Here is a 55,935-nt window from a genome sequence, read left to right as displayed (position 1 = left end):
TAGGATCGCGCTCGTGGATGCGGCCGCCGGGGGACATGCCCGGTTCGGGACGACGCTCGCCACGCAGCCCGTGGAGGTGCGCCACGACCTCGCGGTCGACTCCGGGTTCTGGGCCGTGGTCGCCGACTTCGAAGGCGCCCTCACCGCCGTGCGGTTTGCCAAGGTCGACCGCGACGCGCCCCCGGCGGCGCATGTGCCGTGGGCGCCACTGCGCCGTCAGTGGTGCTCCAGCCTCGACCACGCCGCCTACCTGCGTGGGGTTGCCGAGATCCGGCGTCGCATCGCGGCGGGCACCGTCTACCAGGTGAACCTGTGCAGGGTGGTCTCGCACGACCTGCCCGACGAGGCGGACCTGGACGGTCTGGAGCAGCTGCTCGCGCGGGGCAACCCCGCGCCGTACTCCGGCCGGGTGCATGTGCCCGGGGCCGCTATTGACGTGGTGAGCGCCAGCCCGGAGGCGTTCCTCGTCAGGGACGGGGACGTCGTGGAGTCCCGCCCCATCAAGGGCACGGCCACCACCCTGGAGGGCATGCTCCCCAAGGACTATGCCGAGAACGTCATGATCGTCGACCTCGTCCGCAACGACCTGTCGCACGTCTGCCGGCCGGGCACCGTCCGCGTCGACCACCTCTGCGAGGCGCAGAGCCATCCCGGGCTGGTGCACCTGGTCTCGACCGTGACGGGCCGGCTGCGAGCCGGGGCGTCGTGGCCCGAGCTGATGGGCGCGACGTTCCCCCCTGGCTCCGTGTCCGGCACGCCGAAGCACACCGCCCTGCAGGCCATCGGCGATCTCGAGCCCGTTGCCCGAGGACCGTACTGTGGCGCCGTGGGCTGGGTCGACGCCGACCGGGGGACCGCCCGGCTCGCCGTCGGGATCCGCTCCTTCTGGGCGGACCGGGACGAGACCGGACGCCGGGTGCTGCGGTTCGGCACGGGCGCCGGCATCACGTGGGGCTCGGACCCGCAGGGGGAATGGGAGGAGACGCAGGTGAAAGCCGCACGCCTCATCGGGCTGGCGTCTGGAAGGCTGGAGCCATGAGTGGAACGCGGGTCTGGGTCAACGGTCGTCTCACCCGGGTCGACGAGCCGTCGGTCACCGCGCTGGACCATGGGGTCACCGTGGGCGACGGCGCGTTCGAGACGGCCAAGGTCGCCGGTGGACGGGTCTTCGCCGCCACCCGGCACCTGCGGCGCCTGGACCGGACCATGCTCGGGCTAGGACTCCCGGCAGCCGACCACAGCTACCTCGTCCAGGGGATCTCCGCAGTGCTTCAGGCGGGGCAGCCCATCGAGTTCGGCCGCCTGCGCTACTCCGTCACGGGCGGACCGGGTCCGCTGGGGTCTGACCGGGACGACAGCCGTCTGACATACATCGTGACCTGCGCCGAGCAGCCCCGACCGCCCGCCAGCGCCGCGGTGGCGGTGGTGCCCTGGACCCGGAACGAGCGTTCCCCGGTGGCCGGGCTCAAGACGACCTCGTACGCCGAGAACGTCGTCGCACTCGCGTACGCCAAGCAGCGTGGCGCCATCGAGGCCCTTTTTCCCAACACGCGCGGCGAGCTGTGCGAGGGGACGGGAACCAACGTGTTCGTCGTCCGCGACGGCGTGATCTCGACGCCACCGCTGGACTCCGGGTGCCTGGCCGGCGTGACCCGCGCCCTGACCATCGAGTGGTGCCGTGAGGACGGCCTGGAGGTCCGGGAGGAGGCGATGCCGGTCGAGGTGCTGCGCGAGGCGGACGAGGTGTTCATCACGAGCTCCACGAAGGACGTGCTCGCAGTGCACGCGGTGGACGACCGCCTGCTCGCCCCTGGGCCGGTCACCAAGCGGGCCGCCGACGTCTTCGCCCGGCTCAGCGCGCAGAGGCTTGACCCGTGAACCACCAGGACGTGGGAAGGACGACGGTGCCGGGCGAGCAGTCGGCAGACCGGCAGTCGGGGGACGAGCGGTCGCAGGACGACTGGCAGTGGCGGCGAAGGATCCGTAGCAACCCGCACAGCCATCGGATCTACCGATGGGTGGTGGCCGTGGTCGGGCTGCTCATCGTCGCCGGAGGCGTCGTACTGCTCCCTCTGCCGGGTCCGGGCTGGGTCATCATCTTCCTCGGCCTTGCGGTCTGGGCCTCCGAGTTCGAGTGGGCGCGTAGGCTGCTCCGGTTCGCCCGCGACAAGGTGCGCGCCTGGGGGGAGTGGCTCCAACCCAAGCCGTTGTGGGTGAAGGGTCTCGTGGGGCTGGCGACGGCGGCCGTCGTGGCGGTGGTCTTCTGGGCGCTGTTCGCGGTCTCCGGCGTTCCCGGGTTCCTGCCCGACGCCGCGCGAGACTGGCTCAGGTCGTTGCCCGGCCTCTGACGGGGGCTCGCCCGTTCGAGGGGGGCCGCAGGCCGGATTTCGCCCGGGGTGCCCGGTGCGGCTATTCTTCCCCCGCCCCTTCAACGGGGGCGCTGGACGTGTAGCTCAGTTGGTTAGAGCGTTCGCTTCACACGCGAGAGGCCAGGGGTTCGAGTCCCTTCACGTCCACCAGAGGTCGCCGCCTGCTCCCCCTGAGCCAAGCGCCGCAACGGTCCCGCCGAAGCGCGCTCGCCGAAGCGCGCTCGCCGAAGCCCCCGGTGCCGCACGAGGGGCTTCGGCGCGCTGAGTGGCCCGGCGGGGAGCGCCCAAACCGACCGGTCGGCTCACCTCACGAGGCCTGAGCCGCCGTCAGGTCGTGGTCGTCGAGGACGTGCCGGTCGCGGCTGAGGTCTGGGTCCCCGCTCCCGGCGCGCCCCGACGACCCGCGTTCGTCGTCACCGTCGTCAGGTCCTTGCCGACCTCGATCATGACTGGCGCGCCGGCCTTGGTGCCGAAGACGTCGTACGAGCCGTCGGGGTCCTTACGGACGGAGGCGACGGTGACGGTCGAGTCCTTGGACCTGACCGCCGCGGTCACCTTCGCCAGCTCGCTGCCCGTGACGGGGGTGTCGCTGCTTCCGCCTGCTCCGCCCTGGCCGCCGCCGGGCCTCCCCGTCGCGCTGGTGACGGTCGCCAGGTCCTTGCTCACCTCGAGCATGACCTGCGCGCCAGCTCTGGTGCCGAAGACGTCGTACGAGCCGTCCGGGTCCGTCCGGACGGAGGTGACGGTGACGGCGGAGTCCTTGGCCTTGACGGCCGCAGCCACGGTGCCCAACCGGCTCCCCGTGACCGGGGTGTCACTGCTCGCCGGGCCTCCAGGGGCGGCGAAGGCGGTGCGGTAGCCGGAGGCCGCGGTAGGTGCGTTGGAGGCGCTGGCCAGGGAGGCCGCTCCGAGGCTGAGGCCCACGGCGGCGACGAGGCCGGCGGCTGCGGTGACGATTCGGGTGCTGTTCATGATGGTTCCTTGTCGTGTCGGTGCTCGACCACGTGTCGAGGCAACTGTGAGGACCATCTCGGGCCGGTCTGTGCCTCCACTGTCACGTCCCTGGGTGGCTTCTTCGAAGCTTGAGGGCGCATCCGTTTCACGGGGTCGCGTGCCGAAGCCGCCGGGCCGCGTCAGCCGCTCCAGTGCTGGGTATGAGGAGGGCACGACCGCACGGCATCGGGTGGTGGTTCGCCACGGTGCCGCCGTGACGAGAGGCAGGACCCCGGTATGACGGAACCCCAGGAGCCCGCCACGGCTCGCCAGCAAGTGGACGCCATGGAGGACGACATCGTGGACGTGGACGCCGTCCAGGACGACCAGGCGCCCCCGGCTGGGGACGAGACCCCGGAGTGGTCCGGTGTCGGCGACGAGGCCCCTGAGCCGCCCGACTGACGCGGTGACCACGCTGGGCCAGCGCTACGCGGCGACACGCATACGGGAGCAACCACCTGCGTCAGTGCCCAAGGCAGCGACCGGTAGGGTTGGCGGAGGTCAAACCGCGGCCTCTCACCTTTGAGAACAGAGGTCGTGTCGGTAGTGCGAGCCCCTGGTCCGCTGCCGATGCCTTTCCGGAGACCCGATGCAGTCCAGCCTCGTCCGCTCGTTCGCGGAAGCGATACGCCACGTCATGGCGTCAGAGGACCTTGCCACGACCCTGAGCACCATCGTGGAGGCGACCCGCGGCTCCCTTCCCGGCGCGGACCACGTGGGCATCTCGGTGCCCCACGGCGACGGCAGCGTCGAGACGGTGGTGGCGACCGACCCCTTCGTTCGGCGGCTCGACGAGCTCCAGTACGACCTGGGTGAGGGGCCCTGTCTGGAGGCCCTGTCCAGCCAGAACCCGACTCGCATCGTCGACGCCCGGCAGGAGGACCGCTGGCCGCGGTTCATCCCCAAGGCCGTCGACCTTGGTCTGCGGTCCCAGCTCGGGGTGCCGCTGCATCTCGACGGCCAGACCCTCGGTGGCCTCAACCTCTACGCCACGAGGGTCGGGGCCTTCACCGAGGAGACGGCCCGCCTCATGGAGCTGTTCAGCGCGCATGCCGCTGCCGCCATGGGGGTCGCGAGGAAGGTCGAGGACCTGTACGCGGCGCTGGCCACGCGGAAGGTGATCGGTACGGCGATCGGCATCGTCATGGAGCGGTACGAGCTCGACGAGCAGCGCGCCTTCCAGTACCTGACTCGGGTCTCGCAGACCTCGAACACGAAGGTGCGAGACCTCGCCGCAGAGCTGGTCGCCAACGCCAACGACCGCAACGGGCTGCCGGCCGACCGGCCCAGGGAGCAGGACGACCCGGAGCTGTAGGGCCACGCGTCCGGCACGGGGGTTCCGGCACGGGGTTTCGGCACGGGGGTTCCGGCACGGGGTTTCGGCACGGGGGTTCCGGCACGGGGTTTCCGGCACGGGGTTTCCGGCACGGGGTCCGGGGTCCCGGCACGGGGTCCGGCCGGGCCACCTCATAGGGGGCTCCGATGAGTCATCGACCATGGGCGCTGCGCCTGTGCAGGGTGGTCCTGTGCTGACACGGGGGCAACGGCTTCAGGACCAGTGCCCTGTCTGTGGACGGCGGGTGAGCACAGCCGTCTTCAGTAGCAGTGCGGGTCCGCATCGCCTCACCGTGTCCGTCCATGCCGCGACCGACCCGTGCCGGCCGGGCGACCCGTGCCATCCGTGCGATGCGAGCGACCCGTGCGATGTCGGGCAGCTGGGGCCTGTGGGGCAGCTGGGGGAGCGGGGGGACATGGGCGGCGGCCCGCGGGAGGAGGAGGCCCGCGGCGAGCGGGCACGGTAGGCCTCACGCGAGCGCCGCTCGCACCGGCACGTCGCGTCAGTCCTCGGCGCTCCTCGCGGGCGGGGAGAAGGGGAACTCGGCCCAGATGACCTTTCCCTCCGGCAGGGGCGTGCAGCCCCACCGATGCGCCAGGGCGGCGACGATGCGAAGGCCGCGACCACTGAGGCCGACCTCGGAGTCGGCCTTCTCGGCCGCCTCTCCAGGCCGGCTGTCCTTCACGGCCAGGAGCACCATGTCGTCCGTGTGATGGACGAACAGCCGGAACGGCGACCGCGCGTGCACCACGGCGTTCGTCGCGACCTCCGACGCCACAAGGCACACGTCGCCTGCCAGCTCGTCCAGGTGCCAGTCGGCCAGGACGCGGCCGACGAAACGCCGGACGGCCAGCACGACCTCCGGCGCCGGCACGAAGACGCGGGACTGCTGCGGGGCAACCGGTCCGGCGGAGCGCACGGAGTCGTCGCCTCCCACCGGGCCGAGGTATGGAGCGTGCACGTCCGAGTGAAGGCCGCACACCTGGTCCAGCTCACCGAGGCCGCCCTCCTCGAGCACGGCCGTCGGGTAGGCGCACAGCAGCGAGAAGTCCCGTCCCGCACGCAGGTCGTTCCACAGGGACTCCACGGCGATGGCGCCGCTCACGTTGCCGGAGCCCCACAGCACGGCCACCATCTCGCCGAACACCCGTACCCGGCGGCCGCCGGTCCCCGCCTCGTCGATGAGGGCACCGACGCTGGCGTCGAAGCGATCCCGGTCCGGCTGGTCGCCCGCCATGAAGGTCGCAAGGGTCTGGGCCGCGTCCAGGCAGATGTAGCGTCTGTCATCGAGGGCGTCTGCGGCGTGGGCGAGGAGGGTCCGCTCGATGTCGGAGCGGTGCTCCGGCGTGGCTAGGACGATGACGCGGTCACCTGCTCCCAGTCCCTCGTCGGCGAAGGCAGCCAAGTCCGCGACAAGGTCGTCGTCACGGTCGTAGAAGCTCACTGCGTGAGGATGGAGCGTCGAGGCGGTAGCCCTGGACGGCACTCGCTCCACGCTACGCCGCCCCGGGGCCCCGCGGACCCTTAGCGGGTGGTCGGTGTGCGTCCCGGCACTCCGGGTGTGCCGCCCGTGTTGGACCTGGGATGTCACCGGCCCTGAAGACGGACCGCGCCGTGACGGCATAGCATCCAGGCGTGAGCGACTCCCTCTGTGCGACGACGGTGCGGATCGACGGCCACGAAGGTGACGAGATCGAGGTCTACGTGGCCCGTCCGCAGGACGAGGAGCCTCGCGGCGGCGTCGTCGTCATCCACCATCTGCCCGGTTACGACCGGGCCACCAAAGAGATCGTGCGACGGTTCGCCGAGCTCGGCTACGACGCCGGGTGCCCGAACCTCTACTCCCGAGAGGCCCCCGGCGCCGATCCGGCGGACGCGGCCGCGACCGTGCGTGCTCGGGGCGGGGTGCCGGACGACCGCCTGGTCGGCGACGTGGGCGCTGTGGCGGCGCACCTGCGCGCCCTGCCGACCAGCAACGGCACGGTCGGAGTCATCGGCTACTGCTCCGGTGGTCGTCAGGCGGTGCTGGCTGCCTGCCGGCTCGACCTCGACGCAGCCGTCGACTGCTACGGAGCGTTCGTCACCGGGGAGCCGCCGGCAGACTTCCCGCTGGACGTGACGAACCTGGTCGCGGAGCTGGCGAACCTGCGCGCCCCGCTGCTCGGCCTGTTCGGTGCGCAGGACAAGGCCCCCAGCCCGGTTCACGTGCGCGAGCTCGAGCAGCTGCTGGACCAGCACGGCAAGCCCCATGAGCTGCACACCTACGACGACGCGGGGCACGCCTTCTTCGCCGTGGACCGGCCGTCCTACCGTGTGGCGGCCGCCAACAACGGCTGGCAGCGGGTCGACCGGTTCTTCGCCACCCATCTCGCACCCCGAGGAGGCTGACATGTGCACGTACGCAACGGTCAGGCAGACGGTGGAGGGGAGCGCCAAGGGCCCAGGCGGCCAGTGGTTCCATGTCACCGACGCCACCGTGTATTACGACCATCCCGTCCACGCGATGGCAGAGCACACGCTGAACATCGACCTGGCCGACCCGTCCCGGGGCCCCGGTGCGCGGCTCGCCGTCGAGCTGACGCGCGAGTCCGCGACCAGACTGGTGAACGCCATCGAAGTGGCCCTCGCCGCTGCTCCTGAAGGGGTCTGACCGTGCCGTCCGAGGTGCAGGAGATCCACGTCTTCCCCGTGCACGGAGAGCCTGGAAGGGACCTTCGGGAGGCCTTGCTGGAGCTCGACGGCCTGGTCGGCGACCGGAGGAAGAAGGCCCCCGTCCAGGTGGTCGCCGGCGAGGACGTGCGAGCGGACACCCGCGCCAACCTCGTCGTCTCGCTGCCGTCCGCCGTGCTGGCCGAGTCCATCGGCGGTGTCCTGGCCGTCGGCGAGGTGGAGCTCGACGTGACAGGTGCGCCGAGCAGCTGCCCGGGGGTGTACGCAGCGGTCCGGCGTCCCGGCACCGTGAGAGTCGGAGACCTGGTGACGTTCAGTCGGGAGCCCGCGTGACGCCGACGAGAGCCGCAGAATAGGGTCTGGCCGTGCCTGAGTTCGTCGAGTCTGCGCAGGACCCCTCGCTGGCAGTGCCCCGTGGTCGCGTCCTCGCCCACCAGCAGGCTGTGGCACGCCTGGTGCAGAGCTACCGCGCGATCCCGCCCGACGCGACCGTCCGCCTGGCGAAGAAGACCTCCAACCTCTTCCGTGCTCGCGCAGCCACAGGGGTGCCCGGGCTGGACGTGGGTGGCCTCGGCGGGGTCATCGCGGTGGACGCCGCCACGCGGACCGCGGACGTCCAGGGCATGTGCACGTACGAGGACCTCGTCGACGCGACGCTGCCGCACGGGCTGGTGCCGCTGGTCGTCCCCCAGCTCAAGACCATCACCCTCGGCGGCGCGGTCACCGGCCTGGGGATCGAGTCCACCTCGTTCCGCGCGGGCCTGCCCCACGAGTCGGTGCTGGAGATGGACATCCTGCTGGGCACTGGCGAAATCGTCACCGCGCGCCCCGACGGAGAGCATGCCGACCTCTTCCACGGGTTCCCCAACTCCTACGGCAGCCTAGGCTATGCGACCAGGCTGCGGATCGCGCTGGAAGCGGCCGCGCCGACGGTCGAGCTGCGCCACCTGCGGTTCCACGACCTGGAGGCCCTCGTCGAGACGATGGACCAGGTCGTCGACTCCGGCCGGTATGAGGGCATCGCCGTCGACTACCTCGACGGGGTCGCCTTCTCCGCCACCGAGGGCTACCTCACCCTCGGCACGAAGTCGGAGCAGGCCGGGCCGGTCAGCGACTACACCGGGATGGGCATCTACTACCGGTCGATCCAGCACGACTCTCCCCAGCCGAAGACCGACCGGCTCACGACCCACGACTACCTGTGGCGCTGGGACCCCGACTGGTTCTGGTGCAGCCGCGCCTTCGGCGCTCAGAAGCCGTGGGTGCGCCGGCTCTGGCCGCGCCGCTACCGTCGGAGCTCGTTCTACTGGAAGCTGATCGGCCTCGACCACCGCTTCGGCATCGCGGACCGCCTGGAGGCCCGACAGGGCCGGCCGCCGCGGGAACGGGTGGTCCAGGACGTGGAGGTGCCCATCGGCCGGACCGCCGAGTTCCTGCACTGGTTCCTGCGCGAGATCCCCATCGAGCCCCTGTGGCTGTGCCCGGTTCGCAGCCGCGAGCACTGGCCTCTGTACCCCCTGCGGCCGGCGCAGACCTATGTCAACGTGGGGTTCTGGTCCAGCGTGCCCCGTGACCCCGGGGGTGACCCTGCCGCAGCCAACAAGCTCATCGAGGCCGAGGTGACCCGGCTCGAGGGCCACAAGTCCCTCTACTCCGACGCCTTCTACGACGAGGCCCAGTTCTGGGAGCACTACGGCGGCGTGACGTACGCGGCGCTCAGACGACGGTACGACCCCGACTCACGACTGCTCGATCTCTACTCCAAGGCGGTGCGACGCAAATGACGATCCTCAAGGCCAACCGGGCCGACTCGGACTCCGCGGCCCCCAGGCTCACCATGGCCCAGGTCCTCGACGCGGTGACCGCCGGTGCCGTGCCGCTGCGTTTCAGCGCGTACGACGGCTCCTCCACAGGTCCCGAGGACGCACCGTACGGGCTGCACCTGAGGACGCCCCGAGGTGCCAGCTACCTGGCCACGGCACCTGGCGACCTCGGCATGGCGCGCGCCTACGTCGCGGGCGACCTCGAGGTCGTGGGCGTCCACCCGGCCGACCCGTACCCTCTGCTCAACGCCATGGGACAGGTCCACTTCCAGCTGCCGGCGCCGAGAACCGCTGCGGCCATTGCCCGGACGCTGGGCGTCGAGCTCCTGAAGCCCCCGCCGCCGCCGCCCGAGGAGGCGCTCCCGCGGTGGCGTCGCGTCGCAGAGGGGCTGCGGCACACCAAGACTCGCGACGCCGAGGCGATCCACCACCACTATGACGTGTCGAACGCCTTCTACGAGCGGGTGCTGGGGCCGTCGATGACCTACACCTGTGCGTGCTACCCGGACGAGACGGCCTCCCTGGAGGTGGCCCAGGAGAACAAGTACCGGCTCGTCTTCGACAAGCTACGGCTCAAGGCGGGGGACCGGCTGCTGGACATCGGCTGCGGCTGGGGAGGCATGGTCCGCTATGCCGCCCGGCGCGGGGTCCACGTCATCGGAGCGACCCTGTCGCGCGAGCAGGCTTCCTGGGCGCAGGACGCGATCGAGCGCGAAGGGCTCAGCGGGCTTGCGGAGGTGCGGCACAGCGACTACCGCGACGTCCCCGAGCGTGGCTTCGACGCGGTGTCGTCCATCGGCCTCACGGAGCACATCGGCGTCCGGAGCTACCCTTCGTACTTCCGCTTCATCGCCGACCGGCTGCGTCCCGGCGGCCTACTGCTCAACCACTGCATCACGCGTCCGGACAACCGGCGCACGTCCACAGGCACGTTCATCGACCGGTACGTGTTCCCCGACGGCGAGCTGACCGGCTCGGGCACGATCATCAGCGCGATGCAGGACATCGGGCTCGAGGTGCGCCACGAGGAGAACCTGCGGGAGCACTACGCTCTGACGCTCGCCGGCTGGTGCGCGAACCTCCAGGAGAACTGGGACGCCTGTGTGGCGGAGGTGGGGGAGGCCACCGCCCGGGTCTGGGGGCTGTACATGGCCGGCTCGCGGCTCGGCTTCGAGCGCAACATCATCCAGCTGCACCAGGTCCTGGCCGTGAAGCCGGGCGAGAAGGGAGCGGCGGGGCTTCCGCTGCGCCCATGGTGGGACGCCTGAGCGGGGGCGGCAGCCCTTCTCAGGCCGGCTCCTCCAGGAGCTCGGTGCCCAACCAGGCGCGCGGGATGCCGAACGCGTCCACGAGGTCCTGCGCGTGTGGGCGCAGCGCAGCGCAGAGGTCGTTGACGGCGGCGGTGACCTGCTTGCTTCGGGCAGGGGTGATCCGGCCGTGCTCGAGGTACCAGCCCTTGGCCGACTCGATGGTGCTGAGGGCGTAGAGGTCGCACACGGAGCCGAGCAGCGAGGCAGCCGCCTGGTCCTCACAGGATGCGATCGCCGCGACGAACGCCTCCAGGACGAGGCGCTCCACGTGCGCCCGCGCGAGCGTGACCACATGGTCCTGCGCGTCGTTGAACACGGCGAAGGCGTCCGGCTCCGACCTGCCGGCCTTGCGTAGCCGAAGTGCGAGCGTCTCCAGGAGATGCCTCTCGCGGTCCTCGAACAGGGCGAGTTGCCAGCCTCTGTCGCCGGGGCCCTTCTCGCTGTCCCGCCCGGGCGCGGTGGCGACCAGCCGCTGCACCAGACCGCGTGCCGCGGTCCGCTCGATCACGGCGCCCGCGAGCTGGCGGGCTCCGAACCTGACCGTGCCGAGGGTGTCGAGGTCGCCGAAGGTGGTCCGGTAGTCGGTCAGCAGGCCCTTGGCCACGAGCTGCAGCAGGACGGTGTTGTCGCCCTCGAACGTGGTGAAGACGTCGCTGTCGGCTTTGAGGGCGGGAAGCCGGTTGACAGCCAGGTACCCGGCGCCACCGCAGGCCTCGCGACACGCCTGGATGGTCGCGGTCGCGTGCCCCGTCGCCACCGCCTTCACGCCCGCTGCCCGCGCCTCCAGCTCCCGTTGCCCGTGCTCGTCCGCAGCCTCGCCGGAGCTCTGCACGTCGTGCATGAGGCCGACCAGCTCGTTCTGCGCCAGCTGCAGCGCGTACGTCGTCGCCACCGCAGGCAGCAGCCTTCGCTGGTGCGTCCGGTAGTCGAGCAGGAGCACCTCCTGTGCCGCTCCGGGCGGCGCGAACTGGCGGCGGTGGCCCGCATACGTCACGGCGAGGGTCAGCGCGGTGCGCGTCGCGGCGCCCGCGCCGCCCGCCACGCTGATCCTGCCCCGGACGAGCGTGCCGAGCATGGTGAAGAACCGGCGTGTCGGGTTGTCGATGGGGGAGGAGTACCTGCCCTGCCCGTCCAGGTCGCCGTACCGGTTCAGGAGGTTGGCGCGCGGCACGCGGACCTGGTGGAAGCTGAGCCGGCCGTTGTCGACCCCGGGCAGCCCCGCCTTGGCGCCGCAGTCGCCGATCGTGACGCCCGGCATGGCGTTGCCCGCCTCGTCCCTGATGGGCACCAGGACGCAGTGCACCCCGTGGAACCGCCCGCCCGAGACGAGCTGTGCGAAGACCGCCGCCATCCGCCCGTCACGGGCTGCCCCACCGATGTAGTCCTTGCGCGAGCGGAGGTCGGGGGTGTGCACCACGATCTCGTCCGTCTGGGGGTCGTACGTGGCCGTGGTGCCGAGCGCCTGCACGTCGGAGCCGTGTCCGGTCTCCGTCATGGCGAAGCAGCCGGGCAGGGAGGCGTCGATGATGCCTGGCAGGTAGGTCGCGTGGTGCCGGGCGGTCCCCAGGTTGGCCACCGCCCCACCGAAGAGCCCCCAGTGGACGCCGGCCTTCACCATCAGGGACAGGTCGGCGTGGCCCAGCATCTCGAATGCGGTCACCGAGCCGCCGAGGTCACCGCTGCCGCCGACCTCGATCGAGAACCCGCGTGCCGGGTGGCCCGTGCGCGCAAGGAGGTGGACCTGCTCGGCCACGCGGGCGCGGTACGCCTCGGTCCCCAGCTCGCGGTCCGGTGGACCGAAGCGGGCCACGTCCAGCTCGGCACGAGCCTCGTCCTTGACGGACGCCCATCGCCCGTCAAGGACCGTGCGCAGCGCCGTGGTGAGGTCGGTCATCGGTCGTTCTCCATCGTCGCAGGGGTCAGGACCGGGCGGGCCATGCCGCGGACAGCCCGGACCACGCAAGGTCGGTGAGGTGTTCGGTCAGCTGGTCGAGGGTCATGGTCCGGGGCGCGGCGAGCCACTGGTCGGCCGCGGCCCGGACCATGCCGACCAGCCCGGGGCCCCACACGGACGCCGCCTCGGGGTCACGGCCCGCGGCGGCGAGGGCCTGCGCCACCAGAGCCGACATCTGTTCGGCGATGTGGCTCGTGACGGGCGCGGCGGGGTCACCTCCGGTATGCCGGTCGAGCAGCGGAGCGTTCACCACGAAGCGGTAGACCTCCGGGTCCTTGTCGACCAGCGTCAGGTACGCCGCGATCGCCGCGGCGATGAGTGCCCTGGGACTCGAGGTCACCGTCGTGAGGTCGTCGGCTGCTGCTCCCAGCGCGAGCCCCAGGTCCCGCAGGATCCGCGCGTCCACACTGTCCGACACGGCGGCATACAGCCCGGTGCGGTCGGTGAAGTGCCGGTAGAACACCGTCTTCGAGGTCCCGGCGGTGGCAGCGATGTCGTCCATCCCCACGGCGGCGCCGTGCTTGCGGATGGCGCGCAGCGTCGCGTCGACGAGCTCACGGCGCCGGGTGGTCCGGTGCTGGTCCCATCGTGTGCTACGACCGTCGGTGCTGGTCCTCACAGCGGCGACCGTAGCAGGTACGGAGGGTACCTGCTACCGTCCGTACCTATCAGTTGGGCCTCCCGGAGGCAGCCCCCGCAGCGACGACTGCGACGGCGCCGGCCGGCACCCCACGCACCCTCGACCAGCTCAGGAGCACTCGTGGCACCGTCCTCCCAGCCCCGGCGCGCCGCCGTCATCGGCGGCAACCGGATTCCCTTCGCCCGTGCCAACGGCACCTATGCCAAGGCCTTCAACCAGGACATGCTGACCGCGGCGCTGGACGGCCTGGTCGCACGTTTCGGACTGGCGGGGGAGAGTCTCGGCGAGGTGGCCGCCGGTGCCGTCCTCAAGCACAGCCGGGACTTCAACCTCACGCGAGAGTCGGTGCTCGGCTCCAGCCTGGCGGCCACCACCCCGGCCTACGACGTCCAGCAGGCCTGCGGGACCGGTCTGGAGGCCACGGTCCTGGTCGCCAACAAGGTCGCGCTGCGCCAGGTGGACTCGGCGGTGGCGGGCGGCGCCGACACCGCGTCCGACGCGCCGATCGCCGTCAGCGAAGGGCTCCGCGAGACGTTGCTCGCCCTCAACCGTGCCAGGACCGCAGGGCAGCGCGCCAAGGCCCTGGCCCGGATCCGGCCCGCGCATCTCGTCCCGGACGTGCCGCGCAACGTCGAGCCGCGCACCGGCCTGTCGATGGGCGAGCACATGGCGCAGACCGCGGCCCGGTGGGCGGTGAGCCGCCTGGCCCAGGACGAGCTAGCCGCCGCAAGCCACCGGAACCTGGCCGCTGCCTACGAACGGGGCTTCTTCGACGACCTGGTGACACCGTTCGCCGGCTTGAGCCGTGACGAGAACCTCCGTCCGGACTCCTCGGTGGAGAAGCTGGCCAGGCTCAAGCCGGTCTTCGGCAAGGGGGAGGGGGCCACCATGACGGCGGGCAACTCCACCCCGCTGACCGATGGTGCCTCGGTCGTCCTGCTCAGCTCCGACGAGTGGGCCGCCGAGCGTGGGCTGCCCGTGCTGGCCTATGTGGTCGACGCCCAGACGGCGGCGGTGGACTACGTAACCGGACAGGAAGGGCTGCTCATGGCCCCGGCGTACGCCCTGCCCCGGTTGCTGGAACGGCACGGCATGAAGCTCCAGGACTTCGAGCTGGTGGAGATCCACGAGGCGTTCGCCTCCACGGTGCTGTGCACCTTGGCCGCGTGGGAGAGCGAGGACTTCTGCCGCACCCGCCTGGGGCTCGAGGCGCCCATCGGCGAGCTGGACCGCAGTCGGCTCAACGTCAACGGCTCGTCCCTGGCGGCGGGTCACCCGTTCGCCGCCACAGGGGGACGGATCGTCGCCTCGCTCGCGAAGATGCTGCACGAGAAGGGCACTGGCGCGCGCGGGCTCATCTCCATCTGCGCCGCCGGCGGCCAGGGTGTCATGGCGATCCTCGAGGCGGCCTGATGGCCGGCGCGTACGCACGACTGGTCAACAGCCCGGTTGGGACGAGGCTCGCGGGGCAGCTCGGGCTGCCGCGGCCGGTGCCGCTGCGACGGTACGCCGTCGGCGAGCCGCTGGTCCACGGCGCCGTGCTGCTGGGTGGCCCCGAACCGGCGGTGCTCGGCGCGCGGGTCGGTGAGCTCCTCGCTCGCGAGGGCGTGGTCGTGGTCGGCGAGGTCGCCGAGGCGGTCGGCGGAAGGGTCGCGGCCGTGGTGGCGGACCTGGGCGCCGTCGAGCGGCCTGGCGACCTCGACGTGCTGCGGGCCGTCGTGGCGCCGGCGCTGAGCTCCCTGCAGCCCAGCGGCCGGGTGGTGGTCCTCGGGCGCAGTCCCGGCCAGGCCCGTGAGGTGGCCCAGGCGGCGGCCCGCCGGGCGCTGGAAGGGATAACCCGCAGCATCGGCAAGGAGCTCCGGTCGGGAGCCACGGCGAACCTCGTCCTGGTCGACGACGGGGCTGAGGGGAACCTCGATGCCACCGTGCGGTTCCTGCTCTCCGGCAGGTCGGCGTACGTCGACGGTCAGGTGGTCAGGGTCGGGACCGGCACCCCCGTCCAGCCCGACGACTGGACCAGGCCGCTGTCCGGGAAGGTCGCGGTTGTCACCGGCGCCGCCCGCGGTATCGGCGCGGCCATCGCGCGCGTCCTGGCCCGCGACGGCGCGACCGTCGTCTGCGTCGACCTCCCGGAGGCCGGCGACTCACTGGCCGGCACGGCCAACGTCGTGGGTGGCACTGCCCTGCAGCTCGACGTGACGGCCGCTGATGCGGGACGACGCATCCTCGACCACGCACGCCGTCGCCACGGAGGGCTGGACATCGTGGTGCACAACGCCGGCATCACGCGCGACAGGCTGCTGGCCAACCTCGACGACAGCCGGTGGCGCTCCGTCCTAGAGGTGAATCTGGGGTCCATCCTCCGGATGAACGAGGTCCTCCTGGGAGACGACGGGATCCGCGACGGTGGGCACCTGGTCCTCGTCTCCTCCATCGCGGGCATCGCCGGCAACCGTGGTCAGGTGAACTACGCCGCCTCGAAGGCAGGCGTGATCGGGGTGGTGGACGCCTTGTCCGTCGACGAGCGGCTGCGCGCCCGCGGGATCACCGTGAACGCGGTCGCACCGGGCTTCATCGAGACCGAGATGACGGCCAAGGTACCTTTCGCCACCCGCGAGGCCGGTCGGCTGCTCAACTCGCTGAACCAGGGCGGCCTGCCGGTGGACGTCGCCGAGACGATCGCGTGGCTCAGCCAGGACGCCAACGCCGGGGTCACCGGCAACGTCGTCCGCGTCTGCGGCCAGAGCCTCCTCGGCGCCTGACATGGCGGTAACGGTCCTGCGCCACAGCCCGTCCCTTCCTCGGCTCTTCGCCAGGGCCGCCCTCAGCTCGGGCGGCCGCGGTGGGGAGCTGCCACACCGCGCCCTGCGACTCCTCGACGTTCCGGTGGACAGGAGCAACCTGCTGGCCTACCAGCGCAGCTGCCACCTCACCGGCGGGGACGTCCTGCCGCATGCCTACCCACACCTGCTCGGCTTCCCGCTCCAGGTGCAGCTGATGGCGGACCGGTCCTTCCCGCTTCCCCTCCCAGGGCTGGTCCACCTGGAGAACCAGGTGACGGTGTACCGGCGGTTGACCGCGGACGACCGCCTCGATATCAGGGTGCAGGCCGCCGACCTGCGGCCCCACCCGAAAGGCGCCACGGTCGACCTGCTCACTGACGTGGAGGTCGCGGGCGAGCGGGTGTGGCAGGGCCGGAGCACCTACTTGCGACGGGGAGTGCGGACACCGCAGGCTCCACCCCGTCCGACCGGCCCGGAGCTGCCGGACGGGCCTGCGGCCGCGGTGTTCCGCGTGCCCGCCGGACAAGGACGGGCGTATGCCCGCGTCTCCCACGACGTGAACCCCATCCACCTCCACCCGCTGACGGCCAGAGCCCTCGGCTTCCCGCGGGCCATCGCCCACGGGATGTGGTCCTACGCGCGAACCTTGGCCATCCTGGCGGACGCGACGGCCGGCCCCAGCGCCTCACACGTCTGGTTCGCCAGGCCCGTCCTGCTTCCCAGCACCGTCGAGCTGGTCGCTGGGGGAAGGCTCGACCAGCCCGAGGGCGTGGTTCTCGGCCTTCGGTCGGCCAAGGACGCCACCGTCAGGCACCTCACGCTGCGGGTCACGTCGCGATGAGCCGCTTGGCGTAGTGGCGGGCGTGGACAGAGTCGTCATAGTGCCCGAAGGGCACCGTCCGGGTCGAACTCCGACGGGCGCATCGGCTGGACCCGTGGGCCGGCATGGCACCGGCGCCGGGTCCGGAGTAATGCGCGCGCAGCACTCCCGAGCGCACAGATAGCATCGAGGGGCGATCAAGTCCGCCACCCGCTACCTCACAGGAGCCACCACCGTGCCTGCGCAGCTCACCGTCACCGTCGCCGGAGCCGAGCGATCGGTGCCCGAGCAGACGTCCGCGGCGGAGCTGTTCGCCGAGGTCTACAGCGGGGACCGCTCGATCCTGGTGGCTCGGGTCAACGGCGAGCTGCGCGACCTCGCGCATGTCCTGGCCGACAGCGACGTCGTCGAGCCGGTCACCGTGCAGGAGCAGGACGGTCTGGACGTGTTGCGGCACAGCGCCGCCCATGTGCTGGCCCAAGCCGTGCAGGAGCTCAACCCGAAGGCGCGTCTCGGCATCGGCCCGCCGGTCCGCGACGGCTTCTACTACGACTTCGACGTCGAGGAGCCCTTCAGCCCCGAGGACCTCAAGGCGCTCGAGAAGGTCATGCAGCGCATCGTCAACGAGGGCCAGTCCTTCGTACGGCGAGAGGTCAGCGACGCGGAGGCGGCCGCCGAGCTGGCGGCGGAGCCGTACAAGCTGGAGCTCATCGGTCTCAAGGGCGCCGCGGCGGCCGACGCTGCCGAGGGAGCCGACGTGGAGGTCGGGGGAGCGCAGCTCACCATCTACGACAACGTCCGACGGGACGGGACCCGCGCCTGGAGCGACCTCTGCCGCGGTCCACATGTGCCCTCGACCAAGGTGCTGGGCAACGCCTTCAAGCTCATGCGCAGCAGCGGCGCCTACTGGCGCGGCAGCGAGAAGAACCCTCAGCTGCAACGGGTCTACGGCACGGCATGGCCCAGCAAGGACGAGCTCAAGGCGTACCTCGACCGGCTCGCCGAGGCCGAGAAGCGTGACCACCGCAAGCTGGGCGCCGAGCTCGACCTCTTCAGCTTCCCGGACGAGATCGGTTCCGGGCTCGTGGTGTTCCATCCCAAGGGCGGGGTGGTCAAGCGTGAGATGGAGGACTACGTCCGCCGCCGGCACATCGAGGAGGGGTTCCAGTACGTCGGCACCCCGCACATCAGCAAGCAGCACCTTTTCGAGACCTCCGGCCACCTGCCCTACTTCGCCGACACGATGTTCCCGCCGATGGAGATGGAGGGCAGCAGCTACTACCTCAAGGCCATGAACTGCCCGATGCACAACCTGATCTTCAGGTCGCGCGGGCGGTCCTACCGTGAGCTGCCGTTGCGGCTCTTCGAGTTCGGCACGGTGTACCGCTACGAGAAGTCGGGTGTGGTGCACGGTCTCACGAGGGTCCGAGGCCTGACCCAGGACGACTCGCACTCCTACGTCACGGCCGAGCAGGCCCCGGCCGAGGTCCGACACCTGCTCACGTTCGTCCTCAGTCTGCTGCGCGACTTCGGGCTGGACGACTTCTACCTCGAGCTGTCGACCAGGGACGACGTCAAGGACAAGTTCATCGGCAGTGACGAGCAGTGGGAGCTGGCCACCCGGGTGCTGCGGGAGGCTGCCGAGGAGACCGGGCTGGAGCTGGTGCCGGACCCCGGCGGCGCGGCGTACTACGGACCCAAGATCTCGGTCCAGGCCCGCGACGCCATCGGTCGCACCTGGCAGATGTCGACCATCCAGTACGACTTCAACCAGCCCGAGCGGTTCGGGCTGGAGTTCCAGGCGGCCGACGGGTCGCGCCAGCAGCCGGTGATGATCCACTCGGCGAAGTTCGGCTCCATCGAACGCTTCTTCGGCGTGCTCGTCGAGCACTACGCCGGGGCCTTCCCGCCGTGGCTCGCCCCGGTCCAGGTGCTCGGGCTCCCGGTGGCGCAGGAGTACTCCGAGTACCTCCACGACGTCGCCAAGGAGCTGGGCCGCAAGGGGATCCGCGTCGAGGTCGACGACTCCGACGACCGGTTCCCGAAGAAGATCCGCAACGCGTCGAAGTCCAAGGTCCCCTTCGTGCTGATCGCTGGGGAGGAGGACCGAAGCGCTGGGGCCGTGTCCTTCCGCTACCGTGACGGCTCGCAGAAGAACGGGGTTCCGCTGCAGGATGCGATGGCGGAGATCGTCGCTGCGGTGGAGTCGCGCCAGCAGGTCTGACCGCAGTCGCGCGCGCAGCCAGCGGGGTGTCCGCTGTGCAAGACCCAGCTGAGCCAGGGCGAGCCTCCACGAGCTCAGACGACGCCCGGGCTCCAGACCATCCGGACGTCGGGAGCGCCCTCCTCGTTCTCCCCGTCGGTCCACTCCACGGGGACGAATCCGTGCCGGGAGTAGAACCGGAGCGCGCCCTCGTTCGCCTGGAACGTCCAGAGCTGGATGCCTTCGGGGAACCGTTCCCTGGCGAGCGCGAGGAGCCGCGACCCGAGTCCCGTGCCCGTGTACCGCCGGTCGACGTACAGATGCGACAGCTGGTCAGGCGGCATGAGCGCCATGAAGCCCACCGGCACGTCGGCCTTCTCGGCGACCCACACCTCGAACTGGCTCAGCAGGACCTCCTCGACGAACGGCAGCATGCTCTCCCGCGGGTGCACGATCATCGGGATGTGGGGTACGGACTGGCTGCGGACCCGCCAGAAGAGCTCCGCGAGCCGGTCCCCGTCCTGCTGGTTGGCAGGCCGGACCGAGATCGAGGGTTCGGAGGCCGGGCTGGACGGGGGGCTCGTCGACGGGGACGCAGGCTCCTCAGGGACACGGCGGCCGGTCACCCGTCGAGTCTGCCCGATCACGCACCACCTCACACACCCGGACGGGTACGAATGGGAGCCCCGCTTCACCGGGCCTAGGATCGCTGTCCATGAGCCCTGCTCCCGAGCCCGACACGTCGTTCGCCGGGGTGCCCGACGGCTTCGAGCGGCTGTGGACCCCCCATCGGATGGCCTATGTGAGCGGAGAGCGCCCCAGCGAGGAGGCGGGGGACGGCTGCCCGTTCTGCGCGGCGCCGGACCGTGACGACGAGGCAGGCCTCGTGGTGCACCGAGGGCAGAGCTGCTACGTCGTGATGAACCTGTTCCCGTACAACCCCGGTCACGTGCTCATCTGCCCCTACCGCCACTTGTCCCTGTACGTCGAGCTGAGCGAGCAGGAGACCCTGGAGTTCACCGCGCTGACGAAGGCCGCCATCGCCGCCCTCGACACGACCTCGGCTCCGCACGGCTACAACATCGGGATGAACCAGGGCGCAGTGGCGGGTGCCGGGGTGGCCGCGCACCTGCACCAGCACGTCGTCCCGCGGTGGGGCGGCGACGCGAACTTCCTGCCCATCATCGGGCAGACGAAGGCTCTGCCGATGCTTCTCGAGGACGTGCGGTCGCGGCTGGTCGAGGCCTGGCCGGCCGGCTGAGGCGCTCCAGGGGGAGGAAGGCCAGCAGGCATACCACCAGCGGGAGGAAGTGGATCTGGAGCAGCAGGTAGGTGCTCAGGTGGAAGCCGGCCCAGAAGAGCAGCGCGGCGTACAGCGCCCGGCCCCGCAGCCAGAGCAGCACCGGCGAGCAGAACTCGGCCACGAGCACCACCCACTGCAACCCGTGGGTGAGGGCGGGATGGGAGCCCACCCATGGTCCGATCCCGTGCGGACGGCGTGTCAGAGCCCAGATCAGCGTCGCCCCGTTGGCCCACCCCCACCCGCCGAACCGCATCTTGGCGTTGGCCGACAGGAAGTAGACCGCGACCGCCGCGACCTGCGTCATACGCAGCGCCCACCCTGCCCGCGTCGAGCGGACATCTACGTCAGCGGCCCTGGCGGGACCGACGGTCGGCAGCACGAACAACGCGACGACGAGCGCGAAGTGGTCGTGGTCCACCTTGGAGTACGCGAAGGCGTTGCTCACCCAGTCCAGCATGCCGACTGCGCAGACGTAGCCGGCGAGCCGCGGAAGCCTGCCGGTGGCGGCGACGACGGCACTCACCACGATGACGACGAGCAGCACCCTGACGGAGTAGTGGGACGGCACCGGCAGATGCAGCAACGAACGCACGAGCAGCCCGCGGTAGAGGCTGGGAGGAACGTCGCCATGCGGGATGGGGTCTGTGACGATCCAGAGCACGTCCAGGAGGACGAAGGGGTACACCACCCGCCGCAGCCACGCCACCCGGGCGAGCGGCAGAGCGGGGAGCAGGAAGTCCTGCACCGCCTGTTCCGCGCGCCTCATGGTCCACCGCCGGGTAGGCCGCTCGGGCGAGGGTTCCGAGGATCGACGACCCTCCACATGGCCAGCGTCGTCACGGTGGAGTCCCCGGTGAGGATCCGCGTCGAGGTGTTCCGCAGGTAGATCACGGCGTAGGCCGGCTCCCGGGGCAGCCGCCGTGAGTGCAGCACGGCGATGTCCTGGAGGAGCTCCGGGCGGCGGACGAAACGCGCGGCCTGGCCCTCGATCTCGGCGCGCTCTATCCCGATCCGTTCCTTGGACAAGGGGACTCGGACGAGGTCGCCGTCGACCGTCAGGGCGTCCATTCCCAGAGAGCCGACGACACCGTCGTTGCGCACGGAGAAGGCATACTGCGACATCGGGGCGAACGGCCACCAGCCGTCGTCGCCCACCCAGGTGCCCAGGCACACGGTGGTCACGACGCCGGCCGTCACGGCCAGCCTCCACAGGACGGCATACGGTCCGAGCCGCCCCTGCACCGCCCCCCTCATAGCCGACATGCTGCCACGCGATGAGAGACTTCCGGCATGGACGGCCTGGGGGGACTGCTGGTCTTCGACGGAGACTGCGGCTTCTGCACGACCAGCGTCCGGGTCCTCTCACGGTGGGTGGACCGGCGGCACCGCTACGACGTCAGGCCGTGGCAGCAGCTGGACCTCGGACGCTACGGGCTCACGGAGGCCGACTGCATCGAGGCGGCCCAGTTCGTCCGCGAGGACGGCACGGTCGTGGCGGGCCACCGGGCGGTGGCGGAAGGACTCCTCCGCGGCGCGCCCGGGTGGCGACCCGTGGGCCACCTGCTGCTCGCGCCGGGTCTGAGCTTCCTGGCCGCCAGGGCCTATGCGTGGGTGGCCGACCACCGCTACGCCCTGCCGGGCGGCACCCCGGCGTGCGTGCCGGGGCAGGCGACGCCCTCTCAGTAGGCTGTCGCCCACCATGCTCAACAAGTACGCACGCGCCCTGTTCACGACGATCTTCACCCCGGTGGCCCGGCTCTTCCTCAAGCTGGGCATCAGCCCCGACGTGGTGACGGCCGTGGGCACCCTCGGGGTCTGTGCGGGTGCGCTGGTCTTCTACCCGCGCCACCAGTTCTTCGTCGGCACCCTCGTCATCACCGCGTTCGTCTTCTCCGACACCATCGACGGGGTGATGGCGCGGATGTCGGACCGTTCCGGCAAGTGGGGCGCGTACCTCGACTCCACGCTCGACCGGGTCGGCGACTCCGCCATCTTCGGCGGGCTCGTGCTCTGGTACGCCGGCGACGGTGACAACGTCGTGATGGCGGCGCTGGCCCTGGGCTGCCTCATCCTCGGCAGTGTCGTCTCCTACGCCAAGGCGCGTGCCGAGGGTCTGGGCTTCACCGCGAACGTGGGTATCGCCGAACGGGCCGACCGGCTGGTCGCCGTGCTGGTGACCACGGGCCTCGTCGGGCTGGGGCTGCCCGAAGTGGTGCTCACCATCGTCCTCGCCCTTCTTGCCGTCGCCAGCCTCATCACCGTGCTGCAGCGGATGCTCCTGGTGCGCAAGCAGGCGCTGGGCACCCTGTGAGGGGCCGGTGAGCAGCCTCGGCGACACCCTCGCCGTCGGGGGTTACCGCCTCGGCTGGGCCTCCGTCCGGCGGCTCCCGGAGCGCACGGCGCATACCGTGTTCGAGCAGCTGGCCGACCTCACCGTCGCCCGGGGGGGCGCAGGCGTACGGCGGCTCCGTAGCAACTACGCGACCGTGCGGCCCGAGCTCGACGACGTCGCGCTCGACGCCCTCGTACGGGCCGGGATGCGCTCCTACCTGCGCTACTACTGCGAGGCGTTCCGCCTCCCTGACCGAACGCCCGCGGAGATCGCCGACTCGGTGCGCGTCGTGGGGGACGGCCAGGTGCGCGCGGAGCTCGCTGCCGGACGCCCCGTGGTGTGCTTCCTCGGGCACCTGGGCAACTGGGACCTCGCCGGAGCGTGGGGGACCCGCGAGCTGGCTCCCGTCGTCACCGTGGCGGAGCGCCTCAAGCCGGAGCAGGTGTACGGCGAGTTCCTCGCCTTCCGCGAGTCACTGGGGATGACGATCCTGCCGCTGACGGGGGGCGGCGACGTGTTCGCCCAGCTGCGCGGACACCTCGTGCGGCCGGTCATCATGCCACTGCTCGGGGACCGGGACCTGACCGCCCGAGGGATCGAGGTGGAGCTCTGCGGCCACCGGTCGAAGATGGCGGCGGGTCCCGCGGCGCTGGCGCTCGGCAGCCGGGCGGCGCTGCACCCGGTGTCCATCCACTACGAGCGCCTGGAGCGGCCCGGCTGGAAGTACCGCACGGTGATCACGTTCCACGATCGCGTCCCCGTGCCGGTGGACGGCACCACCCGCTCCAAAGCGGAGTCGATGACCCAGGTCTGTGCCGACGCTCTCGGTGCGGCGATCCGCGAGCACACGGAGGACTGGCACATGCTGCAGAAGGTCTTCCTGTGAGGGTCGGCATCGTCTGTCCCTACTCCTTCGACGTCCCCGGCGGCGTGCAGTACCACGTCCGCGACCTGGCCGAGCACCTGCTCGGTCTCGGCCACCACGCCTGCGTTCTGGCGCCCGCCGACGACGAGACCCCGCTGCCCGACTACGTCGAGTCGGTTGGACGGGCCGTGCCGGTGCGCTACAACGGGTCCGTCGCCCGGCTGAGCTTCGGGCCCGTCACCGCCGCACGGGTCGGGCGGTGGCTCGAGCGGGGCGAGTTCGACGTCCTCCATCTGCACGAGCCGGTGACTCCGAGCATCGCGCTGCTGGCCCTGTGGTCGGCGGAGGGCCCCGTCGTGGCCACGTTCCACACGTCCAACCTTCGCTCCCGGGCCATGCAGGCCGCGTACCCCTTGCTGCGCCCCAGCCTGGAGAAGATCAACGGCCGGATCGCCGTGTCCGAGGACGCGCGGCGCACCGTCACGACGCATCTCGGGGGCGATGCCGTCGTGATCCCCAACGGGGTCAACGTCGCCCGGTTCGAGGACGCGCCGCCGGCCGAGCGCTGGCGCGGGACGCGAGACGCGCCGACGATCGCCTTCCTCGGCCGCATCGACGAGCCACGCAAGGGGCTGCCCGTGCTGGCGGCGGCCATGCCGGCGGTGCTTGCCGAGCATCCGGGCGCCCGCATCCTGGTGGCCGGACCGGGGGACATCGAGGCCGCTCGCGAGCGGCTGGACCCTGCGGTGGCCGCAGCCACCGAGTTCCTGGGAATGGTGAGCGACGACGAGAAGGCCGCCCTGCTGTCCTCCGTCGACGTCTACGTGGCGCCCCACACCGGTGGAGAGAGCTTCGGCATCGTCCTCGTCGAGGCCATGAGTGCGGGTGCCCCCGTGGTGGCGAGTGACCTTCCAGCCTTCGTCAGAGTCCTGGACGGGGGCCGTTGTGGCGCGATGTTCGCCAACGAGCAGGCCGCCGACCTGGCGCATCAGCTCAACACTCTGCTCAGCAGCCCTGCGGAGCGCCGACGGCTCAGCGCAGCAGGCAGCCGCCGCGCGCGCGTCTTCGACTGGTCGGTCGTGGCCGAGGACGTCATCGCCGTGTACGACACCGTGACGCACGGGCTGAACAGCGCCAGCGACTCGACGTCCCTGGACACCTCCGGCCTGCGGCCCGGCCAGGCCGGGCAGCCGGGCGAGACACGCTGGACCCGGCTGCTGCGTGGACGCAGGACCGGGCAGTACTGATGGACACCCTCACCTGGGTGGTGGTCGTCGTAGCCGTGATGCTGGGCATCGCCTGGTACCTCAGCTACAGCGCGGCCCGGCTGGACCGCCTGCACACGCGCGTCGAGGGGTCGCTGTCCGCGCTGGACGCCCAGCTGGTCCGTCGCGCCGAGGCCACCTTGGAGCTGGCGAACTCCGGAGCCGTCGACCCGGCCAGCGCCCTGATCCTGGCAGGCGCCGCATCGGAGTCGCTGGAGGCGCACAACGAGCGGGCCCTGGAGGACGACCTGCTCGAAGGCCAGAGGTTCGGGGCACGCGAGGACCTCGAGAGCGGCCTGACCAGTGCCCTTCAGGCGGCCCTGACCCCTGAGGTGGTCGCCCAGATCAGGCAGGCGGACGGTCTGCCGACGGCGGCTCTGCGCCGGGTCGAGGCGGCAGCGGTGAGGGTCCAGCTCGCTCGACGGTTCCACAACGACGCGGTGACCGATGTGCAGCGCGTCCGGCGAAAGAGGGTGGTGTGGTGGTTCCGGCTGGCGGGCCACGCCGACCTGCCGCACACGGTGGAGTTCGACGACGACCTGCCTCCGGCGCTGCGCGAGTGAACCGCCTCCCGGCCGGGACGGCGGCAGCCGCGCCCAGGACGTCGCCGTACCAGCTACCTCGCCGTACCAACTACCTCGCGGCACCAACTACCATTGGCGTGAAGCGCCTTCCCTGCGCTGCGCCCTGAACAGATCTGGAGTAGGTCCCCATGTCCGCCGACGCAACCCTCCCCGGCAGCCAGCCCACGACCGGCACGTCCCGCGTGAAGCGGGGCATGGCCGAGATGCTCAAGGGCGGCGTCATCATGGACGTCGTCAACGCCGACCAGGCCAAGATCGCCGAGGACGCCGGCGCGGTGGCCGTCATGGCGCTCGAGCGGGTCCCCGCGGACATCCGCGCCCAGGGCGGGGTCTCCCGGATGTCCGACCCTGACATGATCGACGGCATCATCGAGGCCGTCTCGATCCCGGTCATGGCCAAGGCGCGCATCGGCCACTTCGTCGAGGCGCAGGTGCTGCAGTCCCTGGGTGTCGACTACATCGACGAGTCCGAGGTCCTGACTCCGGCCGACTACGCGAACCACATCGACAAGTGGGCCTTCACCGTGCCGTTCGTCTGCGGTGCGACCAACCTCGGTGAGGCCCTTCGGCGGATCACCGAGGGTGCTGCGATGATCCGCTCCAAGGGTGAGGCTGGGACGGGTGACGTCTCCAACGCCACCACCCACATGCGCCAGATCCGCCAGCAGATCCGCCGGCTGCAGGGCCTGCCCGAGGACGAGCTCTACGTCGCCGCCAAGGAGCTGCAGGCACCGTACGAGCTGGTCAAGGAGGTGGCCGAGGCCGGCAAGCTGCCCGTGGTGCTGTTCACCGCCGGCGGCATCGCCACCCCGGCCGACGCCGCGATGATGATGCAGCTGGGCGCAGAGGGCGTCTTCGTCGGGTCAGGGATCTTCAAGTCCGGCAACCCCGCCCAGCGCGCCGAGGCGATCGTGAAGGCGACCACCTTCTACGACGACCCCGACGTCATCGCCAAGGTCTCCCGCGGCCTCGGTGAGGCGATGGTGGGCATCAACGTCGACGAGATCCCCGAGCCGCACCGCCTCGCCGAGCGCGGCTGGTAGGTCGGTCAGCCGGCGGACCTGTGCCGGGCAGTGGCCTCGACGCGGGCCGGCTCCGGCAGCACCATGAGCAGGACCGGCCGGTGGTCCGCGGGCAGCCACCACGGTCGCGCCTGGCCCACCTCCTGCCAGCCGCGGCGGCGGTACAGCGAAGCAGCTCGGCCGCCCTCCTGGACCACGTCGAGGACCGGGACGCGTCCCGACTGGCGGATGTACTCGACCGCGCGCTGCAGGAGCAGGCTGCCGACGCCCCGGCCGCTGGCGGCGTGGTCGACGAAGAGCACTGCCACGACGGCGAGCTCCTGAGCCGGCCGCCCGGACCCGCTCTCCCAGATGGGCACCTCCGGCCCCTCCTCGACCCGGGTGACCGCGACGTGCCCGAGGACACGCTCGCCCTCGACGGCGACCCAGGCGGCCTCCTCGGTCGGGCGCATGACGAACTGCTCGACGGGGAAGGGGAGCGGCCACCGCTGCGGATACCCGGTGAAAGGCTGCTGCGCGGTGAGCACCTCCACCAGCTGCGGCAGGTCGCCGGCCACGCGCTCACGGATCTCGACGCGTCGCATGGCGCAACCCTAGCGAGGCAGCGTCCGCGCCGCCGGGACCGGCCGGCACCCAGCCGGCGCGATGCCGTCGTGTCCGGTCCATCTACGCTGGCCCGGTGAAACCCACCATCGGCGTCCTCGCGGTCCAGGGCGACGTCCGTGAGCACGTGGCCGTTCTCGAGAAGGTCGGGGCGCAGGCCGTCACCGTGCGACGCCCCGCCGAGCTGGAGCGCGTCGACGGTCTCGTCATCCCCGGGGGCGAGTCGACCACCATGGACAAGCTCGTCCGGGCCTTCGACCTGCTCGAGCCGTTGCGCGCCCGGCTCGCCGAGGGGATGCCGGCGTACGGCTCGTGTGCCGGGATGATCATGCTGGCGGACCGCCTCGCGGACGCGCGGGCGGACCAGCAGACCGTGGGTGGGCTGGACATCACCGTGCGTCGGAACGCGTTCGGTCGACAGGTCGACTCCTTCGAGGAGGACATCCACTTCACGGGTCTCGACGGGACGGTGCGAGCGGTCTTCATCCGCGCGCCCTGGGTCGAGGAGACGGGGGACGACGTGCGGGTTCTGGCGCGTGTGGAGGACGGTCCGGCCGCAGGTAGGATCGTCGCCGTTCGTCAGGGGGCCCTGATGGCCACCTCCTTCCACCCGGAAGTGAGCGGCGACCACCGGGTCCACGCCGAATTCGTCGAGATCGTGAGGACACACCAATGAGCGGCCACTCCAAATGGGCGACCACCAAGCACAAGAAGGCTGCGATCGACGCCAAGCGGGGCAAGCTCTTCGCGAAGCTGATCAAGAACATCGAGGTCGCGGCCCGCACCGGTGGTGGTGACCCGGCCGGCAACCCGACGCTCTACGACGCGATCCAGAAGGCCAAGAAGACCTCCGTCCCCAACGACAACATCGACCGCGCGGTCAAGCGCGGCTCGGGCGCCGAGGCCGGCGGCGCGGACTGGCAGACCATCACGTACGAGGGGTACGCCCCTGGCGGCGTGGCCGTCCTCATCGAGTGCCTCACCGACAACCGCAACCGCGCGGCGGCGGAGGTCCGCACGGCGCTGACCCGCAACGGCGGCCAACTGGCGGACCCCGGGTCGGTGGCGTACGTCTTCGACCGCAAGGGCGTGGTCGTCGTACCGAAGGGGGACAAGACCGAGGACGACATCCTCGAGGTCGTCCTTGAAGCAGGCGCAGACGAGGTCAACGACCTCGGGGACACCTACGAGATCATCTCCGACGCCTCCGACTTCGTCGCGGTCCGCAAGGCCGTCCAGGACGCGGGGATCGACTACGACTCCGCCGAGGCCTCGTGGGTCCCCAACCTCCAGGTACCCCTCGACGCGGACGGAGCCCGCAAGATGATTCGCGTGGTCGAGGCGCTGGAGGACTCCGACGACGTCCAGGACGTCTTCGCCAACGGGGAGGTCAGCGACGAGGTGCTCGCCGAGCTCGACGGCGACGAGTAGGCGCGGGACCCGCGCGCGTGTTGGTGCCGAGCGGGGGCGGCGATCGCAGGTAGCGTTCCAGCCGAACACCTGTTCGGAGATGAGGGAGCAGCAGACGTGCGCGTACTCGGGGTCGACCCCGGCCTCACCCGCTGCGGTATCGGGGTCGTGGAGGGCGGCTCCGGACGCCAGGTGCGCCTGGTCGCAGTCGGTGTGGTGCGCACTCCTGCCGCCGAGCCGACCGCGCAGCGGCTGCTCTACCTGCAGACCGAGCTGGACAGCTGGCTCGACAGGTTCCTGCCGGACGCCGTCGCGGTGGAGCAGGTGTTCGCGGACGTCAACGTCGCCAGCGTAATGGGCACCGCGCAGGCGTCGGCGGTGCCGATGCTTGCGGCCGCGCGCCGGGGCCTGCCGGTGACGCTGCATACCCCCACGTCGGTCAAGGCGGCGGTCACCGGCTCAGGTCGTGCCGGCAAGGCACAGGTGACGGCGATGGTGACGCGCATCCTGCGCATGGAGACTGCCCCCCGGCCGGCCGATGCGGCCGACGCGCTCGCACTGGCCATCTGCCACCTCTGGCAGGGCGCGGCCGTGGGCCGGCTCGAGGAGGCGGCACGGCTGGAGCAGGCCAGACTCAAGGCGGTCGCCCGATGATCGCGTCGGTGCGAGGAACGGTGCAGCACGTGGGCCTCGACCGCGTCGTGGTCGAGGTCGGCGGTGTCGGCATGCTGCTCCACACCACACCGGCGACCGCCTCCACCCTCCAGCTTGCCCAGGAGGCGCTGCTGGCCACCACCCTCGTCGTCCGCGAGGACTCGCTCACCCTCTACGGTTTCGCCACCGCAGACGAGCGCGACGTCTTCGAGCAGGTACAGACCGTGTCGGGCGTGGGCCCGCGGCTCGCGCTGGCCATGCTCTCGGTCCTGGCCCCGGACCGGCTGCGCTCCGCCGTCACGAGCGGGGACCTCGCCACTCTGACCAAGGTGCCCGGCATCGGCAGGAAAGGTGCGGAGCGCATCGTCCTCGAGCTGCGCGACAAGATCGCCCTGCCGAGTGTGACCGGCTCCACGACCGTGGCCGCCGGGCCTTCGTCGGTCGCTGCCTGGAGGGACCAGGTGACCGAGGCCCTCGTCGGCCTGGGCTACTCCACCAAGCAGGCCGAGGAGGCGGTGGGCTCGGTGGCGGACTCCGCCCCCGCGGACGCCGAGGTCTCACAGATGCTCCGGGCCGCGCTCCGCGAGCTGGGGCGGTAGGGCGCATGGGAGACGGCTTCTCCTCGGAGATGTACGAGGACTCCTCGCTCGACGCGACGGCGCGCATTGTCGACGCCCAAGGCGACGCGGACGAGCGCACGGTGGAGATGGCGCTGCGCCCACGGCGGCTCAGCGAGTTCTCCGGCCAGACGCGCGTGCGGGACCAGCTGTCCCTCGTGCTGGAGGCCGCCCGTCGCCGCGGGAGCGCGCCCGACCACGTCCTGCTCTCCGGACCCCCGGGCCTCGGCAAGACGACGCTCGCCATGCTCATCGGCGCCGAGCTGGAGCGGCCGATCCGGATCACGAGCGGACCGGCGATCCAGCACGCCGGGGACCTCGCTGCCGTGCTGTCCTCGCTCATGGAGGGGGAGGTCCTCTTCCTCGACGAGATCCACCGGATGTCGCGCTCGGCGGAGGAGATGCTCTACCTCGCCATGGAGGACTTCCGGGTCGACGTCGTGGTCGGCAAGGGACCCGGGGCGACCGCCATCCCGCTGGAGCTTCCTCCCTTCACGGTCGTCGGGGCGACCACGCGTGCCGGCCTGCTTCCGGCACCCCTGCGGGACCGCTTCGGGTTCACGGGGCATCTCGACTTCTACGGTACCGACGACCTGGTCACCATCCTGCTTCGCTCGGCTCGCCTCCTGGACGTCGCCGCGGACCCCGAGGGCATCACCGAGATCGCTCGTCGGTCGCGGGGCACCCCCCGCATCGCGAACCGTCTCCTCCGTCGGGTGAGGGACTGGGCGCAGGTGCACGGACGCGACGTGGTGGACGAGCCGGCGGCGCACGCCGCGCTGGCGCTCTTCGACGTGGACGACCGGGGCCTGGACCGCCTCGACCGAGCGGTCCTCGACGCCTTGTGCCGGCGTTTCTCGGGCGGGCCGGTCGGCCTGTCCACGCTGGCCGTCGCTGTCGGGGAGGAGGCCGACACCGTCGAGACGGTGGCCGAGCCCTTCCTGGTCCGTGAGGGCTTCATCACGCGCACCCCCCGGGGCCGGGCTGCCACACCGATGGCCTGGCAGCACCTCGGCCTGTCCGCGCCACGCGGCGCGCCGGCCCAGCCCGCCCTACCGCTGGAGGCCGGGGAGGGCCGCTTCGGGGACTGAGCGCCGGCTCCCTCGACCGGGCCCGACATCCTCGGAAGAGCCGACAATGGTCACAATTGGAACGCGGTCCTGGTGAGGCACGTTGGTCGGTATGCCGTGCGTCACCTACACTCAGGCGGTCGCTCAGGCGTCAACCACTTTCACCTGCCCTGAAGGAACTCTCTGATGTCGAACGGCGGCTCGCCTCTCTCCGGCCTGCTGATCTTCGCGCTGCCCGTCCTGCTCATCCTCTTCATGGTGTTCAGCCAGCGACGTCGGCAGCGGGTCACCCAGACCCTCCAGGCCGAGCTCGCCGTGGGCGACCAGATCTGCACGACGTCGGGGCTCTTCGGCAGGATCACGTCCCTCGACGACGCCGTCGTCGGCCTCGAGGTCAGCCCCGGGGTCTCCGTCCGCTTCGACCGGCGCGCGATCGGCACCAGGGTCGCCCCGGACGCCGAGCCGCCGCTCCCGAGCAGCACCACCGAGTAGAGGTCCCCGCACGTGGCAATCAACCCGTACAACCGCAAGCCGCTGAAGGTCCTGTCGGCCCTGGCCGCGATCATCCTGGGGCTCTACGGGCTCCTCTTCGCCGCCAGCACGTGGGGGCAGGCACAGTGGAAGCCGAAGCTGGGCCTCGACCTCGAGGGCGGCACACAGATGATCCTGCAGCCGGTGCTGGTCGGCAACGCCAGGGTGACCGCCGACCAGCTGAACCAGGCGCGGGACATCATCGTGCAGCGCGTCGACTCCAACGGCATCTCCGGGGCGGAGGTCACCACCCGGCAGGGCAGCAACATCGTCGTGACGATGCCCGGCACCCCCGACAAGGCGACCGAGGACGCGATCCGCCGCTCGTCGCAGATGCGCTTCCGGCCCGTCCTGGCGGCTGCCGCCGGCACGAACCAGCCCGTGCCGACGACCACCCCGACCGGCACGGCGACGGGGAAGGCCACGGGGACGCCGACCGGAACGGCGACGAAGACCAGCAAGGTCCCCACCGCCACCGGGACGGCGAGCACGTCCGCCAAGAGCGGGCTGCCGGGGGCGTTCCTCCAGGCGACGACGTCACCTGCCGCCGGGTCCACGAGTACGACGGCGCCGACCGGCGGAGCCACCACGCCGACGGGCAGCTCGACGAAGCCCGTCGACGCCAGCGACCTGGCGAACGTGACCCCGGAGCTGTCCAAGGCCTTCCAGGAGCTGGACTGCTCGAAGAAGGGTGTCCTTGACGGCATCGTCGACGACCCCTCCAAGCCCCTCGTGACGTGTTCCGACGACGGTGCCGAGAAGTACATCCTCGGGAAGGTCGAGGTCCGCGGCGACCAGATCAAGGACGCGGTGGCCGGCTACCAGCCGCTGTCCAACGGCCAGCCGTCGAACATCGTCGAGATCCGGCTCTCCTTCAACAGCAGCGGCACGAAGGACTTCGCCAAGGTCACCAAGCGGCTGGTCAGCCTGCCGGACCCGCGGAACCGCTTCGCTGTGACGCTGGACTCCCGGGTGGTCACCGCCCCCGTGGCCCAGGCCGCCATCCTGGACGGTCAGTCGAGCATCACGGGCAGCTTCACCATCGAGAGCGCTCGACAGCTGGCCAACCAGCTGAAGTTCGGCGCCCTCCCGGTGTCCTTCGCGCTGCAGACGCGCGACCAGATCAGCCCGACCCTGGGCAGCGAGCAGCTGCGGATGGGCCTGGTCGCCGGCATCATCGGCTTCGTCCTCGTGTTCCTCTACTCGATGGTCCAGTACCGCGCCCTGGGCCTGGTCACCGTGGCGTCGATCATCATCGCCGGTCTGCTGACGTACGTGGCGATCGCCCTGCTGGGGTGGTCGCACAACTTCCGTCTCGACATGGCCGGGGTCACCGGTCTCATCGTCGCGATCGGTGTGACAGCGGACTCGTTCATCGTCTACTTCGAACGCATCCGTGACGAGGTGCGAGAGGGGAGGCCGCTACGAGCCGCCGTGGACACCGGGTGGCGCCGGGCCAGAAGGACGATCCTCGCTGCTGACGGCGTCAACTTCCTCGCAGCCTTCGTGCTGTACCTGCTGGCGTCCTCCAACGTGCGCGGCTTCGCGTTCACCCTCGGTCTGACCACTCTCATCGACCTGCTGATCGTCGTCATGTTCACCCACCCGCTGGTGGCCCTGCTGGCGAGCACGAAGTTCTTCGGTGGCGGTCATCGCCTCTCCGGGCTCGACCCGGAGCGGCTGGGCGCCAAGACGGTGCGGTATGCCGGGCGGGGTCGCGTGGCCGTCGCCAGGCCTGCCGCCGCCACGACCGACGGGAGCGCGCTGTGATCAACTTCGCCGCACTGGGCAACGACCTCTACACCGGGAAGCGGTCGACTGACTTCGTCGGACGCTACAAGCAGTGGTACGTCGTCTCGGGCGTCTTCATCCTCCTGGCGGCCATCGGGCTGGTCTGGCACGGGCTCAACCTGAGCCTGGAGTTCCGCGGTGGGTCCGAGTTCCGCGTCTCGGGGGTGAACGTCTCCCAGGGGTACGAGCAGAAGGCCAAGGACGCCGTCAACAGCGTCCAGGCCGCCGGTGCCGCGGAGGTCACCAAGGTCGGGACCAACACGGTCCGGGTGCAGACCGAGAAGCTGAGCGACGCACAGAGCGAGGGCGTGCAGGAGGCGCTGGGCAGGGCCTTCGGCACCGACAGCCAGAAGGTCTCCGCCTCGTTCGTCGGCCCTTCCTGGGGTGCCTCGGTCAGCCAGAAGGCCCTCCAGGCGCTGGTCGTCTTCCTGGCGCTGGTCTCCATCGTCATGGCCCTGTACTTCCGCACCTGGAAGATGGCCGTCGCAGGGCTGGTGGCGCTGCTGCACGACCTGTTCATCACGGTGGGGATCTACGCGCTGGCCGGCTTCGAGGTCTCCCCGGCGACGATGATCGGCTTCCTGACGATCCTGGGGTACTCGCTGTACGACACGGTGGTCGTCTTCGACAAGGTCCGCGAGAACACCAGCGAGGCGCTGGGCAACGGACGGGTGTCGTACTCCCAGGCCGCGAACCTCGCCGTGAACCAGACGCTCGTGCGCTCCATCAACACCACTGTCGTGGCGCTGCTGCCGATCGCGGCCATCCTGGTCATCGGCTTCGTCTTCCTCGGTCCCGGCACCCTGCTGGACCTCGCGCTCGCCCTGTTCGTCGGCATCGGGGTGGGCGCCTACTCCTCCATCTTCATCGCCACTCCGCTGCTGGTGCACCTGCGCTCCAAGGAGCCGCAGATGATGGAGCTGGACAAGAAGGCCGCGCGGTACCAGGCGCGGCACGGCGGGACGGTGTCGGCCTCCGACGCGGCGCCTGTCCCGCATCCCGCAGACGCCGTCGAGGCGGCGGACGCCGAGGCGGCCCGTGAGCCTGCCCCGGTGGGCGCGACCCGTACGGCCGGAGTGGTCCGGGAGACGCATCGGTACGCCCAGAGCGGTCCCCGCAACCAGCCCAAGCGGCCCCCGAAGTCGCGCCGGTGACCGAGTCCCCGCAGGTCTCGCTCGCCGAGGTCATCGCCGGACGGCTCCGCGACATCCCCGACTTTCCGACTCCCGGCGTCGTCTTCAAGGACGTCACGCCGTTGCTGGCTGACCCGGCGGCCTTCGGGGCCGTGGTCGACGACATGGCCAGGCGGCGTGGCGGACACGTCGACCTCGTGGCCGGGATCGAGGCGAGAGGCTTCATCTTCGGAGCAGCCCTGGCTCACGAGCTCGGGATCGGGTTCGTGCCGGTGCGCAAGGCCGGCAAGCTGCCCGGTCGGGTCGTCGGGGCCAGCTACGACCTGGAGTACGGCACGGCGACCATCGAGATCCACGAGGACTCCTTCGTCGGCGGGGAGCGCGTGCTGGTCGTCGACGACGTGCTCGCGACCGGCGGGACGGCGCAGGCGGCGTGCGGTCTGCTCGAGCAGGCCCACGCCGAGGTGGTCGCGTTCGAGGCCCCGATCGAGCTCGCCTTCCTGCACGGCAGGCAGCGTCTGGCGGGCAGGGACGTGCACACGACGCTGGTCGTCCACTAGGGTCGCCGCCCCGCTGATCCGCCGTGCGGGCATCGCATAGGCTTCGTCCATGACCGAGGATGTCGCCACCGGGCCGGTGCCCACCGGCGCCTCCTCGTCGAGCCGGGTCCGGGCGCGCCTGGCCCGGTTCGGCAGCCGAGGCGGACCCGACAACCCGGTCCTCGAACCGCTCCTGCAGACGGTCCGCGCCACCCACCCCAAGGCCGACCTCACGGTCATCGAGCGCGCGTACGTCGTGGCCGAGGAAGCCCACCGGGGTCAGAAGCGCAAGTCCGGTGACGCCTACATCACCCACCCGCTCGCCGTCACCACGATCTTGGCCGAGCTCGGAATGACGCCCGCCACGCTGGCCGCCGCGCTGCTGCACGACACGGTGGAGGACACGCCGTACAGCCTGACCCAGCTGGAGAAGGACTTCGGGCGGGAGGTCGCCATGCTCGTCGACGGCGTCACCAAGCTCGACAAGGTGACGTACGGTGACGCGGCGCAGGCGGAGACGGTGCGCAAGATGGTCGTGGCGATGGCCCGTGACATCAGGGTCCTCGTCATCAAGCTCGCCGACCGGCTTCACAACGCCCGAACCTGGCGGTACGTCTCGGTGGAGTCCGCGCAGCGCAAGGCCCGCGAGACGCTGGAGATCTATGCCCCGCTGGCCCACCGGCTCGGCATGAACACCATCAAGTGGGAGCTGGAGGACCTGTCCTTCGCCACGCTCTACCCCAAGGTCTACGACGAGATCGTCCGCCTCGTGGCCGAGCGGGCGCCGGCCCGGGAGGAGTTCCTCGCCGGCGTTCGCGAGCAGGTGAGCGGTGACCTGCGGGCGGCCAAGATCAAGGCCACGGTCACCGGCCGGCCCAAGCACTACTACTCCGTGTACCAGAAGATGATCGTGCGCGGTCGCGACTTCGAGGACATCTACGACCTGGTCGCCGTGCGGGTGCTGGTGGACTCGGTCCGCGACTGCTACGCCGCCCTGGGCGCGCTGCACGCGCGATGGAACCCCCTGCCGGGGCGGTTCAAGGACTACATTGCGATGCCCAAGTTCAACATGTACCAGTCGCTGCACACCACGGTCATCGGGCCCGAGGGCAAGGCCGTGGAGATCCAGATCCGGACCCACACGATGCACCGTCGCGCGGAGTACGGTGTCGCGGCGCACTGGAAGTACAAGGAGGACGCGACCGCACCGACCGTCGGTGTCAAGGACGGCGAGACCGGTCCGATCAACGACATGGCGTGGCTGCGCCAGCTGCTCGACTGGCAGAAGGAGACGGCCGACCCGGGGGAGTTCCTCGACTCGCTGCGCTTCGAGATCAACGCCCGCGAGGTCTACGTCTTCACCCCCAAGGGCGAGGTGGTGGCTCTACCGGCGGGGGCGACACCCGTCGACTTCGCCTACGCCGTGCACACGGAAGTCGGGCACCACTGCATCGGTGGTCGGGTCAACGGACGGCTCGTGCCGCTGGAGTCGACGCTGGAGAACGGGGACGTCGTCGAGGTCCTGACGTCCAAGGCGGACGGTGCCGGACCCTCCCGCGACTGGCTGACCTTCGTGAAGTCGCCACGTGCCCGCAACAAGATCCGCCAGTGGTTCTCCAAGGAGCGCCGTGAGGAGATGATCGAGTCCGGCAAGGACGCGATCGCCAAGGCGATGCGCAAGGAGGGCCTGCCGCTGCAGCGACTGCTCACCGTGGAGACCCTGACCGGCCTCGCGTCCGAGCTGCGGTACCAGGACATCGACGCGCTGTACGCCGCCGTCGGCGAGGGTCACGTGTCGGCCCAGCACGTGGTGGGCCGCCTGGTCGCCTCGCTGGGCGGCGAGGAGGGGGCGTCCGAGGACTTGGCGGAGGCGACCACCCCGACGCGGTCCATGCGTCGCCGCTCCGGCGATCCAGGCGTCGTGGTGGTGGGCACGGCGGACGTATGGGTGAAGCTCGCTCGCTGCTGCACCCCGGTGCCGGGTGACCCCATCATGGGGTTCATCACGCGCGGCAACGGTGTCTCGGTGCACCGTACCGACTGCACCAACGCCGAGTCGCTACTCTCGCAGCCGGACCGGATGATCGAGGTCGAGTGGGCGCCGTCGTCGGCAAGCGTCTTCCTCGTCCAGCTGCAGGTCGAGGCGCTCGACCGCAACCGGCTTCTCTCCGACGTCACGCGGGTGCTGTCCGACCAGCACGTGAACATCCTGTCGGCGTCGGTCCAGACCTCCCGCGATCGGGTGGCCATCAGCAAGTTCACCTTCGAGATGGGCGATCCCGGTCACCTCGACCACGTCATCAAGGCCGTCCGCAAGATCGACGGTGTCTTCGACGTCTACCGCATCACCGGCACGAAGGCGACGGCCGCCAAAGCCTGAGTCCTTCCGCCAGCGCACGGACGGCTCACAGCGCGCTGAGGCCTCGTGCGGCGGCTCTCCGGTCCCGTCAGCCGCTGAACTCGTCGAGATTGCCGCGCGCCTGGGCCAGCCACTGCTCCTGAGCCTCGAGCTTGGCACGCGCCTCCCTGACCTTGCGCTCGTCGCCGGACGCCTCCGCCTGGTCGAGGTCTGCCCTCAGCGAGGCCACGGAGGACTCGAGCTGGTCGACCATGCTGCGAGCCCGGGCAGCCACCTCCGGGTTGCTCCTCTTCCAGCGCTGGTCGTCGGCGTCGCGGACCGCCTGCTCGATGCGGCGCATCGCCTTCTCCATCCGTTCCATGTCCGCGCGGGGCACCTTGCCGGCGGCCTCCCAGCGGTCCTGGATGGCGCGGAGTGACGCCTTGGCCGCGTCGAGGTCCTTGACGGGGAGCAGCCGCTCGGCCTCCTGCAGGAGGGCCTCCTTGGTCGCGAGGTTCGCGCGGAACTCTTCGTCCTCCTTCGCCGAGATCTGGTCCTTGGCCTGGAAGAACGCGTCCTGGGCAGCCTTGAAACGCTCCCAGAGGGCGTCGTCGTCCGCACGGGACGCTCGACCGGCCTGGCGCCAGCGGTCCATCAGACGCTTGTAGGCGCCGGCGGTGGAGCCCCAGTCCGTGCTGGTGGACAGCTCCTCCGCCTCCTTGACGAGGGCCTGCTTGGCGGCCTTCGCCTCGGCCTGGCTTCCCTCGAGCTGCGCGAAGTGCACCCGGCGAGCCTTGTCGAAGGAGTTACGGGCCTGGCTGAACCGCTGCCACAGCGTGCCCTCGGTCTCGCGGTCGAGGCGCGCTCCGCCGCGCTGATGGGTCTTCCACGCTTCGAGGAGCTCACGCATGCGGGCCCCACTCTGCTTCCACTGGATCTTGTTCTCCGGCTGTGCGGCGATCCTCTCCGCCTCGGCGACGATCTTCTCGCGCTCGGCCGCGGCGGCAGCCCGCGCGGCGGCACGCTCCGCGGCCTCGGCCTCCTTGCGCGTGGTGACCGCCGTGTCGATCTCCGCGATCTTGGCCTCCAGGGCGGCCAGGTCACCGACGACGCCTGCCTCTGCCACATGGCCACGGACCTTGGCCAGGCCCTCGGCGGCCTCCTTCGCGCTGAGGTCGGTCGTCTGCAGACGCTGGTGCAGGAGGTCGGCCAAGGAGTAGAGCTCGTCGTACTTGCGGGCGAAGTAATGCAGCGCCTCCTCGGGCGACGCGCCGGGGTACGCCCCTACCTCCCGCTCGCCCTCGGTGGTGCGGACGAACACCGTGCCGTCCTCGGCGACGCGTCCGAAGCTCTCGGCGGGAGGGCCGGGTGGCAGGTTGGGGGAGGCCGCGACCGGCTGGGGGTGCGCAACCTTGCGGATGGCCGCCGGAGTCGGCACCGGCCCAGGCTTCGGCACCGGCCGAGGCGCCGGTGTGGGAGACAGGGAGGGGGAAGGGGAAGAAGGGGAAGGAGAATGGCTCGCCTCAGCCGGCTCCGTCCCGTCCGCCTGCCTGCGGCTGTCGGGGGTGCCCGGCGTGGGCTCGTCAGCCGGGCCCGGCGTGGGCTCGTCAGCTGGGCCCGGCGTGGGCTCGTCAGTCTGGCCTGACGTGGGCTCTCCGGAGTCTGCCTGGGGCGTCTGCTCGGTCACGGTCAGGCCTTCTTCTCGGTCACAGCAACCTTGAGGATGCTGATGGGGGCAGCGGGCGGGCCGTCACCGGACCCGCCGGCCACACCTGCTGCGGCGATCTTCTCGACAATATCCATTCCACCGGTCACCGTGCCGAAGATGGAGTAGCCACCACCGGCGGTCGGCAGCTCGGAGTCCTTGTAGACCAGGAAGAACTGGTCGGCGTTGCTGTTGGGGTCGCTGGTGCGTGCCATGGCGACAGTGCCGGCGGGGTACTTCCCTGTCTTGGGAGCGTTCTCGATGCCGTACGAGTAGCCCGGTCCGGTGCCGGTCCCGCCCATGGGGTCGCCGCACTGCAGCACGTAGATGCCCTGCGTGGTCAACCGGTGACAGGGGGAGGCCGCGAAGTAGCCCGACCTGGCGAGGGACACGAACGACGCGACCGTCTGGGGTGCCTTCGCGCCGTCCAGCCGGATCGTGATGTCCCCGCAGTTCGTCGTCAGCACGGCGGTGAACGTCTTGCCGGCTGCCGTGCTCTTGGCCGGCAGACCTTGGGTCTTGACGGCCTTGGGGGTGGCCGGCGCGGGGGTGCACCCAGCCACGCTCGCACTCGTGGGCGACGCCGAGGAGGTGGCGGAGGCGCTGGGGCTCTGACCGGCGATCGGCGTGGCCTGCTTGCCCAGCCTGAGCGACAGGAAGACGAACGCGGCGACGACGACGAGGACTGCCACGACGACCACCCCTGCCTGGCGGTTCCGCGCAGCCTCGCGCTCCTTCTGGGCCAGTTTCGCGTCGAACTTCTGGGCCCGTCGACGGGCCCTGGCTCGTTCCTGCTCCCTAGTCACGCGCGTCAGTCTAGGCAGGCAGGACAGTGGTTAGGCTGCGGCCCGTGCTCACCATCGGATTCCCTGCGGCTGCCTTCGCCACGAACTGCTACGTCATCGCGGCGGCAGCCGGCGAGGAGTGCGTGGTCGTCGACCCTGGGATCGGGGTCGAGGACAGGGTGAGAGACGTCCTGCGGGAGCACCGGCTGAGGCCGGCAGCGGTGCTGCTCACGCACGGGCACCTCGACCATGTGTACGCGGTGACCCCGGTATGCGACGGCCGCACGGCGGCCTACATCCACACCGACGACCGGTACCGGCTCGTCGACCCGCTGGCGACGATCGAGCCCGGCATGCTGGCGATGATGGAGCAGCAGTTCGGGCAGAGGGCTGTATGGCGAGAGCCTGAGGACGTCGTCGAGCTCGCCGGGAACCAGTCCCTCGACCTTGCCGGGCTCCCGCTGCGCGTCCTGCACGCGCCGGGACATACCGAGGGATCGGTCATGTTCGCGCTCCCCGACGTGCCCGAGGGCGTGACCGGTGCGCAGGTGACGTCGACGGTCCTTAGCGGTGACGTCCTCTTCGCCGGGTCCATCGGCCGGACGGACCTTCCCGGTGGGGACGCCAGGGCCATGCAGGCCTCCTTGCGCGACGTCGTGCTGCCGCTTCCGGACGCCACGCTGGTCCTGCCAGGCCACGGGCCCGCCACGACGATGGACCGCGAGCGCGGCACGAACCCGTATTTGCAAGGATTGGGCGCGTGAAGGTCAGCCCCATCAGCGGATTTCCCGAGTACCTGCCGGCAGAGAGAATCGTCGAGCAGCACTTCCTCGACGTGATCCGGGAGACCTTCGAGCTGCACGGCTTCCCCTCGATCGAGACGCGGGCCGTGGAGCCGGTGGACCGGCTCCTGGGCAAGGGCGGGGACTCGGACAAGGAGATCTACGCGGTGTCGCGGCTCGCGGCGGAGGAGAGCCCTGGTGACGCGGAGCTCGGCCTCCACTTCGACCTGACCGTGCCCTTCGCCCGCTACGTCCTGGAGAACGCCGGCCACCTCACGTTTCCCTTCCGGCGCCACCAGATCCAGAAGGTATGGCGGGGGGAGCGTCCCCAGGAGGGCCGCTACCGGGAGTTCACCCAGGCGGACATCGACGTCGTGGACGTCGGCGACCTCGCCCCTCATTTCGAGGCGGAGGTGCCGCTGGTCATGGCGGAGGTCTTCCGCAGGCTGCCCATCGGCCGGATGTTGATCCAGGTCAGCAACCGCAAGATTCCCGAAGGCTTCTATCTCGGCCTGGGCATCCAGGACGTCGTGGGCACCCTTCGGGTGGTCGACAAGCTCGACAAGATCGGTCCGGGGAAGGTGGGCGACCTGCTCGTGGACGCGGGCCTGAGGCGGGAGCAGGCCGACCAGTGTCTCGCCCTGGCGGCCATCCGCTCCGAGGACCTGTCGTTCGTCGACCGGGTGCGCACCCTAGGAGTGGAGCACCCGACGCTCGACGAAGGTCTCGAGGCCCTGGCCGCCGTCATCCAGGCCGGACTGGACAACGCGCCGGGATCGATGGTCGCCGACCTGAGGATCGCCCGGGGGCTCGACTACTACACCGGCACGATCTACGAGACGCAGCTGGTCGGGCACGAGACGTGGGGGTCGTTCTGCTCGGGTGGCCGGTACGACTCGCTGGCCTCGGACGGTCGTACCACGTACCCGGGCGTGGGCATCTCGATCGGCGTCTCCCGGCTGCTCGGCCTGCTGCTGGGCAAGGGACTGCTCACCGCGAGCCGGTCCACCCCGGCGTGCATTCTGGTCGCCGTCAACGACGAGGGCGGCCGAGCCCGGTCGACGAAGGTCGCGACCGCGTTGCGCGCTCGCGCGATCGCCTGCGAGGTGGCGCCCCGGCCGGCCAAGTTCGGCAAGCAGATCCGCTATGCCGAGCGGCGGGGGATCCCCTTCGTGTGGTTCCCGCCGATCGGGGAGACCGGCGACCAGGTCAAGGACATCCGCACCGGCCGACAGGTCGACGCGGAGGTGGGGAGCTGGACCCCACCCCCCGAGGACCTCAGACCGCAGATCGTCCGTGCCAAGGAGGCTGACGCAACGTGACCACCGCCCCCTCGCCCACCCGGCCACGCGCCAGTGGCGTGCAGCTGCACATCACGTCCCTGCCCGGCGGCCGGCTGGGTCAGCCGGCCCGCGACTTCGTCGACTGGCTGCAGGCCGCGGGCCAGTCGGTCTGGCAGGTGCTGCCCGTCTCGGTTCCGGACGAGCACGGCTCGCCATACAAGTCTCCGTCGGCCTTCGCCGCGTGGCCGGGCCTGCTCGAGCACCCCACCGCCGCCGTGAGCGGGGAGGAGCTGGACGCGTTCGCCGCCCAGGAGTCGTACTGGGCCGGGTCCTGGGCGGATTTCGGCGGCGACCTCACCGATCAGGTGAGGTTCACCCGGGAGTGGAGCGCGCTGCGGGCCTACGCGCGGGGGCGGGGCGTCCGGCTCATGGGCGACGTGCCCATCTACGTGGCTCCCGAGGGCGCGGACGAGCGCGCGTGGCCGCAGTTCTTCCGGACCGACGCCGTCGCCGGCGTGCCGCCGGACGCCTACGCCGCCACCGGACAGCTCTGGGGGAACCCCTTGTACGACTGGCAGGCCCTGGGCCGCGACCGCTTCCGCTGGTGGGTGGAGCGGCTGCGGCGGACGTTCGCGCTCTTCGACCTCGTGCGGGTGGACCACTTCCGCGGGTTCAGTGCCTACTGGGCGGTCCCCGCGGGCGCCCGGACCGCGCTCGACGGCCGGTGGGAGAAGGGGCCGGGTCGCGACGTGTTCGACGCCGCCAGTTGCGAGCTCGGGCCACTTGCGATCGTCGCGGAGGACCTGGGCGACATCGACGCGCCGGTGATCGAGCTGCGCCGCGCCCTGGGCTATCCCGGCATGGCCGTCCTGCAGTTCGGGTTCGAGCCGAGCGACTCCAACAACACCCACGACCCGAAGAACCAGCAGGTCAACCAGGTCGTCTACACGGGGACGCACGACAACGACACCGTCTGTGGATGGTGGGAGACCCTGCCGGACGAGCGCCGCGCGCTGGTCCTGGAAGCCTGGGACGAGGTCGGCGTCGAGGAGGGCGAGTCAGAGCCCTCCTGGGCCATGATCCGGCTGGCCCTCGAGGCGCGCTGCGGCCTCGCCATGATGCAGGCTCAGGACGTGCTCTCCCTCGGGTCGCATGCCCGCATGAACGCCCCGGGGATCGAGGGCGGCTGGCGGTGGCGGATGGACGATGGTGCGCTCACGCCCGACCTCGCCCAGCGTCTCCGGTCCCTGACCGAACGCTCGGGACGGCTCGCCGCGTCCTGAGCCGCGGTGAGAACCAACCTCCCTCTCCCACTGGTTCCAGGTGAGACGGACGGTACTTCTGGGCCTTCCTACCTCGGACCTGGGACCGGGGTGGCGCGAGTAGCACCATGTGGGGGCGTTGGCGGGCGCAGCCCGCTGTCGCGGAGCTCCAACAGGGCCAACGCGCGGATGACCGGCTCCTCGCCACGCCGCCAGGCGCCGGTGGGGTCGTCGGAGATCGTGGCCAGCCGACGCATCGGCTGTCGCGACATGGCACGCAGCGCGAAGAGGTCCAGGTCCGCAGCGTTGTCGATGAAGCGCTGCGCGGCGGTCGCCCTGCGGACGAAGCGGCCCCTCAGCACCAGCCAGACTGCTGCCACGATGAGGATCGGGACGAGGGCCGTGACCCAGCCGAGGACGTTCGCCAGACGGGTCACCGCGTCGACCAGGTCGCTGCCCGCCTGCTCGAGCGTCGAGCCCGCCGACCCCGCCTGCCGGAACGGGACCGCGATCCTGTCACCGACCAGCGGCACGTCCTGGACGGCGTCGCCCGCCTGGGTCATCTGTCTCCGCAGACCGCTACCCGCCCCTTGAAGCTGGTGGCCCGGGCCGGTCAGGGTCAACGTCGTGTCGTGGACCAGGCGGCCGAGCCAGGCCCACAGGCACACCCATCCGAGCACGGCCAGGTCTGCCAGGATCTGGAGCGTGCGGCGGCCGGGCAGGTCTGCGTAGAGCTTCATGCCGCCTAGACTCGCACCCGTGCCACCTTCCAGCGCGGTCGAGCGGGCCGTCCGGGGTTGGCTGAACCACCTCGAGGTGGAGCGAGGAGTGGCCCTCAACACCCTGACGTCGTACCGACGGGACCTGTCGCGGTACGCGGCCTACCTACGGGAGCACGGGGTGCAGGAGCCCTCCGACATCACCGAGGGCCACGTCACGGGGTTCCTCGCCTCCCTGCGCGAAGGGGGTCCCGAGCATCCGCCGTTGGCGGCGTCCTCCGCGGCTCGGACCCTGGTCGCGGTCCGCGGGTTCCACCGGTTCCTGGCGCTCGAGGGTGACGTGCGCACGGACCCTGCCGGCGCGGTGAGCCCGCCGAAGGCTCCCACCCGGCTGCCGAAGGCCATTGCCGTCGAGGAGGTGGAGCGACTGCTGCTGGCCGCAGGGGTGGGCGACACCGCAGCGTCGCTGCGGGACCGCGCCCTGCTGGAGCTGCTGTATGGCGCCGGTGCCAGGATCTCGGAAGCCGTCGGGCTGGACATCGACGACCTCGACCTGGGTGAGGGCGTCGTGCGGCTGTTCGGCAAGGGCAGCAAGGAGCGGATGGTGCCGCTCGGCTCGTATGCCGCCCACGCCCTGGAGGCCTACCTCGTCAGAGGGCGTCCGGTGTTCGCCACCAAGGGGACCGGCACGCCCGCCGTCTTCCTCAACCAGCGAGGGGGCCGGCTGTCTCGGCAGTCGGCGTGGGCCGTGATGAGGGCGGCGGCCGAGCGAGCGGACCTCACCGGGCATCTGTCCCCGCACACCCTGCGGCACTCGTTCGCCACCCACCTGCTGGACGGCGGCGCGGACGTGCGCGTCGTGCAGGAGCTTCTGGGGCACGCCTCCGTCACGACGACCCAGATCTACACCCTCGTGACCGTGCAGCGGCTCCGGGAGGTCTACGCCCAGAGCCACCCTCGTGCCCGCTGATAGGGTCGGCACGATCAGCGAGAGGCTGACCGCCGTACGCCAACCCACCGGGAGTGAACCACCTGTGGAACCTGAGGTGACCACGCAGGAGCAGCCGCACCACAACCCCGTCGATGAGTCCTCCGTCCCGCTCCCTCCCAACGCCGACCGGGAGCCCGCCCAGCTCCCGGGCACTGAGACTGCCGGCGCCGGCCAGCTCGGCTACACCGGTCGGCCGCTGCCGGTGTTCCCGGAGCCCCCGCCGCTGACGGCTCATGGTCCGGCACGGATCATCGCCATGTGCAACCAGAAGGGTGGGGTCGGGAAGACCACGACCACCATCAACCTCGGCGCGGCCCTGGCGGAGGTGGGCCGACGCGTCCTGCTCGTCGACTTCGACCCCCAGGGCGCCCTGTCGGTCGGTCTCGGCGTCCGTGCCAACGAGCTCGACGTGACGATCTACAACCTGCTCGTCGAGCGCGGTCACGACGTGCGCGAGGTGATCCAGCACACGGCCACCGAGAACCTCGACGTCATCCCGGCCAACATCGACCTCTCCGCCGCCGAGGTCCAGCTGGTCGGCGAGGTCGCCCGCGAACAGATACTGGCCCGCGTCCTGCGTCCCGTCGTCGACGACTACGACGTGATCATGATCGACTGCCAGCCCTCCCTGGGGCTGCTCACCGTGAACGCGCTGACTGCCGCGCACGGGGTCATCATCCCGCTCGAGTGTGAGTTCTTCGCGATGCGTGGCGTGGCCCTGCTCGTGGAGACGATCGACAAGATCACCGACCGCCTCAACCCGCGCCTGCAGGTCGACGGCATCCTCGCGACCATGTTCGACTCACGGACGCTGCACAGCAAGGAGGTCGTGCGCAGCGTCGTCGACCACTTCAAGGAGCAGGTCTTCCACACCGTCATCAGCCGCACGGTCAAGTTCCCGGACGCGACCCTGGCGGCGGAGCCGATCACCACGTACGCCTCGACGCACGGTGCGGCCGCGGCATACCGGCAGCTCGCCCGAGAGCTGATCGCGCGCGGTGGGGCGGCCTGAGGGGGTGGCTCCCGAGGCCACCACCGCGCAGGCACGGACGGCCGCCCAGGCACCGGCGGCCGCGCAGGCGACGCCCGGTGGGGTGATCACCCGTCGCAGCACCAGTACCCCCTTCGAGGTGCACCTGGACGTCTTCTCGGGGCCGTTCGACCTCCTCCTGGGGCTGATCAGCAAGCACAAGCTGGACATCACCGAGATCGCCCTGGCCCAGGTGACCGACGAGTTCATCGCACACATCAAGGCGGCTCGGGAGGCGGAGAGCGAGTGGGACCTCGGACAGGCCTCCGAGTTCCTGCTCGTCGCCGCCACACTGCTGGACCTCAAGGCGGCGAGGCTGCTGCCGCAGACGGGACCGCAGGACGAGGAGGACCTCGCGCTGATCGAAGCCCGCGACCTGCTTTTCGCCCGGCTGCTCCAGTACCGGGCGTTCAAGGACATCGCCTTCACGTTCGCGGAACGGATGGCCACCGCCGGACGGCTGACCCCCCGGCAGGCCGGTCTCGAGCCTCAGTTCGCCGCTCTGCTTCCGGAGCTCGTCATGGGGATCACGCCCGAGCAGCTCGCGATGGTCGCCGCTCGTGCGATGACTCCGAAGGTCGCGCCCACTGTGGGGCTCGACCACCTCCACGCCCCTCAGGTCAGCGTCCGGGAGCAGGCTGGAGTGCTCGGTGCCCGCCTGCGCCGGGAGCGCGTGTGCTCGTTCCGTGCCCTCGTCGCTGACGCGGACTCCACGCTGGTCATCGTGGCTCGGTTCCTGGCCCTGCTCGAGCTGTTCCGGGAGGCTGCGATCGCCTTCGACCAGGCAGAGGCGCTCGGAGAGCTGACCGTCCGATGGACAGGGGCGGACCAGGGCGACATCGCGGTGAGCGACGAGTTCGACGAGCTGGACCAGCTCGACCAGGAAGGCGTGACGGATGAGTGACGTGGACACGGAGGCGGGGGAGCAGGTCGCGTTCGACCTCAGCGACTTCCCCGGCGGCGCGAGGAGCGCCATCGAGGCGGTACTCATGGTGGTGGACGAGCCCGTGACCGAAGTGGCGCTGGCCACGGCGCTCGAGCTGCCCACGGACGACGTCCGCGGCCACCTCGAGGCCTTGGAGCAGGAGTACGAGGCGCAGCAACGCGGCTTCACCCTCAGGTCCGTGGCCGGGGGCTGGCGGATCTACAGCCGGGCCGACTACGCCCCGGTCGTGGAGAAGTTCCTTCTCGACGGGCAGCAGGCCAAGCTGACCCAGGCCTCGCTCGAGACCCTGGCGGTCATCGCCTACCGGCAGCCGATCTCCCGGTCCCGCGTCTCCGCCGTGCGGGGCGTCAATGTCGACGGGGTGGTCCGGACCCTGCTCAACCGGGGGCTCATCGAGGAGCTCGGCGCCGAGGGCGAGAGCGGCGCCGTGCTCTATGGGACCACCGACTACTTCCTCCAGCGGCTGGGCCTGTCGAGCCTGGACGAGCTCCCGGCGCTGGCGCCATACCTTCCAGAGATCGACATGCTCGACGAGATCGCAGAACAGGGACGCGGATGACATCGCCACGAGGCAGAGGCGGCTCCCAGCGCGACCGCGCGGAAAGGCCGCAGCGCGGTAGCGCGGAGAGACCGCAGCGCGGTAGTACGGAGAGGCCGCAGCGCGGCAGCTCGGGGACCACCAAGCGCAGCCAGCCCACCCGGGTCCCGCGCGAGCGGACTGCTCCTGAGGTCGACGTCCACGACCCGGACGGCATCAGGCTGCAGAAGCTGCTCGCCGCCGCCGGAGTCGGCAGCCGGCGCGTGTGCGAGAACCTCATCAGCGAGGGCCGAGTCGAGGTCGACGGGCACGTCGTCACCGAGCTCGGCGTGAGGATCCGGGCCGACCAGACGGTGCACGTGGACGGTGTGCGGGTCCAGCTGGACGAGAGTCGGGTCTACTTCGCCTTCAACAAGCCGCTCGGAGTCGTCACCACGATGAACGACGAGCTCGGGCGCATCAGCATCGGCGACTACGTGGGAAACCGGCACGAGCGCCTCTTCCACGTCGGCCGCCTGGACGCCGACACCGAAGGCCTCCTCATCCTCACCAACGACGGTGGCCTCGCACATCGACTGCAGCACCCGCAGTACGGCGTGGCCAAGACCTACCTCGCCCAGATCCGCGGACCGGTGCCCCGTGACCTGGGCAGGCGGCTGCGGGAGGGCGTCGAGCTGGACGACGGCCCCGCATCGGTCGACTCCTTCCGCGTCGTCGACTCCCAGCCCGGCAGGGCGCTGGTGGAGGTGATTCTGCACGAGGGGCGCAAGCACATCGTTCGCCGTCTGCTGGACGCTGTCGGCCACCCCGTCCTGTCCCTGGTCCGGACCCAGGTGGGTCCGATCCACCTCGGTGACACCAAGCCGGGCAAGATGCGCAAGCTGACCAAGGACGAGGTCGGCAGACTGTACTCCGCCGCCGGACTGTGACGTCGGCGGGCCGGCGTCGTCGGTAGCCTTCGCGTCGTGACCACGCGAGTCCGCATCGTCGGCACCGGCCTCATCGGTACCAGTCTCGGCATCGCCCTGGTGCGGGCCGGCTATGCGGTGTCGCTCGCAGACCCCTCGCCGACAGCGGTCGCCCTTGCTCGTGACCTGGGCGCCGGATCAGTGGCGACCCCCGACGAGCCGCCCCCGGACGTCGTCGTCGTCGCCGCACCTCCCGACGTGGCGGGTTCCGTCGTAGCCCGGGAGCTCGCCGACTGGCCACAGGCCGTGGTGACCGACGTGGCCTCGGTCAAGGTGGCGGTGCTCGAGGACGTCCGCCGGCGCGGGGCGGACCTGCGCCGTTATGTCGGTTCTCATCCGATGGCGGGTCGAGAGCGCTCGGGAGCGGTGGCCGCGCGGGGTGACCTCTTCGACGGTCGGGCGTGGGTGGTGGTGCCCAGCCCCGAGAGCTCTGCGGAGGCGACCGCCCTGACGCGCGAGCTGGCTACTGCCGCGGGGGGAACAGTGCGCACCATGAGCCCCCGGGAGCACGACGCCGCTGTCGCTGTCGTCTCCCACGTCCCACAGATCGCGTCGTCCCTGGTGGCGGGTCGCCTGCGAGACGTGCCCGACGAGGCGGTGGCGTTGTCCGGCCAGGGAATCCGCGATGTCACGCGCGTCGCCGCCAGCGACCCCCAGCTGTGGACGCAGATCCTCGCTGGCAACGCGGCCGCGGTGGCCCAGGTGCTGGAACAGCTCCACGCCGAGCTCGGGTCGGTGATCGAGGCGCTGCACGCCTTGGCCGAGGGTGACGGGCTCGGTGCACGCGAGATCCTCGCCCGAACCGTGGCCCACGGAAATGCCGGTCACGCCCGGATCCCGGGCAAGCACGGCGCCGCACCGACGTCGTACGACGTAGTGGTCGTACTCGTACCGGACCAGCCGGGGGAGCTCGGCCGCCTCCTGCACGACGTCGGTGACGCCGGGGTGAACTTGGAGGACCTGCACCTGGAGCACGGGCTGGGGCAGCCGTTCGGCCTGGCGGAGATCTCGGTGCTGCCCGCCGTGGCGGAGCGGCTTGCCGACGAGCTCGTGGCGAGGGGCTGGCGGCTGCACGGGTGAGCAGGGCAGCCCATAGGCTGTAGGCCCATGACCAGCAACCACCTCGTCATCGCCGTGGATGGTCCGTCGGGCTCGGGCAAGTCCAGCGTGTCGCGCGCCGTGGCGGATCGGCTCGGCGTGGGCTACCTGGACACCGGTGCGATGTACCGTGCCGTCACCTGGTGGTGTCTGGAGGAGGGCGTCGAGCTGGAGGACCGCGATGCGGTGGCCGCTGCGGCGCGCGACATCCCGCTCGAGATGGGCACCGACCCCACCCACGCCAGCGTTCTGGTCCGGGGTCTGGAGATCGAGGACGCCATTCGCACGACGCGGGTCTCAGAGGTCGTGTCCAAGGTCGCCACGAACACCAAGGTCCGGCCGATCCTGCAGGAGCAGCAGCGCGAGCTGATGGACCGGATCGCCACGCAGACTGGGGGAGTGGTTGCGGAAGGGCGCGACATCACCACGGTGGTGGCGCCCCATGCCGACGTGCGGGTGCTCCTGACCGCGAGCGTCGAGGCCCGGCTGCGGCGCCGGTCCAAGGAGCTGCATGGTGAGGCGCACGACGAGGCGGTCGAGGCCACGAGGGACCAGATCGTCCGCCGCGACGCCGACGACTCCACGGTCTCCCAGTTCACCCAGGCCGCCGACGGCGTGCATCTCGTCGACACCTCGGACCTCGACTTCGAGCAGAGCGTCGAGGCGGTCCTGACCGTGGTGCGCAAGGAGGCGGCCCACAAGGTCGACGCGTGAGGGCTGAGGCCCTGTCACGGCCGCACGACAAAGTGCGCGACAATATGCGTCGGCCCCGCGGCATACCTCGTCGCGCACCGGCGCCGTAGCCCGAAGCAAGGAACCCCTGTGAGTGAGCACCTGACCGACGACTCGACTGTCGAGCGTGCCCTGCGCGCTGGGCTGGAGGAGTTCGACCTCAGTGACGAGGACCGCTCGCTCCTCAAGGGCGAGCTGGACGAGGACGGGTATGTCGCCAGCCAGGGCCCCCTGCCGGTCGTAGCAGTCGTCGGGCGTCCCAACGTCGGCAAGTCGACCCTCGTGAACCGCATCCTCGGCCGCCGGGAGGCTGTCGTCGAGGATGTGCCCGGTGTGACCCGCGACCGCGTCGCGTACGACGCGGACTGGGCCGGCCGGAGGTTCACCCTGGTGGACACCGGCGGCTGGGAGGTGGACGCCACGGGGATCCATCTGCGGGTCGCCGAGCAGGCAGAGGTCGCTGTGGACCTGGCGGACGTCGTGATGTTCGTGGTCGACGCGACGGTCGGCGCCACCGACGACGACGAGGCGGTCGTCAAGCTGCTGCGGCGCTCAGGCAAGCCGGTCGTGCTGGTCGCCAACAAGGTGGACGACCAGCGGACCGAGGCCGACGCCTCCGCACTGTGGAACCTCGGGCTCGGCCAGCCGTGGCCCGTGTCGGCGCTGCACGGGCGTGGCAGCGGTGACGTCCTCGACGCGGTCCTGGACGTGCTTCCCGGTGTCGGCGCCAACGCGGACGCCTACCAGCGCGGCGGACCGCGGCGGGTGGCCCTGGTCGGGCGGCCCAACGTGGGTAAGTCCTCCCTGCTCAACAAGCTCGCCGACGAGGACCGCGTCGTCGTCGACAACGTCGCCGGCACGACGCGTGACCCCGTCGACGAGCTCATCGAGCTCGGCGGGAAGACCTGGCGGTTCGTCGACACGGCGGGAATCCGCCGTCGGGTCCACCAGACCCGCGGAGCCGACTTCTACGCGTCCCTACGCACGCAGACGGCACTTGAGAAGGCCGAGGTCGCAGTGGTGCTGATCGACGCGCAGGAGCCGATCGCCGAGCAGGACGTCCGGGTGGTGCAGCAGGTCGTCGACGCGGGACGCGCTCTGGTCCTGGCGTTCAACAAGTGGGACCTGCTCGACGAGGAACGCCGGTACTACCTCGAGCGGGAGATCGAGCGGGAGCTCGTCCAGATCCCGTGGGCGCCGCGGGTCAACATCTCGGCCCGCACCGGTCGTGCCGTGGACAGGCTCGTGCCCGCCCTCGAGAGGTCGCTGGAGTCGTGGGACTACCGCGTCCCGACGGGGCGGCTCAACGCCTTCTTCGGCGAGATCGTCGCGGCGCACCCTCATCCAGTGCGTGGCGGCAAGCAGCCGCGCATCCTCTTCGCCACGCAGGCGTCCACGCGACCACCGCGGTTCGTCGTCTTCGCCTCTGGCTTCCTGGAGGCCGGCTACCGCAGGTTCCTCGAGCGTCGGCTGCGCGAGGAGTTCGGCTTCGAAGGGACTCCCATAGAGGTCTCCGTCCGGGTGCGCGAGAAGCGCCGGCGGAAGTAGGCGACCGCGCGGCATACCGATTTCAAGTGCAGGTATGCCGTGCGCTAAGGTTTCGAACGCTCCCGCAGCCCCTGGCTCTGCCGGGTTTTCGCGTGGGCACAACTGAAGACGGGCTGTGGCGCAGCTTGGTAGCGCACTTGACTGGGGGTCAAGGGGTCGCAGGTTCAAATCCTGTCAGCCCGACCGAGAGAAGTAGCAGGTCAGGGGCCGTGCCGGCATACGCCGGGGCGGCCCTTTCCCTTGCGCCAGGGCCGAATGTAGCCATTCGTGTAGCCATTGCTCGTCATCTCCGCCCCATCGCGCTGTCGAGCTTGTCGTTTCCGCTGGACACCACGCGTGCCCCAGGAGCTCGGCAACCGCTCGATGTGCGCCCCCGCCTCGTCCTCCGCCTGGCTCGTCACCAGCCATGACGCCCGGGGCCCGTCCGGCGGGACGCTAAACGCTGGTAGCGATGCTGTTGAACAGGCTGCTGAGGTTACCGCCCAAGAGGGTGACGGCGGCGATGATGACGATGGCGATGAGGGCCACCATCAAGCCGTACTCGACAGCGGTCGCGCCGTCTTCGCGTGAGGTGAGGCGCAGCTTGGCGACGACGTTGGTCATGGGGGGCTCCTTGTGCTGGAAAATGGTTGCGATACAAAACTATGCAGCCCAGTTGTCCCGCGCATCGCCTTGCGGCGCACATCGACCGTTCGTCCCAGTGGGCCCCCCTCCGAACGTCGTGGCGAGGGACACCTCGCAGATCGGCAACACAGTGGTCGTAGCAGTCGCACGGGATGGCGTCGGCAAGCCGGTTCGCGAGCCTGGCAAGCACGTCGCAGGTCCAGATCTGTCAGCCCGACGTCTTGACCGTTGCGGAGAGGGCCGGTCCCGGCCCTGGCCGGGAGCGGCCCTCTCCGTATTCCTATGTCGAGGTCAGCCGAGGACCTGGACGGCGCAGCCTAGCGACGTATCACGCGGGCGCTCCCCAGCAGCAGGCTCACGCCCATCGCCATGAGGAGCAGGGCGGCGGCCACGAGAAGGCGCGTCCGTGTGCCTGTGAAGGCCAGTGTCTGGTTGCCGCTGACGGCCGGGGCCTGGCTTGCCAGAACCCCCGCGGAGCGGGCCTGCGTCCCACTGTTGAGGCCGACCTGGGCACCGCTCGTACTGCTGCTGCCAGTTCCGGGAAGCATGACGGCCGTCGTACTCGTGCTTGGCACCACCGTGCTGGTCGTCGCGGTGCTAGTCGTCGTGGTGCCGGTCGTCGTGGTGCTAGTCGTCGTGGTGCCGGTCGTCGTGGGCACCGTCGTAGTGCTGCCAGTGCTCGTGCTGGTGGTGCTCGTAGTGGGCACCGTCGTAGTGCTGCTCGTGCTGGTGGTCGTGGTGCTCGTGCTGGGCATCGTCGTCGTGCTGGTCGTGCTGGTTGAGGGACCGGGAACGGTGCACCCGTGGGACAGGATGGCGGCACCCGAGGTCACGTTCATGCCCGGATACCGATGAGTCGCGCCCCGACCGTCGGTGTACCTGAAGCTGGGGATGATGTCGCCCCACGTGGAGCCAGGGGCCTTCATGCCTTGCACATAGACGGGGCCGCGGTGGCCGTCATGCCCCTGATGGAAGATGGAGTCAGGGTCGCTGGTGATCCGGACGTAGGGGTTGCGCTCCGAGTTCGTGCGGTGACAATAGGTCACGTTGTCGGCTTTGCCGGGGGACGCCGACGCAAAAGGAGAAACGGCAAGGAGGCCGATCCCGGCCCCGAGAAGGATGGTGCTGGCGGCCACGCCACGGTGTAGCCGACCGCGTTGGGAACGAGCAAGAAAGGACACGAGAAAACCCCCTGCAAAGAGCCGCGAAATGGTCCGCACGGACACCCGCCCTGCTGACGGGCTGCACCCTGCATACCCCGTTTCTGCTTGGCATACCCTACTGACCTGCACTTTTACGACAGATCTTCGCCGCGATAAACAGAAGTAAAGGGACGCCGAATACGTCAAGAAGTGGCCTCGAGCCGCGACGGGAGGCAAACACCACAGCGGGCATCGACGCCATTTCTCCGCCAACGCATGAGATACTCATCATTCATAGCGTGCGCCCGCCCCTTCGCCACGGAACCGCACGAAATGCATTCTCTCGGGGTCTTTGTGCTCTTTCCGACGCGCTTTCGCGGCGTCCCGGGGGCCACCCGACCCGACCGAGCGCCAACGGCGGCAGCGGTGCGGATGCCGCCATCTGGGAGCCCGACCCGCCTCCGTGTCGCACCGCCCCCCACCTATGCGTGTCGGCTGAACGGAGGAGCGAATATCGATATGGCGCGCCGGGAGACGAGTGCCGGTCGACACTCTTGGCTGTGATCGGCGAGGAGTTCCCCTTGGTAATGGCGCGCGCCCAGACAGGCGACGAGGCGGCCTTCGCCCGTCTCTGGCGTGACGTCAACCCCTTGCTCCTGCGGTATCTGACGCTCAGCGGGGAGCCTGCAGAGGACGTCGCCGCCGAGACCTGGACCTCCATCGTCCGGGTCTTGCCTCGCTTCGCCGGGAACGAGGTCGCGTGGCGGGCCTGGGTGTTCGCGACCGCGAGGCGCAGGGCCATCGACGCGGGACGGCGCAGAGCCAGGCTCGCCGCCGTCGAGTCGCGCGCCAACGAGTGGCGCCCGGATCCGTGCCCAGGCGATGCCGCCGACGAGGCGATCGAACGGATCGGCACTGCGGAGGCGGTCCGCCTGGTGGCTGAGCTCCCGGCGCTGCAGGCAGAGGTCGTCCTACTGCGTTTCATGGCGGGACTGCCGGTGGAGGACGTCGCCCGACTCCTGGGACGCAGTCCCGGAGCGGTGCGAGTCGCCACCCATCGCGGTCTGCGGCGACTCGCGGCCCTCCTCGCCGACCAGGGTGTAACGCACTTCGGGGCAAGTGCGCTGTAGAGAGTGTCATGGGATTTGCGATGAGGGGCAGGGGGCCGGGTGGGCGTTCTCGCGACGAGGACGCCCACCCGGAGCCCGTCGAAGGGCAGGCACTCGAGCCGCACCCTGCTTCGGTGGAGCGCCTGCTGTCCGCCCTCACCGCGCCTGCCGCGTCGGACGAGCTCGCTCACTTCGACGACGCGCTGCGCCACTACCGCGCGGCCCTCGGTAGGCCCCGGCCGGTCCCCGTCGCCTGGAGGCTCTCGATGCCAGCTTCTCTCTTCGGCGCCAGGGCGCGAGCGACGGTGGTCGGCGTAGCCGTGGGCCTGGGCGCCGTGGCCGTTGTCGCGTACGCAGGCTCGGGGCGCCCCGACGTCGACCACGTCCTGCAGAGCGTCGCGTCCTCGACCACCACGGCGACGTCGAGCACGCGGGCAACCGGTCAAGAACCCGCCGAGGACGGCGTGGGTCCCGACGCCAAGGGGCCCGCAGCGTTCGGCCTCTGCAACGCCTGGACCCAGCATCAGAAGCACCCCGCCGCCAGCGACGAGCCTGAGCCGGATGCCGACGGCGATGGAGGCGACTGGAAGAAGTCCGCTGCCTTCCGCAACCTGGCCAACGCTGCCGGTGGCGAAGCTCGGATCGGCGCCTACTGCGCCACGGTGAAGCATCCTGGTGCGGGCGTCGGGAACGGTGGGGCCAAGGCGAAGCGTCATGGGACTGGCAAACCCGACGTACCGAAGAGCCAGAAGCCGAAGGCCCACGCCACCGGCGTGCCGAGCACCCATCCCACAGGTCCCCCGGCCAGACACCCCACCGGCTCCACCTCCACGCACCCGACGAGCACTCCGTCGGCCACGCCGAGCCGCACGACCACCACTGCGCCCACGAGCACGGCGACGAGTAGCACGAGCGGCACGAGCAGCACCGCGCCACCCACGACGAGTGCCACCGTTCCCCGCGCGACGAGCACGACGTCATCCGGGGACTGAGCGGTCCTCTGCCGGCAGCCCTCAACCCGAGGGGGTGCCGGTTGCGCACCACGCGGTGGCGGCCAGCGTGAAGGCGCCCTGTGGCAGACGTTCCGCGCACTCCCGGCGGAGCTCGTCCCGGCCCTCCTCGTTGAGCGCCGCCACGTACGCGCCCGCGGGTCCTACGCCCAACGTGTAGGGGTGCCACCACTCGTCGAAGGAGCTGAAGGAGGCCTCGACGGTGAGACTCGTCTCCTCGATGTCGGTCAGTGCCGCCTGGGCGAAGAGCTCCCCGAGATGCCCCTTCCTCGCACCAGGAAGATCTGCCTCGCCGTGTTCCAGGGGGTCGATGGCGTGGACGACGTCCCAGAAGAGAGACAGGGGACCCGTGCCCCCGGCCTGGTCCCACACACAGGCCGCGACGACGCCTCCGGGCGCCGTGACCCGACCCATCTCGGCGAGGCCTGCAACCGGGTCCCGCATGAAGTGCACGACGAGCTGCGCGGCGGCGACGTCGAAGGTGCCGGCACCGAAGGGCAGATGCTCGGCGCTCGCGACCTGCACGTCGACCTCAGGAAGCCGCCCGCGCACTGCGTCGACGAACGGTTCCGACGGGTCGACAGCCGTCACGTTCGCGGAACCGACCTGGTTCACCAGCTGCCTGGTCAGGGCACCCGGGCCGCAGCCGACGTCCAGCACCCGGCGACCGGGACCCACCCTCAGCAGCTCGACGAACCTACCGGC

Annotated in this window: 59 protein-coding genes and 2 tRNA genes (1 of these 61 running past the window's edge); 47 read left to right on the top strand and 14 right to left on the bottom strand. The window is 70.7% G+C overall.

What is annotated here, in order from left to right:
* The first annotated feature begins 13 nt into the window (after positions 1–13).
* From PHA84_RS10960 to PHA84_RS10945, 4 genes are all read left to right on the top strand, one after another.
* Positions 14–1,039, top strand: coding sequence for a chorismate-binding protein (locus PHA84_RS10960; RefSeq protein ID WP_270888138.1), 1,026 nt, complete (start codon positions 14–16; stop codon positions 1,037–1,039).
* On the top strand, positions 1,036–1,878 hold the full coding sequence (locus PHA84_RS10955; RefSeq protein ID WP_270888137.1) for an aminotransferase class IV: 843 nt from the start codon (positions 1,036–1,038) through the stop codon (positions 1,876–1,878). Before PHA84_RS10960 ends, PHA84_RS10955 begins: the two co-directional genes overlap by 4 nt.
* Positions 1,875–2,348, top strand: a complete 474-nt coding sequence (locus PHA84_RS10950) for a TIGR02611 family protein (RefSeq protein ID WP_270888136.1) — start codon at positions 1,875–1,877, stop codon at positions 2,346–2,348. The genes PHA84_RS10955 and PHA84_RS10950 overlap by 4 nt, the downstream gene beginning before the upstream one ends.
* A gap of 94 nt (positions 2,349–2,442) precedes the next feature.
* Positions 2,443–2,519: transfer RNA gene (locus PHA84_RS10945), tRNA-Val, on the top strand.
* Between the two features lie 177 nt (positions 2,520–2,696).
* Here the strand turns inward: PHA84_RS10945 and PHA84_RS10940 are convergent.
* The gene (locus PHA84_RS10940) at positions 2,697–3,341 is read right to left on the bottom strand and encodes a hypothetical protein (RefSeq protein WP_270888135.1); all 645 of its coding nucleotides are present in this window, start codon (positions 3,339–3,341) and stop codon (positions 2,697–2,699) included.
* A gap of 258 nt (positions 3,342–3,599) precedes the next feature.
* Between PHA84_RS10940 and PHA84_RS10935 the strand changes: the two genes are divergently transcribed.
* Together PHA84_RS10935 and PHA84_RS10930 are read left to right on the top strand one after the other, a co-directional pair.
* Complete coding sequence (locus PHA84_RS10935; protein WP_270888134.1) at positions 3,600–3,764, top strand: hypothetical protein; 165 nt, start codon at positions 3,600–3,602, stop codon at positions 3,762–3,764.
* A 187-nt stretch (positions 3,765–3,951) separates the two neighbouring features.
* Complete coding sequence (locus PHA84_RS10930) at positions 3,952–4,677, top strand: GAF and ANTAR domain-containing protein (RefSeq protein ID WP_270888133.1); 726 nt, start codon at positions 3,952–3,954, stop codon at positions 4,675–4,677.
* A 523-nt stretch (positions 4,678–5,200) separates the two neighbouring features.
* On the opposite strand, the gene PHA84_RS10925 is transcribed toward PHA84_RS10930, so the two are convergent.
* Positions 5,201–6,142 carry an MEDS domain-containing protein gene (locus PHA84_RS10925; RefSeq protein ID WP_270888132.1) on the bottom strand — a complete coding sequence of 314 codons (942 nt, stop codon included), beginning with the start codon at positions 6,140–6,142 and terminating at the stop codon, positions 5,201–5,203.
* 191 nt (positions 6,143–6,333) lie between these two features.
* Between PHA84_RS10925 and PHA84_RS10920 the strand changes: the two genes are divergently transcribed.
* Genes PHA84_RS10920 through PHA84_RS10900 form a run of 5 tightly spaced genes read left to right on the top strand, consistent with a single transcriptional unit; the run spans position 6,334 to position 10,459 of the window.
* Positions 6,334–7,086, top strand: a complete 753-nt coding sequence (locus PHA84_RS10920; protein ID WP_270888131.1) for a dienelactone hydrolase family protein — start codon at positions 6,334–6,336, stop codon at positions 7,084–7,086.
* A 1-nt stretch (position 7,087) separates the two neighbouring features.
* Positions 7,088–7,348 (top strand): DUF6295 family protein, encoded by a 261-nt coding sequence (locus PHA84_RS10915; protein ID WP_270888130.1) that lies wholly within the window; start codon positions 7,088–7,090, stop codon positions 7,346–7,348.
* A 2-nt stretch (positions 7,349–7,350) separates the two neighbouring features.
* Positions 7,351–7,701 carry a hypothetical protein gene (locus PHA84_RS10910; protein ID WP_270888129.1) on the top strand — a complete coding sequence of 117 codons (351 nt, stop codon included), beginning with the start codon at positions 7,351–7,353 and terminating at the stop codon, positions 7,699–7,701.
* A gap of 32 nt (positions 7,702–7,733) precedes the next feature.
* Positions 7,734–9,152 (top strand): FAD-binding oxidoreductase, encoded by a 1,419-nt coding sequence (locus tag PHA84_RS10905; protein ID WP_270888128.1) that lies wholly within the window; start codon positions 7,734–7,736, stop codon positions 9,150–9,152.
* Entirely contained in the window at positions 9,149–10,459 is a 1,311-nt protein-coding gene (locus tag PHA84_RS10900; protein WP_270888127.1) for a class I SAM-dependent methyltransferase, read from the top strand. Before PHA84_RS10905 ends, PHA84_RS10900 begins: the two co-directional genes overlap by 4 nt.
* 19 nt (positions 10,460–10,478) lie before the next feature.
* On the opposite strand, the gene PHA84_RS10895 is transcribed toward PHA84_RS10900, so the two are convergent.
* Positions 10,479–12,395 (bottom strand): acyl-CoA dehydrogenase family protein, encoded by a 1,917-nt coding sequence (locus PHA84_RS10895; RefSeq protein ID WP_270888126.1) that lies wholly within the window; start codon positions 12,393–12,395, stop codon positions 10,479–10,481.
* A 25-nt stretch (positions 12,396–12,420) separates the two neighbouring features.
* Complete coding sequence (locus tag PHA84_RS10890; protein WP_270888125.1) at positions 12,421–13,074, bottom strand: TetR/AcrR family transcriptional regulator; 654 nt, start codon at positions 13,072–13,074, stop codon at positions 12,421–12,423.
* Positions 13,075–13,215: 141 nt separating this feature from the next.
* Here PHA84_RS10890 and PHA84_RS10885 point away from each other — a divergent pair, with 141 nt between their 5' ends.
* From PHA84_RS10885 to thrS, 4 genes are all read left to right on the top strand, one after another.
* Entirely contained in the window at positions 13,216–14,508 is a 1,293-nt protein-coding gene (locus PHA84_RS10885; protein ID WP_270888124.1) for an acetyl-CoA C-acetyltransferase, read from the top strand.
* Positions 14,508–15,857, top strand: a complete 1,350-nt coding sequence (locus PHA84_RS10880; protein WP_270888123.1) for a 3-oxoacyl-ACP reductase — start codon at positions 14,508–14,510, stop codon at positions 15,855–15,857. The genes PHA84_RS10885 and PHA84_RS10880 overlap by 1 nt, the downstream gene beginning before the upstream one ends.
* Before the next feature lies 1 nt (position 15,858).
* Entirely contained in the window at positions 15,859–16,719 is an 861-nt protein-coding gene (locus tag PHA84_RS10875; protein WP_270888122.1) for a MaoC family dehydratase, read from the top strand.
* A 214-nt stretch (positions 16,720–16,933) separates the two neighbouring features.
* Positions 16,934–18,922, top strand: coding sequence for a threonine--tRNA ligase (thrS, locus tag PHA84_RS10870; protein ID WP_270888121.1), 1,989 nt, complete (start codon positions 16,934–16,936; stop codon positions 18,920–18,922).
* A gap of 74 nt (positions 18,923–18,996) precedes the next feature.
* On the opposite strand, the gene PHA84_RS10865 is transcribed toward thrS, so the two are convergent.
* Positions 18,997–19,527 (bottom strand): GNAT family N-acetyltransferase, encoded by a 531-nt coding sequence (locus PHA84_RS10865; protein ID WP_270888120.1) that lies wholly within the window; start codon positions 19,525–19,527, stop codon positions 18,997–18,999.
* Between the two features lie 89 nt (positions 19,528–19,616).
* Here PHA84_RS10865 and PHA84_RS10860 point away from each other — a divergent pair, with 89 nt between their 5' ends.
* Positions 19,617–20,162 (top strand): HIT family protein, encoded by a 546-nt coding sequence (locus PHA84_RS10860; RefSeq protein ID WP_270888119.1) that lies wholly within the window; start codon positions 19,617–19,619, stop codon positions 20,160–20,162.
* Here the strand turns inward: PHA84_RS10860 and PHA84_RS10855 are convergent.
* Entirely contained in the window at positions 20,083–20,970 is an 888-nt protein-coding gene (locus tag PHA84_RS10855; protein ID WP_270888118.1) for a hypothetical protein, read from the bottom strand. The genes PHA84_RS10860 and PHA84_RS10855 overlap by 80 nt on opposite strands.
* Positions 20,967–21,458 (bottom strand): hypothetical protein, encoded by a 492-nt coding sequence (locus PHA84_RS10850; protein ID WP_270888117.1) that lies wholly within the window; start codon positions 21,456–21,458, stop codon positions 20,967–20,969. Before PHA84_RS10850 ends, PHA84_RS10855 begins: the two co-directional genes overlap by 4 nt.
* Positions 21,459–21,494: 36 nt before the next feature.
* On the opposite strand from PHA84_RS10850, the gene PHA84_RS10845 reads away from it, so the two are divergent.
* The 6 genes from PHA84_RS10845 to pdxS all read left to right on the top strand — a co-directional run bounded on the left by PHA84_RS10845 (position 21,495) and on the right by pdxS (position 26,293).
* A complete protein-coding gene (locus PHA84_RS10845; RefSeq protein WP_270888116.1) occupies positions 21,495–21,890 on the top strand; it encodes a thiol-disulfide oxidoreductase DCC family protein in 396 nt (131 codons plus the stop codon).
* A 13-nt stretch (positions 21,891–21,903) separates the two neighbouring features.
* A complete protein-coding gene (pgsA, locus tag PHA84_RS10840) occupies positions 21,904–22,515 on the top strand; it encodes a phosphatidylinositol phosphate synthase (protein WP_270888115.1) in 612 nt (203 codons plus the stop codon).
* A gap of 7 nt (positions 22,516–22,522) precedes the next feature.
* Positions 22,523–23,422 carry a phosphatidylinositol mannoside acyltransferase gene (locus tag PHA84_RS10835; protein ID WP_270888114.1) on the top strand — a complete coding sequence of 300 codons (900 nt, stop codon included), beginning with the start codon at positions 22,523–22,525 and terminating at the stop codon, positions 23,420–23,422.
* Positions 23,419–24,648, top strand: a complete 1,230-nt coding sequence (locus tag PHA84_RS10830; RefSeq protein WP_270888113.1) for a glycosyltransferase family 4 protein — start codon at positions 23,419–23,421, stop codon at positions 24,646–24,648. The genes PHA84_RS10835 and PHA84_RS10830 overlap by 4 nt, the downstream gene beginning before the upstream one ends.
* Positions 24,648–25,229: a hypothetical protein gene (locus PHA84_RS10825; RefSeq protein ID WP_270888112.1), complete on the top strand. Its 582-nt coding sequence runs from the start codon at positions 24,648–24,650 to the stop codon at positions 25,227–25,229. The genes PHA84_RS10830 and PHA84_RS10825 overlap by 1 nt, the downstream gene beginning before the upstream one ends.
* 149 nt (positions 25,230–25,378) lie before the next feature.
* The gene (pdxS, locus tag PHA84_RS10820; RefSeq protein WP_270888111.1) at positions 25,379–26,293 is read left to right on the top strand and encodes a pyridoxal 5'-phosphate synthase lyase subunit PdxS; all 915 of its coding nucleotides are present in this window, start codon (positions 25,379–25,381) and stop codon (positions 26,291–26,293) included.
* Between the two features lie 5 nt (positions 26,294–26,298).
* On the opposite strand, the gene PHA84_RS10815 is transcribed toward pdxS, so the two are convergent.
* A complete protein-coding gene (locus PHA84_RS10815) occupies positions 26,299–26,856 on the bottom strand; it encodes a GNAT family N-acetyltransferase (protein WP_270888110.1) in 558 nt (185 codons plus the stop codon).
* Between the two features lie 95 nt (positions 26,857–26,951).
* Between PHA84_RS10815 and pdxT the strand changes: the two genes are divergently transcribed.
* From pdxT to PHA84_RS10765, 10 genes are all read left to right on the top strand, one after another.
* Entirely contained in the window at positions 26,952–27,551 is a 600-nt protein-coding gene (gene pdxT, locus PHA84_RS10810; RefSeq protein WP_270888109.1) for a pyridoxal 5'-phosphate synthase glutaminase subunit PdxT, read from the top strand.
* The gene (locus PHA84_RS10805; protein WP_270888108.1) at positions 27,548–28,306 is read left to right on the top strand and encodes a YebC/PmpR family DNA-binding transcriptional regulator; all 759 of its coding nucleotides are present in this window, start codon (positions 27,548–27,550) and stop codon (positions 28,304–28,306) included. The genes pdxT and PHA84_RS10805 overlap by 4 nt, the downstream gene beginning before the upstream one ends.
* A gap of 96 nt (positions 28,307–28,402) precedes the next feature.
* Positions 28,403–28,939 (top strand): crossover junction endodeoxyribonuclease RuvC, encoded by a 537-nt coding sequence (gene ruvC / locus PHA84_RS10800; protein WP_270888107.1) that lies wholly within the window; start codon positions 28,403–28,405, stop codon positions 28,937–28,939.
* Complete coding sequence (gene ruvA / locus PHA84_RS10795) at positions 28,936–29,538, top strand: Holliday junction branch migration protein RuvA (protein ID WP_270888106.1); 603 nt, start codon at positions 28,936–28,938, stop codon at positions 29,536–29,538. The genes ruvC and ruvA overlap by 4 nt, the downstream gene beginning before the upstream one ends.
* A 5-nt stretch (positions 29,539–29,543) precedes the next feature.
* On the top strand, positions 29,544–30,647 hold the full coding sequence (ruvB, locus tag PHA84_RS10790; RefSeq protein ID WP_270888105.1) for a Holliday junction branch migration DNA helicase RuvB: 1,104 nt from the start codon (positions 29,544–29,546) through the stop codon (positions 30,645–30,647).
* Positions 30,648–30,812: 165 nt separating this feature from the next.
* Positions 30,813–31,118 (top strand): preprotein translocase subunit YajC, encoded by a 306-nt coding sequence (yajC, locus tag PHA84_RS10785; RefSeq protein ID WP_270888104.1) that lies wholly within the window; start codon positions 30,813–30,815, stop codon positions 31,116–31,118.
* A 12-nt stretch (positions 31,119–31,130) separates the two neighbouring features.
* A complete protein-coding gene (gene secD, locus PHA84_RS10780) occupies positions 31,131–32,927 on the top strand; it encodes a protein translocase subunit SecD (RefSeq protein WP_270888103.1) in 1,797 nt (598 codons plus the stop codon).
* Positions 32,924–34,102: a protein translocase subunit SecF gene (secF, locus tag PHA84_RS10775; protein ID WP_270888102.1), complete on the top strand. Its 1,179-nt coding sequence runs from the start codon at positions 32,924–32,926 to the stop codon at positions 34,100–34,102. The genes secD and secF overlap by 4 nt, the downstream gene beginning before the upstream one ends.
* Positions 34,099–34,641: an adenine phosphoribosyltransferase gene (locus tag PHA84_RS10770; RefSeq protein WP_270888101.1), complete on the top strand. Its 543-nt coding sequence runs from the start codon at positions 34,099–34,101 to the stop codon at positions 34,639–34,641. The genes secF and PHA84_RS10770 overlap by 4 nt, the downstream gene beginning before the upstream one ends.
* A 49-nt stretch (positions 34,642–34,690) precedes the next feature.
* Entirely contained in the window at positions 34,691–37,000 is a 2,310-nt protein-coding gene (locus PHA84_RS10765; RefSeq protein WP_270888100.1) for a RelA/SpoT family protein, read from the top strand.
* A gap of 67 nt (positions 37,001–37,067) precedes the next feature.
* On the opposite strand, the gene PHA84_RS10760 is transcribed toward PHA84_RS10765, so the two are convergent.
* Together PHA84_RS10760 and PHA84_RS10755 are read right to left on the bottom strand one after the other, a co-directional pair.
* Complete coding sequence (locus tag PHA84_RS10760) at positions 37,068–38,396, bottom strand: DUF349 domain-containing protein (RefSeq protein WP_270888099.1); 1,329 nt, start codon at positions 38,394–38,396, stop codon at positions 37,068–37,070.
* A gap of 251 nt (positions 38,397–38,647) precedes the next feature.
* Positions 38,648–39,469 (bottom strand): peptidylprolyl isomerase, encoded by an 822-nt coding sequence (locus PHA84_RS10755; RefSeq protein WP_270888098.1) that lies wholly within the window; start codon positions 39,467–39,469, stop codon positions 38,648–38,650.
* A gap of 44 nt (positions 39,470–39,513) precedes the next feature.
* On the opposite strand from PHA84_RS10755, the gene PHA84_RS10750 reads away from it, so the two are divergent.
* The 3 genes from PHA84_RS10750 to PHA84_RS10740 are packed head-to-tail and all read left to right on the top strand — an operon-like array spanning position 39,514 to position 42,796.
* Positions 39,514–40,212, top strand: a complete 699-nt coding sequence (locus PHA84_RS10750) for an MBL fold metallo-hydrolase (protein ID WP_270888097.1) — start codon at positions 39,514–39,516, stop codon at positions 40,210–40,212.
* Complete coding sequence (hisS, locus tag PHA84_RS10745) at positions 40,209–41,552, top strand: histidine--tRNA ligase (protein WP_270888096.1); 1,344 nt, start codon at positions 40,209–40,211, stop codon at positions 41,550–41,552. The genes PHA84_RS10750 and hisS overlap by 4 nt, the downstream gene beginning before the upstream one ends.
* Positions 41,549–42,796: a 4-alpha-glucanotransferase gene (locus tag PHA84_RS10740; RefSeq protein ID WP_270888095.1), complete on the top strand. Its 1,248-nt coding sequence runs from the start codon at positions 41,549–41,551 to the stop codon at positions 42,794–42,796. The genes hisS and PHA84_RS10740 overlap by 4 nt, the downstream gene beginning before the upstream one ends.
* A gap of 68 nt (positions 42,797–42,864) precedes the next feature.
* Here PHA84_RS10740 and PHA84_RS10735 read toward each other — a convergent pair whose 3' ends face one another.
* Positions 42,865–43,515, bottom strand: coding sequence for a hypothetical protein (locus PHA84_RS10735; protein ID WP_270888094.1), 651 nt, complete (start codon positions 43,513–43,515; stop codon positions 42,865–42,867).
* Between PHA84_RS10735 and xerD the strand changes: the two genes are divergently transcribed.
* The 9 genes from xerD (at position 43,514) to PHA84_RS10690 (ending at position 51,528) form a co-directional block, all read left to right on the top strand.
* The gene (gene xerD / locus PHA84_RS10730) at positions 43,514–44,464 is read left to right on the top strand and encodes a site-specific tyrosine recombinase XerD (RefSeq protein WP_270888093.1); all 951 of its coding nucleotides are present in this window, start codon (positions 43,514–43,516) and stop codon (positions 44,462–44,464) included. The genes PHA84_RS10735 and xerD overlap by 2 nt on opposite strands.
* A 217-nt stretch (positions 44,465–44,681) precedes the next feature.
* The gene (locus PHA84_RS10725; RefSeq protein ID WP_270888344.1) at positions 44,682–45,497 is read left to right on the top strand and encodes an AAA family ATPase; all 816 of its coding nucleotides are present in this window, start codon (positions 44,682–44,684) and stop codon (positions 45,495–45,497) included.
* A 4-nt stretch (positions 45,498–45,501) separates the two neighbouring features.
* Positions 45,502–46,419 carry a segregation and condensation protein A gene (locus PHA84_RS10720; RefSeq protein WP_442952874.1) on the top strand — a complete coding sequence of 306 codons (918 nt, stop codon included), beginning with the start codon at positions 45,502–45,504 and terminating at the stop codon, positions 46,417–46,419.
* Positions 46,412–47,020, top strand: a complete 609-nt coding sequence (gene scpB, locus PHA84_RS10715; RefSeq protein WP_270888092.1) for an SMC-Scp complex subunit ScpB — start codon at positions 46,412–46,414, stop codon at positions 47,018–47,020. Before PHA84_RS10720 ends, scpB begins: the two co-directional genes overlap by 8 nt.
* Positions 47,017–47,928, top strand: a complete 912-nt coding sequence (locus PHA84_RS10710) for a pseudouridine synthase (protein ID WP_270888091.1) — start codon at positions 47,017–47,019, stop codon at positions 47,926–47,928. The genes scpB and PHA84_RS10710 overlap by 4 nt, the downstream gene beginning before the upstream one ends.
* 36 nt (positions 47,929–47,964) lie before the next feature.
* Positions 47,965–49,047: a prephenate dehydrogenase gene (locus PHA84_RS10705; protein WP_270888090.1), complete on the top strand. Its 1,083-nt coding sequence runs from the start codon at positions 47,965–47,967 to the stop codon at positions 49,045–49,047.
* Between the two features lie 27 nt (positions 49,048–49,074).
* Complete coding sequence (gene cmk / locus PHA84_RS10700; protein ID WP_270888089.1) at positions 49,075–49,779, top strand: (d)CMP kinase; 705 nt, start codon at positions 49,075–49,077, stop codon at positions 49,777–49,779.
* 108 nt (positions 49,780–49,887) lie between these two features.
* A complete protein-coding gene (gene der / locus PHA84_RS10695; RefSeq protein WP_270888088.1) occupies positions 49,888–51,345 on the top strand; it encodes a ribosome biogenesis GTPase Der in 1,458 nt (485 codons plus the stop codon).
* A gap of 109 nt (positions 51,346–51,454) precedes the next feature.
* Positions 51,455–51,528: transfer RNA gene (locus PHA84_RS10690), tRNA-Pro, on the top strand.
* 252 nt (positions 51,529–51,780) lie between these two features.
* Here PHA84_RS10690 and PHA84_RS10685 read toward each other — a convergent pair.
* Positions 51,781–51,948: a Flp family type IVb pilin gene (locus PHA84_RS10685; RefSeq protein WP_270888087.1), complete on the bottom strand. Its 168-nt coding sequence runs from the start codon at positions 51,946–51,948 to the stop codon at positions 51,781–51,783.
* 338 nt (positions 51,949–52,286) lie between these two features.
* Positions 52,287–52,517 carry a hypothetical protein gene (locus PHA84_RS10680; protein ID WP_270888086.1) on the bottom strand — a complete coding sequence of 77 codons (231 nt, stop codon included), beginning with the start codon at positions 52,515–52,517 and terminating at the stop codon, positions 52,287–52,289.
* Between PHA84_RS10680 and PHA84_RS10675 the strand changes: the two genes are divergently transcribed.
* From PHA84_RS10675 to PHA84_RS10665, 3 genes are all read left to right on the top strand, one after another.
* On the top strand, positions 52,516–52,824 hold the full coding sequence (locus PHA84_RS10675) for a hypothetical protein (protein WP_270888085.1): 309 nt from the start codon (positions 52,516–52,518) through the stop codon (positions 52,822–52,824). The genes PHA84_RS10680 and PHA84_RS10675 overlap by 2 nt on opposite strands.
* An 847-nt stretch (positions 52,825–53,671) precedes the next feature.
* A complete protein-coding gene (locus PHA84_RS10670; RefSeq protein WP_270888084.1) occupies positions 53,672–54,241 on the top strand; it encodes an RNA polymerase sigma factor in 570 nt (189 codons plus the stop codon).
* Between the two features lie 113 nt (positions 54,242–54,354).
* The gene (locus PHA84_RS10665) at positions 54,355–55,212 is read left to right on the top strand and encodes a hypothetical protein (protein WP_270888083.1); all 858 of its coding nucleotides are present in this window, start codon (positions 54,355–54,357) and stop codon (positions 55,210–55,212) included.
* 21 nt (positions 55,213–55,233) lie between these two features.
* Here the strand turns inward: PHA84_RS10665 and PHA84_RS10660 are convergent, their stop codons facing one another.
* On the bottom strand, positions 55,234–55,935 hold the 3' portion of the coding sequence (locus PHA84_RS10660; protein WP_270888082.1) for a class I SAM-dependent methyltransferase. 63 nt of this gene lie beyond the right edge of the window; only the last 702 of its 765 coding nucleotides appear in the window; the start codon falls outside the window, past its right edge; it ends in the stop codon at positions 55,234–55,236.

The sequence above is a fragment of the Pedococcus sp. 5OH_020 genome, assembly GCF_027812955.1.
Classification (GTDB): Bacteria; Actinomycetota; Actinomycetes; order Actinomycetales; family Dermatophilaceae; genus Pedococcus.
Note: the sequence above shows the minus strand (reverse complement) of the source record. Positions and strands in the feature narration are given on the sequence as shown.

Coding starts and splice junctions, on each gene's coding strand:
- PHA84_RS10955 (WP_270888137.1), top strand. CDS start 1,036: ATGAGTGGAACGCGGGTCTGGGTCAACGGTCGTCTCACCCGGGTCGAC.
- PHA84_RS10940 (WP_270888135.1), bottom strand. CDS start 3,341: ATGAACAGCACCCGAATCGTCACCGCAGCCGCCGGCCTCGTCGCCGCC.
- PHA84_RS10935 (WP_270888134.1), top strand. CDS start 3,600: ATGACGGAACCCCAGGAGCCCGCCACGGCTCGCCAGCAAGTGGACGCC.
- PHA84_RS10930 (WP_270888133.1), top strand. CDS start 3,952: ATGCAGTCCAGCCTCGTCCGCTCGTTCGCGGAAGCGATACGCCACGTC.
- PHA84_RS10915 (WP_270888130.1), top strand. CDS start 7,088: ATGTGCACGTACGCAACGGTCAGGCAGACGGTGGAGGGGAGCGCCAAG.
- PHA84_RS10900 (WP_270888127.1), top strand. CDS start 9,149: ATGACGATCCTCAAGGCCAACCGGGCCGACTCGGACTCCGCGGCCCCC.
- PHA84_RS10895 (WP_270888126.1), bottom strand. CDS start 12,395: ATGACCGACCTCACCACGGCGCTGCGCACGGTCCTTGACGGGCGATGG.
- PHA84_RS10880 (WP_270888123.1), top strand. CDS start 14,508: ATGGCCGGCGCGTACGCACGACTGGTCAACAGCCCGGTTGGGACGAGG.
- PHA84_RS10875 (WP_270888122.1), top strand. CDS start 15,859: ATGGCGGTAACGGTCCTGCGCCACAGCCCGTCCCTTCCTCGGCTCTTC.
- PHA84_RS10860 (WP_270888119.1), top strand. CDS start 19,617: ATGAGCCCTGCTCCCGAGCCCGACACGTCGTTCGCCGGGGTGCCCGAC.
- PHA84_RS10855 (WP_270888118.1), bottom strand. CDS start 20,970: ATGAGGCGCGCGGAACAGGCGGTGCAGGACTTCCTGCTCCCCGCTCTG.
- PHA84_RS10850 (WP_270888117.1), bottom strand. CDS start 21,458: ATGAGGGGGGCGGTGCAGGGGCGGCTCGGACCGTATGCCGTCCTGTGG.
- PHA84_RS10845 (WP_270888116.1), top strand. CDS start 21,495: ATGGACGGCCTGGGGGGACTGCTGGTCTTCGACGGAGACTGCGGCTTC.
- pgsA (WP_270888115.1), top strand. CDS start 21,904: ATGCTCAACAAGTACGCACGCGCCCTGTTCACGACGATCTTCACCCCG.
- PHA84_RS10825 (WP_270888112.1), top strand. CDS start 24,648: ATGGACACCCTCACCTGGGTGGTGGTCGTCGTAGCCGTGATGCTGGGC.
- pdxS (WP_270888111.1), top strand. CDS start 25,379: ATGTCCGCCGACGCAACCCTCCCCGGCAGCCAGCCCACGACCGGCACG.
- PHA84_RS10815 (WP_270888110.1), bottom strand. CDS start 26,856: ATGCGACGCGTCGAGATCCGTGAGCGCGTGGCCGGCGACCTGCCGCAG.
- PHA84_RS10805 (WP_270888108.1), top strand. CDS start 27,548: ATGAGCGGCCACTCCAAATGGGCGACCACCAAGCACAAGAAGGCTGCG.
- ruvA (WP_270888106.1), top strand. CDS start 28,936: ATGATCGCGTCGGTGCGAGGAACGGTGCAGCACGTGGGCCTCGACCGC.
- ruvB (WP_270888105.1), top strand. CDS start 29,544: ATGGGAGACGGCTTCTCCTCGGAGATGTACGAGGACTCCTCGCTCGAC.
- yajC (WP_270888104.1), top strand. CDS start 30,813: ATGTCGAACGGCGGCTCGCCTCTCTCCGGCCTGCTGATCTTCGCGCTG.
- PHA84_RS10765 (WP_270888100.1), top strand. CDS start 34,691: ATGACCGAGGATGTCGCCACCGGGCCGGTGCCCACCGGCGCCTCCTCG.
- xerD (WP_270888093.1), top strand. CDS start 43,514: ATGCCGCCTAGACTCGCACCCGTGCCACCTTCCAGCGCGGTCGAGCGG.
- PHA84_RS10735 (WP_270888094.1), bottom strand. CDS start 43,515: ATGAAGCTCTACGCAGACCTGCCCGGCCGCCGCACGCTCCAGATCCTG.
- scpB (WP_270888092.1), top strand. CDS start 46,412: ATGAGTGACGTGGACACGGAGGCGGGGGAGCAGGTCGCGTTCGACCTC.
- PHA84_RS10710 (WP_270888091.1), top strand. CDS start 47,017: ATGACATCGCCACGAGGCAGAGGCGGCTCCCAGCGCGACCGCGCGGAA.
- cmk (WP_270888089.1), top strand. CDS start 49,075: ATGACCAGCAACCACCTCGTCATCGCCGTGGATGGTCCGTCGGGCTCG.
- PHA84_RS10685 (WP_270888087.1), bottom strand. CDS start 51,948: ATGACCAACGTCGTCGCCAAGCTGCGCCTCACCTCACGCGAAGACGGC.
- PHA84_RS10675 (WP_270888085.1), top strand. CDS start 52,516: ATGACGGCCGTCGTACTCGTGCTTGGCACCACCGTGCTGGTCGTCGCG.
- PHA84_RS10680 (WP_270888086.1), bottom strand. CDS start 52,517: ATGCTTCCCGGAACTGGCAGCAGCAGTACGAGCGGTGCCCAGGTCGGC.